Raw genomic sequence first — 57671 nt, 5'->3', positions numbered from 1 at the left:
CCAGAAGACTATGAAATAGACGAAAAACAAAAAACAACGACCTTTACCGAAGTTGGTACTGAAAAAATTGAAAAAATGCTCGAACAAGCTGGGCATCTTAAAGGTGAGAGTCTTTATGACATAGAAAATGTCGCTATCGTTCATCATGTCAATAATGCTCTAAAAGCTCATAAACTCTTTGCTCGCGATAAAGATTATATTGTTCGCAATGATGAAATCGTTATTATTGACGAATTTACAGGGCGAATGATGCCTGGGCGGCGTTATTCTGAAGGACTTCATCAAGCGTTAGAAGCTAAAGAGCATGTTGTTATTCAACCAGAAAACCAGACACTTGCTTCCATCACTTTCCAAAATTACTTCCGTATGTATAGGAAATTATCTGGCATGACTGGAACTGCAACAACAGAAGCCGAAGAATTCAGAAATATTTATGGTCTTGACGTTGTCGAAATCCCTACAAATTTGCCAATACAACGTATTGATGAAGATGATGAGATTTATCGAACAGCAGAAGAGAAATATCGGGCAATTGTGCGTGATATCCGTCAAGCTCACGAAAAAGAACAGCCTATTCTTGTTGGAACAACCTCTATTGAAAAGTCAGAACAATTGGCAGAGCGTTTGCGAAAAGAAGGCATTACCGATTTTAGAGTCTTAAATGCTCGCTATCACGAACAAGAAGCATATATCATTGCGCAAGCAGGAGTTCCTAGAGCTCTCACCATTGCAACCAACATGGCAGGACGCGGTACGGATATACAGCTTGGTGGTAATGTTGAAATGCGCATCCGACAAGAGTTACAGGATATCCCAGAAGGTCCAGAGCGGACAGCTAAAATTGAAGAAATAAAAAAAGATGTTCAGAAGCTTAAAGAAAAAGCTTTAGCGGCTGGAGGGCTTTACGTTATCGCTACTGAACGTCATGAAAGCCGTCGTATTGATAACCAACTTCGTGGACGTTCTGGTCGCCAAGGCGATCCTGGTCGCTCAAAATTCTTTCTCTCTCTTCAAGATGATCTTATGCGTATCTTTGGCTCTAACCGTATGGATGGTATGCTGCAAAAACTTGGATTGAAAGAAAATGAAGCTATTATCCATCCATGGATTAATAAAGCCCTTGAAAAAGCACAAAAAAAGGTCGAAGCACGAAACTTTGAAATTCGTAAAAATCTGCTAAAATATGATGATGTCATGAATGATCAACGCAAGGTTATTTTTGAACAGCGTATGGAGGTCATGAACGCAGATGATTTATCAGAAATGATCCTTGAAATGCGTAATGAAGTCGTAGAGGATCTCGTAGAGGCTTATATTCCTTCAGGGACATATTCTGAAAAATGGGATGCAAAAACTCTTGAAGAAGAGCTTCAACAACTCTTTAATCTTGAGCTTCCAGTGGAAGAATGGGCAAAAGAAGATGGAATTGCCGAGGAGCAAATTCTAGAGCGTGTATCAGATGCTGTTACAAAACTTGAAAATGAGCGTACTGAACGATATTCTCCAGAAGTTATGGCTTATTTTCACAAAGCAGTATTGCTCGAAACTATTGACACGTTATGGCGTGAACATCTGGTAAGTTTAGACCATTTGCGTTCTGTTGTGGGTTTTCGTGGTTATGCACAACGAGATCCACTCAATGAGTATAAGACCGAATCTTTTGAACTCTTTCAAAGTATGCTAAGAAATTTGCGCCGGATTGTGACTTCTAAACTTATGCGCTTTGAAATTATTCAACAAACTACCGATCCGTCCCTGCCGGAACAAACTGGTGCTGATTCTTCTGTTTTTAATGATCAAAATCAAGAAAATACTCCACCATTATGGGCACGATCACAAGAAAATAGGTTTGTTAATCCACAAGACCGTGACCCCAATGATGTAAGCACATGGGGAAAAGTTGGACGCAATGAACGTTGTCCTTGCGGTTCAGAGAAAAAATACAAACACTGTCATGGAGCCTTTGTTTGAAAAGCAAACAGTGAACGATGAATAAAAAGCGAGACTATGAGCAAGAATTGCGCACAGCTGGTTTAAGAGTAACGCGCCAGCGGCGTGTTATTCTTGATATTTTGACTGATACAAATGATCACCCCAATGCATTTGAAATTTTTCAGCGTGCAAACAAAATAGATTCGAGTATTTCACTCTCAACAGTTTATCGAACCATGAAAATATTAGAAGGAAATGGAACAATTCACCGCCATACCTTTAGTGGTGGTCCATCTCGTTTTGAGCAAGCAGATGGGCAACATCATGATCATCTCATTGATATAGAAACAGGACAAGTTATCGAGTTTCATTCTGATATTATTGAAAAACTGCAGGAGGAAATTGCAAAATCCCTTGGCTATGATATTGTTCATCATCGTCTTGAACTTTACGGAAAAAAAAACTCTTAAAAAGATGATTATATGCCATGAGATGAAGATATCTCAGATAAATCGAATTTTATAAAAATTTACTTTTAAAATATAATAGTTTTCATTGGCAAAAAAGTTTTTCTGCTCTATTACCCCTTTTGGTATGATGCTATACAATAATTCATTGCCAGTGTTATAACAAAAAAACTGTTATAATGAGAAATGTTGCAACAAAATATTATAAAAAATTGTATTATGAAAAATTAGGCCAGTATTATCATGGTTTCTTTGCCACAAGATCGCATAAAACAGCTTGAAAAGCGCTTTGAAATAATTGAAAGCCAAATGACAACCAATCCAAATGCTGAAACATATGTCAAATTAGCTTCTGAATATGCAGAACTACAACCCGTTATTACCTCTATACGCGCATTAAATGCTCTTTACGAAGAGATTACAGAATTAGAAACGATTATCAACGATAAACAAACAGATATAGAGATGCGTAATCTTGCCCAAGAAGAGCTATCATCGTTATATAAAAAAGTAGAGCAATTTGAAAAAGAACTCCAGATTCTGCTTTTGCCTAAAGATGTTGCTGATGAAAAAAGCGCTATTATTGAAATTCGAGCAGGAACGGGTGGATCAGAAGCAGCACTTTTTTCCGGTGATCTTTTTCGCATGTATGAACGTTATGCCCATGCTCACCATTGGAAAGTAGAAGTTATTTCACTCAGTGAGGGGGAAGTTGGCGGATATAAAGAGATTATTGCTAGCATTTCAGGAAAAGGTGTTTTTTCTAAATTGAAATATGAATCAGGTGTCCATCGTGTGCAACGCATCCCTGAAACAGAGACAGGTGGACGTATCCATACATCTGCTGCTACCGTTGCTGTACTTCCAGAGGCTGAAGATATTGATATTGATATTCGTCCTGAAGATATTCGTATCGACACAATGCGTGCATCTGGAGCAGGAGGACAGCATGTTAATACAACGGATTCAGCTGTTCGTATCACGCATATTCCAACAGGAATTATGGTCGTACAAGCAGAAAAATCACAACATCAAAACCGAGCACGAGCCCTTCAAATTTTACGGGCACGCTTATTCGATATCGAACGACAAAAAGCGGAAAATGAACGTTCAGCTTCCCGTAAGAGCCAAGTTGGTTCTGGTGATCGTTCAGAACGCATTCGTACCTATAATTTTCCACAAGGACGCATCACGGATCACCGTATTAATCTAACCTTGTATAAGCTTGATCGCATTCTAGAGGGAGATCTTGATGAACTTCTTCATGCACTCATCTCAGATCATCAAACAACACTGCTGATGGAAATGGATAATAATTGAGCAAATATTCTTTCAAGAATGTTATCCAACAAATGCAAGAAAAATTGCGCACGAAAGGGATTGCTGAAGCCGATCTCGATGCGAGAATACTCGTTGAATGGATAACAGGAATAAATGCTGCTGAAAGAATTTCTAAACCAGATATGCATCTATCTTCTGAGCATATTATACAAATAGAACAGGCTTTACAACGCCGTATTGCAGGCGAACCCATTTACCGTATTATAGGAGCACGAGAATTTTATGGTATATCTTTTACGTTGTCTCAAGAGACGTTAGAACCTCGCCCTGATACAGAAACGCTGATAGATCTTGTTCTCCCTTTTCTCCAAAAACAGATCAAAAACTCGAGAAAAATAACACTCCTTGATATGGGGACAGGAAGTGGCGCCATTGCCATTGCCATTCTTAAACAAATTCCACAATCCTATGCAGTCGCTGTCGATATTTCTGAAGATGCCCTTAAAACAGCGACAAAAAATGCAAAAAATGCTGAAGTAATACATCGCTTCACACCTCTTCTTAGCGATTGGTTTGATTCTGTCACTGGTCACTTTGATTTTATTGTTTCCAATCCACCTTATATTCCCGCAAAAGATATCAAAAAACTTGCAAAAGAAGTGCGCTTACATGATCCATTGCGCGCTCTTGTCGGTGGAAAAGATGGTCTTGATTTTTATCGAAAGCTCGCCCATGAAGCAGCCAACTACTTAAAAGAAAACGGCACTATCGCTGTTGAAATTGGTTACTCTCAAGAAAAAGAAGTATGCAATTTGTTTGAAACAAATGGCTTTCAATGTTTAGAAATGCGCAAAGACCTCAGTGGAATACCCCGCGCACTTCTATTTGCATGCAAACATTAAAATTCCCAATCATCATCCGTAGTAGCAACCGCCTTGCCAATGACATAAGAAGAACCTGCCCCTGAAAAAAAGTCATGATTTTCGTCAGAGTTTGGTGATAAAGCTGCCAAAATAGCGGGATTAACACGACAAACCTCAGGGGGGAAAAGAGCTTCAAAACCTAAATTCATTAAAGCCTTGTTAGCGTTATAATGAAGAAAAATTTTAACATCTTCTGTCAATCCAAGCGCATCATAAAGATCTTCAGTATATTTGCACTCGATGTTATAAAGATCAAAGAGCAGGTTAAAAGCAAAATCTTTAATTTCTTGTCTTTTGGCTTCATCAAGCTTTGCAAAGCCCAATTGGAATTTATAACCTATATAATAACCATGGACTGCTTCATCACGAATGATTAGTCGAATAAGATCTGCTGTATTGGTCAACTTAGCGCGACTGGCCCAATACATGGGCAAATAAAAACCAGAATAAAATAAAAAGCTTTCCAGCAAAGTCGAAGCAATTTTTTTCTTAAGTGGATCATTTGCTTCATAACGCTCAAGTACTAATCTAGCCTTTTTCTGCAAATGAATATTTTCTTCTGACCATCTAAACGCATCATCAACTTCTACCGTCGAACAAAGGGTTGAAAAAATAGAGGAATAAGAACGTGCATGAACCGCTTCCATGAAGGCAATATTCGTCAAAACTGCCTCCTCATGCTCTGTTATCGCATCAGCCAGAAGCGAAATGGCTCCTACAGTGTTTTGAATTGTATCGAGAAGCGTTAGTCCTGTAAAAACACGAATCGTTAGCTTGCGTTCTTCATCCGTTAAGCTTGACCATGAGGGAATATCATTGGAAAGTGGAACTTTCTCAGGTAACCAAAAATTCCCAGTTAAGCGGTTCCATACTTCAAGATCTTTCTCATCATGTAATCTATTCCAATTAACAGCACACACAACAGGATTTTTGGTTGTAATCTTTGTCATATGATGATCTCCTATAAACTGCACGAAACACAGCCATCAACTTCTGTTCCACTTAATGCTACTTGCCGTAATCGTACATAGTAAATACTCTTGATACCCTTTTTCCAAGCATAAATTTGTGCGCGGTTAATATCACGTGTGGTCGCTGTATCAGGAAAAAATAATGTTAATGAAAGACCTTGATCAACATGCTGTGTTGCAGCAGCATAGGTATCTATAATTTTTTCAGGACCAATCTCATAAGCATCTTGGTAAAAATTCAAATTCGTATTATCCATATAAGGAGCGGGATAATAAACGCGCCCAATTTTTCCTTCTTTGCGAATTTCAATTTTTGAAGCAATTGGATGAATGGAAGAAGTGGCATGATTAATATAGGAAATAGATCCCGTAGGTGGAACTGCCTGCAAATTGCGGTTATAAAGCCCATACTCAATAACTAATTTTTTGAGTTCCTGCCAATCCTTTTGATCTGGAATAACAATATTATTCCGTGCAAAAAGCTCTTGCACAAGCGGAAATTGCGGTTTCCATTCTTTTTCAATATATTTTTCGAAAAAACGTCCATCTGCATAAGCTGATTTTTCAAACCCTGCAAACATTTCTTGACGTTCGTGCGCAATTAAATTGGAAGCCCGTATGGCGTGATATGTCACAATATAAAAATAGATATTGGTAAAATCAATCGCTTCTGGAGACCCATAATAGATCTGCTCACGCGCTAGAAACCCATGCAAATTCATTTGTCCCAAACCAATCGCATGACTTTCAGTATTGCCTTTCGCAATGGAAGGCACACAAGCAATATTGCTCATATCCGAAACAGCAGTAAGAGCACGAACAGCAGATTCCACGGTCTGTCCAAAATCAGGACTTTCCATTGCATTGGCAATATTCATGGATCCAAGATTGCAGGATATATCACTTCCAATCGTGCGATAAGTTAAATCTGTCTCCAGTTCACTCGCCTCACTCACCTGCAAAATTTCTGAACATAAATTGCTCATACTTATGCGCCCAGCTATCGGATTCGATCGATTAGCAGTATCCTCAAATAAAATATAGGGATAACCGGACTCAAATTGAATTTCCGCTAATGTCTGGAAAAAAACGCGTGCATTTATTTTCTTTTTACGAATCTTTGCATTATCAACAAAAGAACGATAATGCTCCGTTAAAGAAATATCGCTAAAGGGCTTACCTGTCACACGCTCGATGTCATACGATGAGAAGAGATACATATCCTCATTATTCCGTGCAAGCTCAAAAGTAATATCAGGAATAACGACACCAAGCGAAAGCGTTTTAATTCTAACTTTTTCATCAGCATTTTCACGCTTTGTATCCAAAAACTTCATAATATCTAAATGATGAGCATGCAAATAAACAGCTCCAGCCCCCTGTCGTGCCCCAAGCTGATTGGCGTAAGAAAAAGAATCTTCTAAGAGTTTCATCACCGGTAAAACACCTGAGGACTGATTTTCTATTTGCTTAATTGGCGCCCCTGCTTCCCGCAAATTCGTTAAACAAAGCGCTACACCTCCACCACGTTTTGAAAGCTGCAAAGCCGAATTAACCGAACGACCTATCGATTCCATATTATCTTCAACACGTAGCAAAAAACACGAAACCAATTCACCTCGTTGTTTTTTCCCAGCATTTAAAAATGTCGGTGTTGCCGGTTGAAAACGTCCTGTAATAATTTCATCCACAAAACTTTCAGCAAGAGCTTTATTCCCTTGTGCCAAATATAAAGCTACAAGACAGACGCGATCTTCATAACGTTCAAGATAACGTTTCCCATCAAAAGTTTTCAGTGTATAGCTGGTATAATACTTAAATGCGCCTAAAAAGGTAGGAAAACGAAACTTAAATGCATAAGCACGTTTAAAAAGCTTTTTAATAAAAGAAAAATCATAAAGCTCAAATAAAGCTTTTTCATAATAACCTTCTTCTATTAAGTAATCTATTTTTTCCTTCAGGTTATGAAAAAAAACTGTATTTTGATTAACATGCTGAAGAAAATATTGCCGCGCAGCAAGCCGATCCATATCAAATTGAATATGACCATTTTCATCATAAAGATTAAGCATCGCATTCAACGCATGATAATCAGTAATCTGATCCGATTTCTGCGATTGTCCTATACCAATTGTTTCCAAAATCTTTCCAATCCCTTTTTTACATAAATAACGTCTTCATCAGTTCCACGCAGCTCAAAACGATAAAGGCAAGGTACACAACATTTTTCAGCAATAATTTTACTTGCTAGATTATAATAGCGACCAAAATTACGATTCCCACCGCCAATAACACCACGAATTAATTTTCGGTTCTCAGCTTCATTAAGAAACTGGACAACGGCTTTCGGCACGGCCCCTCTTCCTTCGCCATCTGCATATGTAGGAACAACCAATACATAAGGTTCACCAACCAATGCAGAAGGCTTTTTTTTATCAATTTTGAAGAGTCGTTGCCCAAGCTGCGAGACAAAATGTTCTGTATTACCCGTTGCACTCGAATAATAAACAATAAGCCCCATTAAGCACAAAGACCACTAATCATATCTGGTCTAAAACCAGACCAATGATTTTCACCACAAACAACGACAGGAACCTGACGATACCCCAGAGATTGAACAAAACTGTATGCTTGTTCATCACAAGAAATATCAACAACACGATAATGAATGCCTTTTGCATCAAAAGCGCGGCGTGTAGCATCACATTGGACACAAGATGGTTTGCTATAAATAGTGATCGACATTTTCTTCAACTTTCACAATTCCAAACAATCAACCCTGAAAGGTCAATCTAATAATTTTATAGGTACTCAAGAATAACAAAAAATAGAAATTGTACGCAAAACATGTGGTTATTTTCAAATAATACACAGCTTCCTGAACATAACAGAATTCCTCTCATCAAATAACTTCAAACACTATGATGAGAATAAGCGATTATTCTACAACTTAAATGGCAAAGCCCCCTAGTTATAAAACAATCTTTTGCTTGCATTACAATTCCCTCCTGCTGTCTAAAAAACTAATGTTCTAAACTACCGTTTTTCAAGAGCTCTGTTTGCTCTTTTACGGCAAAAATCAATTACAAAAACGAAAGGAAATCCTTCCAAAAGAGACCCTTCAGTAAAAATACTGCTATACCTTTGGCCAATAAACTCTTTACAATAATGGAAATAACTTAGATACCAAACGAAACACACTAACACCCTCTCTTGTGCTTATTTAGAATCACCAATCATTTTGATACTATATATAGTATATACTCTCTCTCTTTCGTCAAGGTGAATTCAATTATTATTTTTAATTTTCCACGATCTTCCCACTAAAATTTTCAGTACTCAAAACTATGTAATAATATAACATTTTGTTGACAAACGTTATATTATTACATAGTTTCCAAAATAATAAGTAACGATGGTAAAAAATATGGATCTGTACTTCAATAAGACAACATTAGGCTATAGGAATAGAATAGCAATAAAGAACTTTTCAGCAAAGTTAAAAGCTGGTTCATTGGTTGCAATAACAGGTGATAATGGCGCTGGAAAATCGACACTGCTAAAAGCCATCGCCGGATTGATTAAACCTCTTAAAGGAAAAATTACAAAACCAAAAAAAAGCCGCATTGCTTATCTTGCTCAGCAATGTGATGTGGATAAAACATTTCCAATTGATGTGAAAACGCTTGTAAAAACAGGACTGTGGTCTTTTTGTGGATTATGGAAGAATCAGCGCCCTTATGATTCTAAGATTCAAAATGCTCTTAAAATGGTTGGGCTTACAGAACTCGCACCCCGTTCGCTTGAAACATTATCAGGCGGGCAATTACAACGCGCTCTTTTTGCACGTATCATTGTACAAGATGCCAATATTATTTTACTTGATGAACCTTTCAATGGTGTAGATCATAATACCCAAAAAGACCTTCTTGCTCTGATCACATACTGGCAACAGCAAGGACGCACAATTCTCACAGCACTCCATAACCCTCTCATCGTGCAAGAATTTTTCCCCCAAATGATTCAAATTGATCAACAAAACGCCTTTTATGGAGAAACAACACAGTTTTTAAACAACACCCTTCATCACGTTATGCCACCTCTCACATCCAATTCTTTTCCTATTAGCGCACAAAAACAAAATCTTCTCATCAATGATCCTCTCTTTCTTAGGTTATAAGACGTGTATACATTTTTTCTTGCCCCCTTTGTTGATTTCCAATTTATGCAAAACGCCCTTATCGGTTCTATTTTTCTGTCTATTAGCGCTTGTCCTGTTGGTGTATTTTTGATGCTCCGTGGAATGAGCTTGACAGGAGATGCTATCTCTCATGCCATTCTTCCTGGTGTTGCAATTGCTTTTCTGATTTGTGGTTTTTCCCTCATATCTATGACACTTGGTGGCATCTTCGCTGGTCTTATTGTTGCTTTAGCAACCATTTTGATTTCACGAAACAGCTTTCAGAAAGAAGATGCATCCATGACCGTCTTTTATCTTATTGCACTCGCAGCAGGTGTTATTATTATCTCACTGAAAGACTCAACAATTGAGCTGCTTCATCTCTTATTCGGATCGGTTCTTGCACTTGATGCACAAGCCCTTTGGTTAATCGCTACTATAATGCTGATTACACTCTGCAGCCTTTGTATTTTTTGGCGTGCACTCGTTTTAGAAAGCTTTGATCCCCTCTTTTTTAAATCACTCTCTCCATTGAGTAAATATATTCATATTTCATTGCTTGGACTTGTGGTGTTGAATCTGGTTGGAGGCTTTCAATCACTAGGAACATTACTTTCCGTTGGTATTATGATGATTCCAGCCATTACAGCCCGTTTTTGGTTTTCACGGCTAGGCCCTATTTGCGCGCTTTCCACTCTTTTTGGAATCATTTCTAGCGTATGTGGTCTCTTGCTTTCTTTTCATCTTTCACTTCCCTCCGGCCCTGCTATCATCATTACCGCAGGATTTATTTATCTTGTTTCCTGTTTGATAAGTCCACGTGGCTTTATTGTAACATGGTTTCCCCACCTCTTTTATACCTCCTCACTTTAAGGAAAAAAATGTGCCTAAGTTTGCTCAAAAATTTGTTCTTCTTGGAGCTTTATTGCTTGCCCTTTCTCCATTTTCTGCTTCTGCACACAATAAAATCAAAGTTGTTGCGAGCTTTTCTATTCTCGCAGATCTCGTAAAAAATGTAGGAGACAACCATATCTCTATGACCACTTTTGTAGGTCCAAATGCGAATACCCACACTTATGAACCTACCCCCCATGATGCTCAGGCTCTTAGAAATGCTCAAATTATTTTCATCAACGGGCTTCATTTAGAAGGATTTATTGATCGCCTCATTACAGCAAGTGGGACAAAAGCACTTCTTGTCGAAGTTAGCGCTAACATTCCTTCCCTCAAAATGAAAAATCAAGAACATAATGCCCATCACCACCACAGCGTTATTGATCCACACGCTTGGCAAACAATTCCCAATGTCAAAATCTATGTGAAGAATATCGCTGCTGCTTTTTGTAAAATCGATCCACAATCCTGTACCAGCTACAAAAAAAATGCCGAAACCTACATCCAAAAACTTAAAATAGCACAAGATACCCTGAAAACAAAAATTGCTGCCATTCCTAAAGATAAACGTATCATTATCACATCTCATGACGCGTTTGGCTATTTTGCCAAGGAATATGGTTTTACTATCCTTGCCCCTCAAAGTGCTTCAACAGAAGCTGAAGCAACCGCAGCCGATGTTGCCAAGCTTATCCAACAAATTAAAGCGAATAAAGCAGCTGCCCTATTCGTTGAAAATATCTCTAATCCCCGTCTCATAAAACAGATTGCAAAAGAAACAGGTTTAACAATTGGTGGAACACTTTATTCTGATGCATTGTCAAACAAAAATGGCCCTGCAGCAACTTATCTCGATATGATGGAACATAATGTAAATACCATCATTGATGCTATCACGAAACCTTAAAAAATCTTCTACGAAAGAGAGAAGAAAAAAATTCATAAAATCATAGATCTATGATTATGTTACCAATAATACTCAATCCTCATGATTGGTGACAATGATATAAAACAAAGTTGATTTTACAGAAAAAATTTATACCCTATAGATGCTAAAATGGATCAAAGTTAAGATATAAGGTGCATAGTGCCATCATCTATGAATAATTTTCTCTCTCTATTTTTCTTATTCATTCTTTATAAGATACATAAATTATTACATCAGGAAATAGATAATAATAGATTGTTTTTTATTGATAAAGTACCTTTCTAAATGAGAAGAAATATGGTTAATAAATGGTTATTATCTCTTGATGTTTTTCTACAATGAAAAGAACTTTATTATGTTTGATGTTTGAAAATAATATTCTTCTTATAGACCATAAAAGTGCAAGATTTCATTATATGAGCGTTTCGAATATTCTCAACATCATGTGACAATGAACCATTACCAAAACTTTTAAAATTTTATTTTTAATCTCATCGGTTATACTCTGATTTTGTGAATGTAATCGAGAAAGTCAAAATACAACATTATCATGACGCAGCATAAAAGAGAGTCGTATCACATCAATTAATGCTTACTTATTATTTGTGCGCTTTCCTGTGTTTTTATTAAAAGTATGAAAATTCTGATGAGCAACAGTGAAACTTAGTTTTTGACCATAGTCGTGTGTCAAGCGTTCTTTTATTTCAATCGTAAAGATGATACCATTCCAACGCGTTAAAACATGGCAACCTGTTCCAATAAGCTTGATAAGCTCAATTTTTGTGTGAAAGACAGGCCCTTTATCTGGATGTTGGCCCAATAAGATTATTTCAGGTCTGAATGCTAAAAGATCAGTTTCTTCACCATAAGAAAATGAATGCCCTAAATGTTGTTCTAAGACATGGCGATCAAGAAAATTCATAGGAGGAGAACCAATAAAATCAGCAACAAATGTTGTTGCTGGAGTATCGTAAATTTCCATTGGTGTTCCAATTTGCTCGATAGCTCCTTTATTCAAAACGACTATTCTATCAGCTAATGTCATAGCTTCTAGTTGATCATGGGTAACATAGAGGCTCGTTGTTCCTAATGAACGCTGTAGTGTTTTTATTTCAATACACATTTGCGCCCGTAATTTTGCATCAAGATTTGAAAGAGGTTCATCAAAGAGAAAAACACGGGGTTGACGTACAATCACACGCCCCATTGCAACACGCTGACGTTGTCCTCCTGATAATTGTCGTGGTTTACGATCAAGAAATGGTTCTATCTCCAAAAGCTTTGCAGCATGTGCGATACGTTTTTTAATTTCTTCTTTAGGAGTTTTACGATTTTTAAGACCATATTCTAAGTTTCCACGAACTGTCATATGGGGATAAAGGGCATAATTTTGAAAAACCATAGCGATATCACGATCAGCTGGTTCACGATCATTGATACATTCGTTATCAATGCATAATTCACCTGAGGTAACTTGTTCAAGTCCTGCTATAATACGTAATAAGGTCGATTTTCCGCACCCTGAAGGACCGACAAGAACAAGAAGTTCTTTATCGGCAACAGTTAAGTTTAAATCATCAATGACCAGAATGCCGTTGTCATACTGTTTTTTTATATTTGATAACTGGATTATGGCCACAATTACTTCTCCGTTTCAATAAGGCCTTTGATAAAAAGCCGCTGCATGAAGATAACAACAAGAACAGGAGGAACCATGGCAACAACCGATACTGCCATGAGTATATTCCATTGAGGATCATGTTGAAGTGATTCGACAATAAGCTGTTTTAAAATAATAAGGATCGTTTGATGATTTTGATCCGTTGTGATGATAAGAGGCCAGAGATATTGTATCCATCCATAAATGAACATAATGATAAATAAAGCAGCGATATTGCTTTTACTAAGAGGAAGAAGAATATCCTTAAAAAATTTAACTGGACCTGCACCATCAACACGTGCCGCCTCTAAGAGTTCATCTGGAACAGTCAAAAAAAACTGGCGAAATAAAAATGTAGCGGTTGCAGATGCAATAAGTGGAATAATCATTCCACTATAGGTGTTGACCATCCCCAATTTTGCAACAATCTCATAGGTTGGAAGAATACGAACTTCGACAGGGAGCATCAATGTAACAAAAATAAGAACAAAAGCAGTTTTTCGGAAGGGAAAGCGCATGTAAATAATTGCATAAGCAGACAAAAGTGAAATAATAATTTTTCCAACGCTAATCCCAAGAGCCATAATGAATGAATTCATTAAGAGTGGCCAGAGGTTGGGCAAACCCAGCTGTGCAAGGCCATCACCAAAGATTGTTTTATAATTTTCCAGAGCATATTTCCCAGGCAAAAGAGGAAGTGTTCCTGAGTTAAATGCTGCTGAACTATGAGTTGATGCAATGATAGCAACATAAACTGGAAAGCAAATAATGATAATACCAACAATGAGAATAATATGGGTTAGAAATTTCAAAACAGGGCGATTTTCAACCATAATTTGTTTCCTAATATTGTACACGGCGCTCAATCCAGCGAAACTGGATAAACGTTAAGACAATAACCATCAACATCAATATTGTTGATTGTGCTGCTGATGCACCGATTATTTGATTTCTAAAGCCATCGTCATATACTTTATAGACGAGGATGCTCGTTGCACGCGCAGGACCTCCAGAAGTTGTATTATCAATAATACCAAAAGTATCAAACATAACATAATTGACATTGACAATAAGAAGGAAAAACGTCGTTGGTGAAATTTGCGGGAAAACCACTGTCCAAAATCGTTTAAAGGGACCAGCACCATCAATGGCGGCTGCTTCTATTTGAGAACGCGGAACAGACTGAAGACCTGTAAGAAAAAAGAGAAAATTATAAGAAATTTGTTTCCAACTAGCCGCAATGACAATAAGAATCATTGCTTGAGTGCCATTAATACGATAATTCCATAGCACCCCTATTTTCTCGAGAAAAAAAGGGATAATTCCGATGGTGGGATGAAAGATAAACAGCCACAATATACCTGCCAATACTGGAGCAACAGCATAGGGCCAGAGCAAAAGCATTGTATAAGCCTTTTTTGCACGTATGACACGATCAACACAGACAGCTAAGAGAAGTGATATTGTCATTGAAGCGACAGTAACTGAGATGGAAAATACTGCGGTTGTAAGAAGCGATTGCCGATAAGTAGGATCAGAAAGAACGGTTAGATAATTCTCAAAACCAATAAAGGTTGTTGTAAAGCCAAAAGGGTCTTCACGCTCAAAAGATGATTTTATTGCTTGGGCAGCAGGCCAAAAGAAAAACAAAAAAGTCACAAGAAGCTGAGGAAAAAGCAATCCGTAAGAAAGTAGACTATTTTTAAAATATGCATGTTTTTCTTGCATTCGTAGGGCTCTTTAAATGTAGAGACTTTAAAAAAGTAAACAAAAAGGACTCAACCGTTTTTGTTGAGTCTTTAATGTTTAACAATAAAACGAAATTAATGATTAGATCTTTCAAATTCACGCAAGAGTTTATTTCCACGTTCAACGGTCTCATCTAAACCATCTTTCGGCGTTTTTGAACCACTAAGAACAGCTTCCAACTCTTGATCAAGAATGGCACGAATTTGTGGTAAATTACCAAATCTTATCCCTTTTGAGTTAACTGTTGGTGGATTAAGATTAATCTGTTTGATAGCTATATCCGCACCTAGCGTTTTTTCATAGAAATGTTGTTTTTTGCTCAATTCATAAGTCGCTTTTGTGGTTGGGAGATAACCTGTTTCCTGATGCCATTTTGCTTGATTTTCTGTTTTTGAAAGAAATTTAAGAAAAGCGGCTGCCCCTGCATATTCCTTTGGAGTATGTCCCTTAAACGCCCAAATAGAAGCTCCCCCAATAACTGAATTTTGTGGTGCTCCTTCTGTATCCTTATAGTACGGTAGCATACCAACCCCCACATTAAACTGCGCTTCAGAAACAATCCCAGCATGTGATCCTGAAGATTGCATAAAAATTGCACAATTTTGTGCCATAAACATTGGTGTTGAATCTAATGCACCTGCTGGACCACCGTAACGGAAAATACCTTGATCAGACCACTTTTTCAGGTCAGTCCACATACGCACTTGTAAAGGTCCATTAAATGTAAGTTCTGAATCAAGTCCTTTGAAGCCATTTTCCTTCGTTCCAAAAGGAACATTATGCAACGCTGAAAAATTTTCTATACCAATCCATTGAGCGGCATAAGCCATTGTAAAACCACAAGTCGCCGCTTTAGTCTCAAGAATTTTCTTGGAAAAGTTTTCTATATCTTGCCATGTTCTAGGAGGCTGTTCTGGATCAAGCCCTGCTTTTTTAAAGATATCTTTGTTATAATAAAGGATGGGTGTTGAAATATTAAATGGCATAGAGACGATACGTCCCTGTTCATCGGAGTAATAACCACTAATAGCAGGGAAATAATCTGTAGGATCAAATTCTTGTTTTGTATCAGCCATAAGTTGATAAAATGGGTAGATTGCGCCTTTTGCAGCCATCATAGTTCCAGTACCAACGTCATAAATTTGAGCAAGTACTGGCTGTTTCTTTCCACGAAATGCTGCAATGAGTGAAATCAATCCCTCTTCATATTCACCGCGAAATGAAGAAACAACTTTATACTCAGATTGACTTGCATTAAAATCGTTAATGAGACTTTCAGTTTGCTTTCCTAATTCACCACTCATAGAATGCCAAAAGCTGATTTTTGTCTGTGCAAAACTTTCTGTCATCCCCGCTGTGGACATTATGATAGCAACCGTGGCCGCTATGGAAAGATAAAAACGACTCATGCTTCACCCTTTCTGAAGTGATGGAATACAAACTACCCCTAAATTTATAGTATTACACATGAACATGCTATGACTGTTTTATTTCAGAAACATATTCTCTCATTTAAACAGGAACCACTTAAAGGTCAAATGAATTTGTTTAAATTTATTTATTTTCTTTTATAAGCTTTCTTATGTATTCACGAAATACGCGTTTGTAACTATCTGAAAAAAGTGAGATGGCTTAAATAAGCAAAGTCACTTGGTAAAAAGATATGGATCGTAAATATCATTCAATGACTATTTTAATATCTGGATTTACTTTTTTAAAAAGAATTGTTTATTCTTTTATTATTTGTCTTATAACTTTCGGCTTATAACTTTAACACGATGCTGCTACTGAATTTAAAGAAGAGACAAATAGAATTTTTTTAAAATTAAGAAAATCATTTTGAAGCGCTTAATAGCCTCTTTCCCTGTAACAAGGTCACACCCCTCACGCAAAACAAAATGACACTGTATGACCAATTTCCATGCTGTTAAAAAATCTTTCAATACATCTACATTTCATGATAGAACCTATAAAATAAGCCCTAAAGCCTCTCCATTAAAGTATATAAGACTTTTTGTATGCCATCATTTTTACACTTCATAAAAGTGCAAAACGACATCATCATGTGCGACCCTAATGCTTAAACAAGCCTTGCATTTGAAATATGTTAAATGAATATTTTTATTCTTTTCTCAATCATTTTTTATCCACACTCCAACCCTGCTTGTAATGTTCAAACGAATGATTTTGATTGATTCATTGTAAAAATATTTTAAATAAGAGAATCTTACGTATTAAGGTCTCTTACTCACATGAGTAAAATATTAATTATGATTATAATCAATGTATTATTGTTATATATTAGATAATTTTTCTTCTTTCATTACGCTAACTTTATGAAGATATATAGTTCCTTTTGTGTTGATGTATTTTTACCTTTGTGCACACAATTGTAATGCGAGATCAGGTTGATCTGTCGTAATATAATGTACAGGCATATCAAGCCAATATGATAACCGAGCTTTTCCATTAATTGTCCATACCCCTACAGTAAAACCAGCCTCAAGAGCAGATTCAATAAAGTTCTGTGAAACAATAGAGCCATCTAAACTTAGATCAGAATAACCTAATTGCTTCCATTCAGAAAAATGACGGTACATATCACCTTCAAAATTATCAACACATGGACCAGATGGTATTCCTGCTTCAATAAAAGGACGAAGGATAAAAGGATCAAAACTAATTGCAGAAACCCGTTCTGATAAATTTCGGCTTTTTATTAGCGCAAGCGCTTTTTGGGATAATATTGTTTCGCGCTCCACTTCACCGCATGTCTTGATTTCAAGATGCAATGCAACATTCGTTGGTGCTAAAAGATCAAGCACTTCTTCTAATAAGGGAGGTGCTTCTTGGCTTCCTTTTACGCAGAGTTGTTTGCGCGTTTCATTATCAATGTCGTGAATATACCCCTTTTTTCCAACCAATTGGTCTAGACGGAAGTCATGAAAGACAACCACTTCACCGCTTTTCAGCAAATGAACGTCGCATTCAACTTCATCAACACCTAACGCTATAGCATTATTAAATGCCGAAAGGGTATTTTCAGGATAAAGATGAGCTCCTCCACGGTGTGCAACAATTTTTTTCTCAGACATGCAAAATCCCACACTTCTCAATTTTAAACGATATTGACGTACAGATTGCCAGATAAAGGCTTATATCATATGAAAATACACAATCATTTTTAAATGATTTTTTCTACACTTTTCGAATATCAAACCCTCAGTCATATTTTATTCTTAAAAGACTTATCCTTCATTTTAATTATTCCCATTCAATAGTACTAGGAGGCTTTGAGGTTACATCATATACAACACGATTAATCCCTCTAACTTCGTTAATAATACGTGCTGCTGTCTTACTTAAAAACGCCATATCATAAGGATAAAAATCAGCAGTCATTCCATCTACAGATGTGACGGCGCGAAGAGCACAAACAAATTCATAAGTGCGACCATCCCCCATCACGCCAACAGTTTGAACAGGAAGAAGAACAGCAAAAGCTTGCCAAATTTCGTCATAAAGACCAGCTTTATGGATTTCCTCAAGATAAATAGCATCTGCTTCACGTAAAATTTCTAATTTTTCACGTGTTACAGCACCTGGACAGCGAATTGCAAGACCGGGACCTGGAAAAGGATGGCGACCAATAAACTGCTCTGGTAATCCTAACTCTCGCCCTAGCAAGCGAACCTCATCCTTAAAGAGCTCACGTAACGGTTCTACAAGTTTCATCTTCATCTGTTCTGGTAGCCCACCCACATTATGATGGCTTTTAATGGTTACCGTTTCACCAATAGCAGAAACACTCTCAATCACATCTGGATAAAGTGTTCCTTGTGCTAAAAACTCTGCACCTCCTATTTTTTTCGTTTCTTCTTCAAAAACTTCAATAAAAAGGCGACCAATTGTTTTGCGTTTTTTTTCTGGATCTGTCTCACCTTTTAAAGCATTAAGAAACACATCAGCAGCATTAACGTGAATAAGCTCTATATTATAGTGATCACGAAAGAGCGTGAGAACTTCTTCAGCTTCATTCTTGCGCATCAGCCCATGGTCTACCAAAATACATGTCAGTTGATCTCCTATAGCTTCATGAAGGAGTACCGCTACAACAGATGAATCCACTCCCCCTGAAAGACCACAAATCACACGACTTTTCCCAACTTTTTGTCGTATCGTAGCAATTGCCTGCTCACGATAAGAAGCCATTGACCAATTGCCTTTAATAGCAGAGATCTTATGAACAAAATTTTGCAAAAGTTTTGTACCATCCGGTGTATGGATAACTTCAGGATGAAACTGTACCGCATAAAAATGTCTTTTTTCATCCGCAATAGCCGCATAGGGAGCTCCTTTTGAGGTTCCTATGACACGAAAACCTTCTGGTAAAGCTGCCACACGGTCACCATGGCTCATCCATACTTGATAACGAGAACCTTTTTCCCACACTCCATCAAAAAGGGCACTCTCTTCTTGCACTTCCAAAAAAGCACGCCCAAATTCACGCTCATGTCCAGCTTCAACCTTTCCTCCAAGCTGAATACACATGACTTGTTCACCATAGCAAATACCCAGAATCGGAACACCCGCCTCAAAAATTTCCATTGGAGCACGCGGAGAGCCCTCATCAATAACGGAATAAGGACTCCCTGATAAAATAATAGCTTTAGGATTTATGCGGCGCACAGCTTCTAAAGCCAATTGAAAAGGAGCAATTTCACAATATACCCCCATTGCTCGTACCCGTCGTGCAATAAGTTGTGTAACTTGTGAACCAAAGTCAATAATAAGAACAGTGTCTGGATGTGATATGCTCATAGAAAACCAATCAACAATTGTAAAAGAAAACTCATGAGAGTTATGATTTAATCTTTCTCTTTTCACAAGCCTGTTTTCTTAAGAAAAAGATTATTCTCGTAAAGTTTATGATAAAAAGTGTAAGAATATGGATCAATGTTTTTTTTGCAACACAGATAAAAAGAACCCATCTGTTTGTGTTGTGGCCGGCGACAAAGTAAGTCCATAATTTGAAAAAACTGGTTGCACAGGAGAAAAACTAAAATGTTTCTGCCAAAGCGCTGGCATATCTATTGGAGAAAAATGAGAATGTTGTTGAAGGAAATGGGAAATTTGTTCCTCATTTTCATCTGTAAAAAGAGAACAGGTAATATAGATTAAGCGCCCATTTGGCTTAAGATAAGCTATCGCTTCATTCAAAATAGCCCTCTGTTCTGTTTGGCGTTGTTTCACTTGTTCTAATGTTAAACGCCATTTCGCATCTGGACGACGACGCCATGTTCCTGTCCCACTACATGGTGCATCTAGTAGAACTCTATCCATCTGGCCTATTAATGGCTTCAATTCTTCTTTTTGTGCTCGTGTTTGTACATTACGAACACCAGCGCGTCGAAGACGATCAAAAATAGGAGCTAAGCGCGCTTTATCGGAATCATAAGCATAAATTTGCCCACGATTGTTCATATCGGAAGCTAAAGCTAATGTTTTGCCACCAGCACCTGCACAATAATCTAATACCTGCATGCTCTCTTGCGCTTCCACAAGGTGAGCAACAATTTGAGATCCTAAATCCTGTATTTCAAAGTGTCCTTTTTGAAAAGCTGGTTCCACTTGAACATTGGGATGACGATTAAACTTTTCAATCGGTGCAATTCTTAAAGCTTGCCCAAACCATGGAAAAGATTTAAGTTTGGTTTTTGCTAATTCTTTCAGCACCTTTTCTGGTGTTGCCTTTAGGTTATTTACCCGTAGGTCTAAAGAAGGACGCGTTGCTAACGCAGCCGCTTCAGTGATCCAATTATCACCAAATAAAGGACGCAGATGCGCTTGACACCATTGCGGAATATCACCACGAATATAGTCTGGAGCATCCACTAATTGCTGACCTTGCCACGATTTACGCTGTTTAGCCCCTAATAACTGCGGTGCAAACCGATCTTCTGTCAACTCACCGTCAATTTGCTCCAGCGTCATTTTTCCAGAATCTAATAAGGCACCAAAAACGATATCTCGGATATCATCACTCTCCATACGCCATTGTAAAGAATAACGTCGTCTTAAAACATCATAAACGATTGTACCAATAGCTGCACGATCACCTGCTCCAGCAAAGCGATGAGAAAGACCCCAATCCTTTAAAGCTTCTCCTACTGGGCGATGCTTCATTTCTATCTCTGTGAGAACATCTATTGCTGCTTGCAAACGCCCACCTAATCGCATTCATTTCTCCCATTAAAATAATAAAATTTTAAAGCATCTAAAAAATAATATTATCGCCTTCTTGCCAATGAAACCTTCTCAACGCCATAAAAAATTTACATTCAATCTTAAAACGATCTGATCATACTTTTTTATAAGATCCAATTTAGAGTATCTAAATTTTTCCTTTCATCTTCTGCCCATTCGTTTTTTATCCTTCTACCTCTTATACTAAAAGATACGTAGCCATCCATAAAAAACTTATTTCCGCCATGCATTACGAAAAAAACAAACTCTTTAATTTATTGGCGTAAAATAAAGTTTACGAGGATTGTCTGAACAATAGAAAAAATCTTCTCATAAAATTAAACAAGCTCATCTTACGTTCAACAAAAAAATTAACTTTTTAGAAAATGCTTGGAACCACTATTTGGCATGACCGTTTTTACTCTAATGGCAACTGCCAGACAATTTTAAAGGAGAAAATAATGACTTATAATAATGGAAAAACAACTTCGTCTAAAAGCCGTCATAATACAATGCCCTCAAACAACGGAAAGAAATCCGTTCAAAGTGATCAGACAAACACTCGCCAACGTGCGTCAAAGACTGGACGGAAGACAACAAAAAGTTAATTCTAATTTTATATAACTTATTTCATATAGTCTTAACAGAAAGAATTAGAGTTTTAACCTCTAATTCTTTCCTTTTTGGGATTATTACACCAAATTACAAACAGAAAAAGCGCAGTCTCTCTTTCTTGTTCTCGGCAAATTTTATATTTATGCAATATGATATTAGGCTCTTGTATCTTTAAACTGGCCCACGATAATTTGGACTCTCTCGTGTGATAGAAACATCATGCGTATGACTTTCATGGAGTCCCGCATTCGTAATACGTACAAACGTTGCTTTTTCACGAAACTCTACGAGATCTTTTGCTCCAACATACCCCATCGAAGCACGAAGTCCACCAGCAAGCTGATGTAGAACTGATGCTATAGGACCTTTATAAGCCACCTGCCCCTCCACACCCTCAGGAACCAACTTAAGTTCATCACGAACATCATCTTGAAAATAGCGATCTGCCGATCCTCGTGCCATAGCACCAACAGATCCCATGCCGCGATAAGCTTTAAAGGATCGTCCTTGATAAAGATAAACTTCGCCAGGACTTTCTTCTGTACCCGCTAAAAGAGAGCCAATCATAGCAGCACAAGCCCCACCTGCTAAGGCTTTAGCAAAATCACCCGAAGCTTTTATCCCCCCATCAGCAATAACGGGAATGCCCGCTTTTTCAGCAACTTCTGCAGCATTCATAATGGCTGCAAGCTGAGGAACACCAACACCTGCAACAATTCGCGTTGTGCAAATAGAACCAGGACCAATCCCAACTTTTATAGCATCCGCACCACTGTCAATCAAAGCCTGTGTTGCTTGAGCAGTCGCCACATTACCAGCAATAATAGCTGGAGAAAACGTCATTTTTTTAATACGCTCAACAGTGTCTAATACACGCTGAGAATGTCCATGTGCAGTATCAATTACTAGAATATCAACGCCTGCATCAATTAATCGTTCAGCCCGCTCAAACCCATCGTTCCCTACACTACTTGCAGCTGCAACACGCAAGCGACCTTGTGAATCTTTGGCAGCGTTTGGATTTAATTTTGCTTTTTCAATATCCTTAACTGTTATCAGTCCGACACAACGATTCTGTTCATCCACAACTAATAATTTTTCAATACGATGATGATGTAAAAGATACTTCGCTTCATTGAGTTGAACATTTTCACGCACTGTGATTAAATTTTCATGCGTCATTAATTCATAAATTTTTTGTTTAGGATCCGATGCAAAACGCACATCCCTATTTGTCAAAATGCCAACAAGCCGTCCAGCAGTTTCACCTTTAGCACCATTTTCAACAACCGGAATACCGGAAATACCATGAAAGCGCATCAAAGATTTTGCTTCTTCAAGTGTTGCATCTGGTCCAATGGTGACTGGATTAACAACCATACCAGATTCAAACTTTTTTACTTGGCGAACTTCTTCTGCCTGCTCTGCAGGAGACATATTACGATGAATAACCCCAAGACCACCAGCTTGAGCCATAGCAATTGCCAAACGCGATTCTGTTACCGTATCCATTGCCGCAGAAAGCAATGGCAAATTGAGCTTAATATCCGCTGCAATGCGCGTACTGAGATCCACTTGACTAGGCATAACAAGAGAATGACCGGGTTGTAAAAGTACATCATCAAAAGTCAGTGCCAATGCACCTGTCCCCGTTTCAACAATCTTTGCCATATCAAAATTCCTTTTATAATAAAACACCGCAAGAAGCTTTAAAATACAACTGCGGTTCTCATACATGGTAGATTGGCAAAAAATTATGCCATGCTACAAACAAAATGAAAAGAAAAATAAATATTTTTTTTAAGTGTGGTTTATAAAAATTTACAATTGTGATTCAATAGGTAACCAACTTATTATTTTTGCAAATGCGCGACGCCAAAAATTGCTTTCTGGCTCATAGTCAATGCTATATTTTTTTTCATTTTCAATAAAATCCCAATAAATACGATTATTATCACCAAGACGCAGATGATAGCTCATTTCCCCTGTGGTTTCTTCAGAAAACAACAAATCTAATCTTGCTGTAATGGGAGCACATTCAAAAAGAATGCCCATTTCTGTATTTAATGATGCTGATCTTGGATCAAAATTTAAAGATCCAATAAAAGCTGTTTTACGATCAATTAAAAAAGCTTTGGCATGTAGACTTGCCTTACTCGATCGAAACAATCGTAACCCATGAGTATTGCCTTCCGCTTTTAATTCATAAAGATTAACACCACTTTTCAACAATGCCTTACGATAAGGTACATAACCACCATGCACTAATGCTACATCAGTAGCTGCTAAAGAATTTGTCAGAATTTTGACATCAACACCTTTTGAAACCAAATTACTAAAATTCTGCGTGCCAACCTTACCAGGAACAAAATAAGGTGACGTAATCTGAACCGTTTTTTGGGCATTTCCAATAACCTTTGAAAGTGCCTTCATAAGCCAATTACTTGCTTTTTTACGCAATGCTTTTTCTGGAGGGTCAGAAAGAACAACAACTTTGTCTGCTAAAAATAACCGCTTTCCTGTTTGGATAAAACAATTAAAGTTAATGTGCTCTTTGACATAATCTAAATAAACTTTTGCAACTTTGGAATCACGAAACTTTCGTAATTTATCTTTCCAATAGCTAAGATCACTTGCGCTTTTAGGAACAACCAAAGTATGAATTGGCAAAACAACAGCACTATTCCAAAAATCATCAAAGATACTTTCTACCTTTTTAACAGAAGGACCGATTAACATCAAATCTAAATCTCGAAAATGGGATTCTTTACCAGCATCAAAATAAGAATCTGCAAGATTACGTCCTCCTACAAAAGCGACCCTGCCATCAACAATAAAAGCTTTATTATGCATTCTACGTGTTACAGTAATTGCCCGTAATATAATTTCTAAACCACGGCGTAAACCACCTTTACGCGATCGCCCTGGATTAAACATTCTCACCTCAATGTGAGGATGTTTATCTAGCGCAATATAAGCTGGATCACGTGCCTGAGCATTAATATCATCCAAAAGAAGCCGTACCCGAACCCCTCGATCAGCTGCCTCAACTATTTCACTTAATAATAGGCGCCCCGTTAAATCATCATCCCAAATATAATACATCAGATCAAGGCTACGCCCAGCCTCTGCAGCTCCTATTGCCCGAACACAAAACGCATCCAAATTGCTGATAATGAGGGAAAGGGCATCTTTATCAATCCCCAATCCATTTTCTTTCTCAGCTAATTGACTGACGATACGATCAAGCTTAGTTTCATCTTTCTGAAGAGGTAACGCATAAGAACATTTTCCCCTAGCATTTTTCACAAAACGCCCATAGGTGTAGATTGCCAACATAGATGCAATAAAAAAAAAGAGGACAAAACCAATAACAATCTGTAAAAGAGTCAAAGAGGGCAAACTTTCTATTTTAAACTATCACATCATCAGTAATGCAAACGATAACACTAATCACTTTATCTTAATCGTATAGCAGATAAAATGCCACTTCTTGCTTAAGAGAGTATAAATTTAATATTGATGATACAAAAATTTTAGCGGTAGTATTTAAAAGTTTTTAAAAATGCTTCTCTGTTTTAATAAATGTAAACTTAACTAAAATTGTATAAATTGAAACAAACGATTAAAATAGTCACATAAAATTTATATTTGATTTAAATCAACAAAATCATCCACTATAGATAAATTTTACAATAAATGATTGTTTTCTTCAGCTTTCCCCCACGGACTTTATCAAAATTCACTCTATTTTTTGAAACGCTTGCTTGTCATGAAGAGAAATTTGTTATGAATTTACTTTCGTTCTTGATTTCTTATTGCTCTCAATTCTTCCATTTTTCTATAAAGTGTAGAGCGACCAATATGAAGGCGACGCGCAATCTCACTCATATGTCCTTTATAATGTTTAATCGCTTTCTCTATAATATCATGCTCCATTTCTGCAAAAGTACGTACATGCCCATCAGTATTCAAAAATTTTATCGATTCTTGCTCATTATCTTCTTGCATATTACCCTCAATGATATTGGGAACATTCATTAATGAATTTCCCATTAATTGCGGAAAATCTCGAACAGTTAATAACGGTCCTTCACTGAGTAAAATCGCACGAAATAAAAAGGTTTCAAGCTCATTTCTATTGCCAGGCCAATCATACTGCATAAGCAAGGAAAGAGCAGAGCCTGCTAAACCATGGACATGTGATCGCCCTGTTTCTGTGATAATGCGATCAATCAAACGTTGTGTGATCTCTGGAAAATCATCCCTTAATTCTCGTAAAGCAGGAACGCTAATAGACAAGTGAGAAAATTGTTCAAACAAACTATGCAAAAAAAAGTTCTCATTAACCAAGTCCTTTAAACGCGATGTTGAAATAGCGATGATCCGAAAAGGAAAAAAATCTCCTTTTGTATCCCTTTCCCTTTCTTTAAGGTAATGAGCAAACCGTTTTTGCTGTATGGGCTCAAGTCGATCAATATCACAAAGGCAAAGTGTCCCTTTTTCAAGAGAAGAAACCAATGGTAGGAATTCTTTAAACCACTGCTGATTTTCTTCTTCTGGATCAACGATGGCTGAACATTGAAAGCGAACAAAAACACCCTCCGAAAATAATCCCTCATGATGAATAATCCGAGCTAATGTCTCACGTCCTGTTCCAGCTTCTCCCTCTATCAAAAGATTCTGTAAAGAAGTTGCTGCTTGTCTCGATTGTTCTAATACTATCTGCATAGCTCTACTTTTTACGCAAAGATCAGAAAACCGTAAATGATTCTCTTTTTTTCGCCGAATATCTCGAACCTCATGCTCCAAGGCAGAAATAAGAGCAAGGATATCCAAAGTAACTCTTACACGTAATAATGTTACTGGATGGATCCAATAATCAATAGCTCCAGCTGTTAAAGCTTTCTGGAGTAAATGCTGATTCTCTTGTTGTGCTATAACGACAATAGGAACAGAAACACCAGCAACTCTAATCATTTTAATCAAATCGCTCACACTCAAATCACTCATAACGACATCAAGGAGTGCAAGCACAATGTTTTTACGCCTGTGTAAAAGATCAATCGTACGGAGACCATTTTCTGCTTCAATGACACGATAACCAAAACCTCGCAGCATAGAAGAAAGTTCTATACGTCTTCCATAATCTTCACTCGCAACAAGAATGGGACCAACCATAATGTCAATAATCTCCTTTGAGACTACTTAGCAGCTTAATATAAAAATTGTTGTAAACCATAAGAAATATTTTACCTCTTGTGTTTCACTTACGAAATTCATCAAGCTGTCAATTAAATACAACATTAAGGCATTTTTTTCCATTTTTTTGCTTTTTCATTGATTTTTATCAAATTTTTCATATTGACTCATGGGGTAATTTAATAATGTTATAGAAACTAGAGAGCAAAATAATCTAAATAGAGTGCAATAAATGAAACATACCTATCATATTTTATGTCTTACAATTACCGCCTTGCTGTTAAGTGCCTGTAACTTTTCGCGATATTATAACTCAAATATGCCAACTGGAATTGATGGAAAATGGGTTGATGAGAATGGTATTATTTCTTCTTTCCACAATGGTGTTTTTGAAACGCATGCAGCAGATACAGAAGAAAAACTATCAGAAGGAGCATATAATTATCTCAATGCCCAAAATATAGAAATTGAAATACGCTCTATTCTCCGTGGAACAATTTCTAGAGTCAATTGTACAATGTCATATGACGCCACACAACTTCTCTGCACCTCACATACAGGAGCACAGTTTTTCCTTAAGCGGAAATCTTAACAAAGTACAAGGGAAACCTCTCTTAAGAACAGAGGGAGCACACACATTAAGCAGGAGGCGATATCCTTTCTCCTCCTGATAGAAAATCCTCTCTAAAATACGCAAAGAGGCTGGTATAATCTTTACCCTGAAAATTTTCTAAACATTATGAAATGCGTAAAATAATCATTTTCTTCCACAAAATATCAGTAAAGCCACCTCACAATAAAATTGTAACTTTGTATCCTGCAATCTATTTCAACCTAAAATAACATTTATTTGATAGGGAACTTTAATCTAAGCAGCTCCAATGCGCAAAAGATCATGAAAATGAACAATTCCTATCGGTTTTTTATCTTCAACCACAAAAAATGCACCAATCTGATGATCATTAATAAAAGCTGTTGCTGCACCAACAAGTGTATTTGGCTTTACAACTTTAGGAGCTTTGGTCATCACATCGTCAACATTAAATTTTGATAAATTAAAATGAATGTTACGTGCAAGATCGCCATCAGTTACAATTCCGATTAGTTCACCTTCTTGATTCACAACACCAACACAACCAAAATGTTTTTCCACCAAAACATTCATCGCTTCAGTCATAGCTGTTCCCTGCATAACCAAAGGAATATTATCACCCTCATGCATAATATCACACACGTATTTAAGGCTTGCACCAAGAGAACCACCAGGATGATATATTTTGAAATCCGTTGCGGTAAAACCACGCATTTCTAAAAGAGAAACCGCTAATGCATCTCCCATTGCCAATTGCATAATTGTTGAAGTTGTAGGGGCTAAACCATGGGGGCAAGCCTCTTCTATCTTTGGTAATAATAGCACAATATCAGCTTGCCGTCCTAACACAGAGTGCTTACTTGATGTCATCGCAATAAGGGGAATACGAAAACGCGCCGCATAACTCATAATACCACTTAACTCTTGAGTTTCACCAGACCATGATAAAGCAAGAATAACGTCATCAGAGCCAATCATACCAAGATCACCATGATTGGCTTCTGCAGCGTGCACAAAAAAGGCAGGTGTTCCAGTTGAGGCTAAGGTTGCTGCAATTTTTGTCCCTATATGACCACTTTTTCCAAGGCCAGTAATGACCACATGTCCACGCGCATTTCTAATAGTTTGAACAGCCGCTTCAAAAGAAGAAGAAAGACTTTCCAGCAGAGCTTTTTCAAGAGCTTCAAGCCCCTGCTTTTCACTAGCAAGTGTTTTAAGCGCTGATGCTACTGCACCTTGCAAAGCCATATGAGGAGACGGTATTGTCATAATCAAATTCGATCAATAAAATTAAGTGAGAGATCTATATCACTTTTCAACATTAATGGTTTCCAGTAAATTTTTCAATGAAGCAGAAACGTGGCTGTGCATATCAGCGCGTGCCAAAGAAAATGCAACGTTGGCTTCAATAAAACCAGCTTTAGAACCGCAATCAAAAGTGCGCCCTTTTACTTGCAAACCCCAAAAATCTTGCTCATTTGAAAGCCGTATCATAGCATCTGTTAATTGAATTTCATTTCCTGTTCCCCGTTCTTGAGTGGAAAGAATATTAAAAATTTCTGGCTGCAAAATATAACGTCCATTGATGTACAAATTTGATGGTGCCGTTCCTTGTGCCGGTTTCTCTACCATTTTTGTGATTTCAAAACCATTTGCAATCTGTTTGCCTTTCCCAACAATACCATATTTATGTGTTTCTCTAGGATCGCATTCCTGAACTGCTATAATATTCCCCCCACCCACCTTTTCATAAAGGCTCATCATTTCAGAAAGACAGCCCTTTTTCGCCTGTATCAACATATCGGGTAATAATAAAGCAAAAGGTTCCCCTGCAACTAATTCACGCGCACACCAAAGAGCATGCCCTAATCCCAAAGGTTGTTGTTGCCGAGTGAAAGAAGTTGACCCTGGTAATGGCTGTAAACGGTATAAGTGTGCAAGATCTTCTTTCTTTCCACATTCAGCAAGTGTCGTGTATAATTCAACTTGCGCATCAAAATAATCCTCAATGACTGCTTTGTTACGTCCAGTCACAAAAATAAAATGCTCAATACCAGCTTCCCTCGCCTCATCCACAACATATTGAATAACAGGTTTATCAACAACTGTTAGCATTTCTTTAGGAATCGTTTTTGTCGCAGGAAGGAAACGCGTACCAAGACCTGCTACTGGGAATACTGCTTTCCGGATTTTACGCACACTCACCCTCCTCAATGAATTCATATAACTTTTTTGTTTTATTTATCATATGTTTTTACGAAATGGTAAAAAAGATATCTTATTGTTTTGATTATCATTATAATGGGCAATCAAAAATGTAAAAAGAGTCTGAGAATTTATTGAAAGGATTAAAACGAATTATTTATTTCAGTTTTTTCCTCTTCTTGATCATATTATCGATTAAACTAAATACAAAATAAAGTTATTGCACATCTAATGAATTGAATATTAATGGGGATTTCAAAATGCAAAAAACAGAATTGAAGACTTTCTCTTTTTTAGAAGAGAAGTCAATAGCTTGGAGAACTCTTTTCACTGTCTCTGCCGTTATTTTTTCTGCTTTTTTTATGTTTTTTATATCCCTTTCATATGCTGATAGCGGATTTAAACACTGGATTAAAGAATTTAAAAAAATAGCTATTGCTCACAATATTACCCCTTCTACGTTTCATATGGCGTTTAAAGGTGTTAATGCCATTGATCCTGAAGTTCTAAAAAGCGCCGCATACCAACCGGAATTTGTTGCTCCTTCCTGGAACTATTTCGATAATCGTGTCCATGATATCGCAATTGTGGAAGGACGGCGCCAAGCAAAAAAATGGAACAAATGGCTTCTTCAAATTGAAGAACGTTTTGGTGTTGACCGTAATATTCTGCTTGCTATTTGGTCAATGGAAAGCAATTATGGGAAAATTTTAGCCAATAAAAGTGTAATGCGTGATGCCATTCGCTCACTTGCAACCCTAGCCTATGCCGATAAAAAACGCGAAAAATACGCATATACACAGCTGATTGCTGCTATGAAAATTCTACAAAGTGGTGAAATTAAACGCTCTCAACTCACTGGATCTTGGGCCGGAGCATTGGGACATACACAATTTATTCCAAGCAGTTATCTCGCCTATGCTGTTGATATAAATCAAGATGGACGGCGTGATATCTGGAACTTTGTTCCAGATGCTCTGGCTACTGCTGCTAACCTTCTCCACAAAAATGGCTGGCAACCTAATCTTATTTGGGGAGTAGAGGTAAAAGTGCCACAGGGGAAAAACCTTCCTGAAGGCTGGTATTCCTTTGAACAATGGAAAAAATTAGGTGTAAAACACGCAAATGGGCACCCTCTTCCTACATCAGCTGAACAAGCAATATTAAAATATCCAGATGGAGCAAAAGGACCTATATTTTTAGTCACAAAAAATTTCTTTGTTCTGAAACATTATAATAATGCAGATCGTTATGCGTTTGCTGTTTCCCTTCTTGCTGATCGTATTGCTGGACATCTTGGATTAGTGCATGATTGGCAAAGACCTTTTCAGCCTATTACCTTCCAAGAGTGCAAAGAACTGCAATCTCGCTTAAGTGCATTGGGATATTATAAAGGAGATATTGATGGACAAATCGGAACAGCCTCTCGCAAAGCAATCAAAGCTTTTCAGCTGCATTACGGTCTAAAAGAAAATGGATATCCATCATCTCAAGTGCTTTTTATCCTTCGCAAACAATAATGGAGACTAAGGTTTTGTCTTCTTTTCGCCTGATATACTTGACATTATTGCTGTTTTCACTTTCTATTGTGGGGATCTTACAGCCATCTCCAAGTAAAGCAACGAACTTCTTCAAATGGTTATCACAACAAAACAAACAGACACAGCAGCCACCGCAAATTATAGAACAAAAAATAGACAAGCCGCAAAAAAAAATCGTAACACAAAAAAACATACAAAAGCTAAAAAATGAGAATGCAAAACGCATTCTTGTTGTAGGGGATTTTGCAGCCTCCGCTGTTGCCGATGCACTTAAAAAGTTTTTTATAAATAATAGCGATATCGTTATCATGAACAACACAATACCAGCTTCCGGCTTAGTTCGAACGGATTATTATTCTTGGCAAAGCAATATTTCTAAACTCATTGACCAAAATAGCCCCGATGTTATTATCATGATGATCGGTGCAAATGATAATCAACCCATCACAGTCTCTCATAACATGATTAACACAGATCAGTCAGAATGGATACGCATCTACAAACAAAGAATTATCGAAATTACTGAAAGTCTTCACGCCTCTGGAAAATCATGGATATGGATAGGTCAACCTTCTTTTGGAAATGACCTTTTGACACAAAAAATGAAAATTTTTAATGCGCTCTATAAACAAGAAACAGAAACAGCAGGAGGGTATTTTCTCGATATCTGGAGCGGCTTTAGTGATGAAGAAGGAATTTTTTCTTTTTCAGGCTATGATATTAATGGAAAAACAACCAAATTACGCACCAATAATGGCATGCATTTCACCCCTGAAGGAAAGAAAAAAATTGCCTCTTATTTAGAAAAACCATTGAAAAATATTTTAAATTTTCACGCCTTTTCTCATGAAAATTCATACTCAACCGATAAAGCTATTCAAAAACTTATACAAGAATCAGAGAATCAAGAGCGGAGTAAAATTATGCGTCAGCTTCCAATGAGCCTCGATGATATGGTACAAAAAAACACTCACCTTTTAGGCAAAAGAAAGTCAAGTTTTATAAAAAAATCATGGTTTCCACCAAATGGGCATCAAAAAGATCGAGCTGATAATTTTTCTTTCCCATAATGTCTATTTAAAATACAAAATCTATTTTCCTCTATAAACAAAAAGCGAATAAGATAAAAAACTCTGTTTACAGAGCTATAATGAAGAGAAAATTTGCATAAATCGCAACTGTACCTTTCGAATAATATGAAAACGGCATGGTGTTAACCATACCGTTATATCTTATAGTCCACGTTTGTTAATCATTGCCTCTGGTAAAGGCATTCGTCCCCGAAAAGCTTTATAAAGCTCCTCTGGATCACGACTTCCTCCAGCGGAGTAAATAAAACGTTTCAACTTATCAGCAAGCTCTGAATTAAAAACATCTCCCGTTTCTTCAAAAGCTTGAAAAGCATCAGCATCAAGCACTTCCGACCACATATAAGAATAGTAACCAGATGCATAACCATCTCCCGCAAACACGTGCATAAAATGTGGGGGACGATGACGCATAATAATTGTATCAGGCATTTGCAGCTTTTCTAATTCTTGGCGTTCAAACACTGTTGGATCAGTGACTGTTTCGCCTTGATGAAAAGCCATATCCACTAAAGCTGATGAGATAAATTCAACGGCAGAAAATCCTGCATTAAATGTCTGTGCTACTAAGACTTTATCTATCAACTCTTGTGGCATAGGATGACCTGTTTTTGTATGTATAGCATAAGATTTTAATATCTCTGGTACTGTTAACCAATGTTCGTAAAGTTGAGAAGGTAGCTCAACAAAATCACGTGAAACAGATGTTCCCGACACAGATGGCCATGTGACATCAGAAAGCAAACCATGCAATGCATGTCCAAATTCGTGGAAAAGCGTACGTGCATCATCAAGTGATAAAAGAGCAACTTCCCCTTTAGGTGGTTTAGCAAAATTACAAACATTGTAGATAATAGGCTTTTGTCCGCCATCCAATTTATGTTGTGATTGCAAACTACTCATCCACGCACCGGAGCGTTTTGAAGAACGCGCAAAATAATCACCAATAAAATGCCCAAGTAGACTTCCATCAGACTTTTTTACTTCCCACAAACGTGCATCAGGATGCCAAAGTGTAACAGCGTTTTTTTCTTCAAATGTAATGCTAAAGAGTTTTTCGGCTACCCCAAAAGCCGCTTTAATCATAAGATCAAGCTGAAAATAATATTTAATCTCAGCGCTATCGAAAGAAAGTTTTTCAGTGCGAAGTCTTTCAGCATAATAACGCCAATCCCAAGCAGCTAAAGATTCATTGCTGCCCTGATTGTTGGCAAAATTTTGTAAGTCAATTTGCTCAGTAGAAGCTTTCGCTCTTGCGCGCTTCCATACAGGCATAAGCAAATCCATAACGGAATCAACACTTTTAGCCATAGTATTATCGAGCTTCAAATCTGCGAAAGATTTATATCCCAATAATTTAGCCTGCTCATCTCGAAGCGCAACAATCTCTACAATAATTGTTTTATTATCATTCTTGTTATTATTTTCACCACGTTTAGCCCAAGCTTGGAATGCAACCTCACGCAAATCACGACGATCAGAGAATTTTAAAAAAGGTTCAACAATCGAACGTGCTAGTGTTAATGCATACGCTTCTTCATTGCCTCTTTCACACGCAATTTCCTTCATTGAAGCAATGAGATCTTGCGGTAAACCAGATAAGTCTGTTTGTTTTAAAAACAGAATCCATTCAGCTTCATCATTTAAGACATTTTGTCCAAAAGTAGCATTTAAAAAAGCAAGTCTTTCATTAATTTCCAAAAGCCGTTTCTTAGCTTTTTCATCGAGTTTTGCCCCATGACAAACAAACTTTTTCCACCATAATTCAAGAACACGTGTTGTTTCACTCTCAAATGTGCCCAGCTGCGACTGTTTATAAAGTACATCTATTTTCGCAAATATCCGCGCATCCATCATCATTTTTGAAGAATAACGAGAAAGTTTTACAACGAACTCTTGCTCTAGCTGTTGAATTAATACATTCGTATGAGCACTGGTGCGTAAGAAAAATATTGAACAGACACGATCAAGCGCTTTGCCGCAAAGCTCAAAAGGCTGCAAAAAATTCTCAAGCGTTGGTGGTTCTTGCACCATCGCAATTGCCTCTAGTTCTTCTTCTGCTTCTTGAAGTGCCTGTTCAAAAGCGGGTTTAAAATCTTCGTCACTTATAGAAGAAAAATCAGGAAGACCTGAAAATCCCTTCCAGTCCAGCACTGCTGCTTTTGTCATAATACTTTATGTCTCCATTATAAATTTAAACTGTAACAATTATCTTTACGACACAAATTGATAACATACTAAAACTATTTCGTGAGTTTCAAAACTACCTTTCAAAACGCTATTGAATAAAAAACCTGAAAATCGTAAAGTTCTTTCATTCAAACCATATTATATTGAAGCAATAAAGATTATTCGCTCGCACATCACAATAGAATTGCATATTAACAAAAACACTTGGAGAAAAGCATAATCTCCACTCTTTATAAAATATTGCTGTAGATTCTTTTGAAAATCGCAAACTGCATTAAAGAAATGATGGTAAAATCAGAACTGATTTTTACATTTACGTTTTTATATTATCCTCAAATTAAGCTGTATTCTCGTTTTAGTGATTCAGAAACTTGTTTATAACTTACAATTTACCCTTGACTTTACTTCAAATATTAACAATTGGGAATATAGCTGGGGAGTTTTTTTAAATCTTCCATAAACTTTTGTTTTTATCTCATCTATTATCTAGATTTACAACTCTCCAACTCTTCAGGAGGTACTTTATCATGACTGAAATCAAAACGGCCTTCGACTTCAAAAATTTTTCTCCTGAAGCTCTCGCTGAAAAGTTAAAGAACCAGCATTTTGCAGACTCTATTGATATCATCAATGAGCTCGATATCATGGAACGTGTAACTATTCTTAGTCTTCTGCCTCTTGATTATGTTATCGAACTTTTTGATAAACCAGAGCTTGAGCAACCTGCTGCCATCCTAGAACTTCTCCCTATAAATCGTGCTGTTGAAATTCTTGACGGCATGTCTGCTGATGCTGCTGCAGACGTCTTTCAAGAAATGAATAAGAAAACCCGTACACGACTTTATGCCTTGCTTAACCCCTTAACGCGCGCTGAACTTAAAAAACTCACCAGTTATCCTGATCATACAGCAGGAGCACTGATGACAACAGAGTTTATAGCCGTTCCTTCAAACTGGACCATACAAAAAACTTTGGATCACATTCGTGAGGTCGAGCGAACACGTGAAACAGTTTATACCAGCTATGTAATTGACCCCAAAACAGGTACTCTTCTCAAAGCTGTTTCCCTGCGTAACCTTATTCTTGCCTCACCTGATGAACAAATTCTTAATGTCCCTACCCATGACTCGCCCATTACAATATCACCTTTCACACATCATGAAGATATCGCACGCCTTTTCCAGCGCCATGATCTTCTCTCTGTGCCTGTAGTTGATGAAAGTAACCATGTCATTGGCATTGTAACCGTTGATGACGTGCTTGATACTATGGTCGATGAAATGAATGAAGATGCCTATAAATTTGGGGGTATGGAAGCACTTAATAAGCCCTATATGCAAATTAAGTTTCCTGAAATGATGAAAAAACGCGGAGGCTGGCTCGCTTTACTCTTTATCGGTGAAATGCTGACAGCAAGCGCTATGCAACATTTCGAAACAGAACTCGAAAAAGCGATTATTCTTACACTGTTCATACCTCTCATTATGAGCTCAGGAGGAAATTCCGGCTCACAGGCTACATCCCTTATTATACGTGCATTGGCTTTACGTGAACTCACGTTGAAAGACTGGTGGAAAGTGATCATTCGTGAAATTCCAACAGGACTATCCCTTGGTCTCTTACTAGGAATTATTGGTGTTACGCGCATTGCTCTTTGGCAAAAACTAGGTATCTACGACTATGGCCAACATTGGATTGCTATTTCGACAACAGTGGGTACAGCTTTAGTTGGAATCGTTACCTTTGGTTCTCTTTCTGGATCTATGTTGCCTTTTATTCTTAAAGGTTTAAAATTTGATCCAGCAAGTGCTTCTGCTCCTTTTGTGGCAACTTTAGTAGATGTCATGGGCATTATAATCTACTTTTCTGTAGCTTCTCTCATTTTGTCAGGAACTCTTCTTTAAACATGTAAAGTAAAAACTCTTACTTATGGAAAAATCTTGTCATGTAACCTAAGATTCTTTCCATAAGAGAATAAGCTTTATTATTTATTTTCTAGCACACCGCTCTATAGATAATTTATTATTTTTTTGAATAACAGCTCCGAATAACGTAATTTTACCTCATCATAAAGCTTCTCATATTAAATCGATTAAAGTCATCTTCTTGCCAGTCACAAACGAGATCGGTGTATGGCTAAAAACTATTCAAGAAAAAATAAAATACTTCTTATATCCTCTCTCGTATCAAAAACTGGCGCAATATTGACAGCTGAGAAAGAATAATAATGATGATACTCAACAGGCTTTATATTTCTTCACAAAGGCGTTAATAGTATACTATTCGCGTATGTTATATCATTTATGAGCCCTATCATGGAATGGATGTAGTGTACGTTAAGTAATCTCTCTTAAGTACATGAATATGCAACAAAAAGTATATTCTGTTTAAAGTGTTCTGTTTGGCATGAAAAGCATACTCCTATTAGAGAGTGCAATTAACAAAAGTGTAAGGCAATGCACTATCTCCATGGTTTAAAAGATATTACTTTAGATGCTTTTGAAATCATAAATTGGATTAACGGCAAAGATGGGAATTTTCTTTGGATGCCTTCATATTCTTTCTAAATAAGACTGTATTCCGAGTTCATAAATAAATCAAACAGATATAACTCTTGCCCTAATCTGGCATACAAAAGCTAGAACTTCTTATAAAATTCTTAATCGTCTCAATATTTACCTCAAATACACGGTTGCATTAGATCTGGATTTTGATTGACAAGTTATGGAATAAGAAAAAGCTTTATTTAGAATAAAAATATTGTAAAGTTGTCAATAAATTGGCTATGGATTAAGAGATATTCCGGATTTTTATCAATCTCTTTGCAAAACAACAACAACAACAATATCGCTAGCTTTATACTTACTTACTCTTACAAGAATTCATATAAATTTCTTGTGTCATATTGATAAAAATCAAATTGACTGTGATTTTTGGGATAATTTTTAGCTCGAGAATAGAACATACGTACTATAAAAAACTTTTACGAAGCTTCAGAAATTGAAGCTCAATAGAGCCTTAAAGACTTGGATAAATAGTTTTGCCATAAAAATATTGCCTCCATCTTCCAAAATTATAAAAAAACATGTAAAAGGTTTTTTAATAGTCAGGCAAAGAATGTAAAGACTTTGCCTCAAATGAAATTTCATTAAACGAAAAGAAGAAAATTTATGCAATTGCGTAACATTGCCATCATTGCCCACGTTGACCATGGGAAAACAACGCTTGTAGACGGGCTTCTCAAGCAATCAGGAAACTTCCGTGATAATCAGCGTACAAGCGAACGTATGATGGATTCAAACGATATTGAGAAAGAACGCGGAATTACAATCCTAGCGAAAGTGACATCTGTTGTTTGGAAAGATACTCGAATTAATATTGTTGATACACCAGGACACGCTGACTTTGGTGGAGAAGTTGAACGCATCCTCAATATGGTTGATGGAGCCATTGTACTTGTTGATGCTGCTGAAGGACCAATGCCACAAACAAAATTTGTCGTTGGCAAAGCATTGAAAGTAGGATTGCGCCCTATTGTTGCTATTAATAAAATTGACCGACCGGATGCACGCGTTGATGAAGTCATTAATGAGGTTTTTGACCTTTTCGCTGCTCTTGACGCAACCGATGAACAGCTTGATTTTCCTATTCTTTATGGATCTGGACGCGATGGATGGATGGCTGAAGCCCCAGAGGGACCAAAAGATCAGGGATTAGGTCCTTTATTTGATCTTGTGACGCAGCATGTCCCTTCTCCTAGTGTAGCAGAAGGACCGTTTCGCATGATTGGAACTATTCTTGAAGCGGATCCGTTTTTGGGACGAATTATTACAGGACGGATTCATTCTGGCTCTCTAAAACCCAATCAAAATGTCAAGGTTCTTGGACAAGATGGAAAACTTTTAGAAACTGGGCGTATTTCAAAAATTTTAGCATTTCGTGGCTTAGAACGGCAACCTATTGAAGAAGGAAGTGCTGGTGATATTGTTGCGATTGCAGGTCTACAAAAAGGTACCGTTGCTGATACTTTCTGTGACCCTACTGTCAATGAACCCCTTACTGCCCAACCAATTGATCCTCCTACTGTTACTATGAGTTTTCTCGTCAACGATAGTCCCCTTGCTGGAACTGAAGGCGATAAAGTAACAAGTCGTGTCATTCGAGACCGATTGTTAAAAGAAGCAGAAGGCAATGTCGCTCTTAAAATTGAAGAATCAGCCGATAAAGATTCTTTCTACGTTTCAGGACGAGGAGAATTACAGCTTGCAGTTCTCATTGAAAATATGCGCCGTGAAGGATTTGAACTTAGTGTTTCACGCCCACGTGTTGTTATGCAAAAAGATGAAAATGGAATAACTCTTGAGCCAATCGAAGAAGTTGTTATCGATGTTGATGAAGAATATTCCGGTACTGTTGTACAAAAAATGTCTGAACGTAAAGGCGAAATGGTGGAATTACGTCCTTCTGGAGGTAATCGTGTCCGCCTTGTCTTTTATGCACCAACCCGAGGACTCATTGGTTATCAATCTGAACTTTTAACGGACACACGTGGTACAGCAATTATGAATCGCCTTTTCCATGCTTATGAACCTTATAAAGGAGACATTGCTGGTCGTGTTAATGGTGTTATGATTTCAAATGACAACGGTGAATCTGTCGCTTATGCTCTTTTTAATCTTGAAGATCGTGGACCTATGATCATCGATGCGGGTGTGAAAGTCTATCAAGGTATGATTATTGGCATCCACTCACGAGATAATGACTTAGAAGTCAATGTCTTAAAAGGGAAAAAACTCACCAATATGCGCGCTTCTGGAAAAGATGAGGCCGTAAAGTTAACGCCTCCCATTAAAATGACATTAGAACGCGCCTTATCGTGGATACAAGATGATGAACTTGTGGAAGTAACCCCTAAAAATATTCGTCTCCGCAAACTCTATCTTGATCCTAATGAACGTAAACGTTTTGAAAAAACACGTACATCAATTTCAAGTTAATTTCATAATCTCTTTGGTAAAATATTTAATTGTATTGAGCCTCACTATATTCCAGAAAGGATGTCTCTATGAATATTAAGGAAATACCCGTAGGCAAAAATCCACCAGAAGATATTAACGTTATTGTGGAAGTCTCCCTTGGTGGGCAACCAATAAAATATGAGATGGATAAAAAGTCGGGTGCATTATTTGTTGACCGTTTTCTTCATACATCAATGGTTTATCCTGGAAATTACGGTTTTGTCCCTCATACGCTTTCGGATGATGGTGATCCTATTGATGTCCTTATCTGTAATACCCGTCCACTTATGCCTGGTTGTGTTATCAATGTTCGCCCCATCGGAGCTCTAATGATGGAAGATGATGGTGGTAAAGATGAAAAAATTATTGCCATTCCCACTACAAAATTAACAAAACGCTATATCAATATTCATGACTATACAGACCTGCCCGAGATTACACTCAAACAAATTGAACATTTCTTCAAGCATTACAAAGATCTGGAACCTGGAAAATGGGCTAAAATTGAAGGATGGCGTGATAAAAACTTTGCGCATGAATTAATTAAGCAAGCTGTTGAGCGCAATAAAAAAATATAACGATTTTAATAGAATAAAGCCTATTTAAAAATAGGCTTTATTCTTTATTTTTTCTACGAGATGCAATCTCTAAAGGATTGCCATATCTGCTGTAATTCTTCTAAATGTGTCGAAAAGTAAAGTTGTTTGTAGCGAGATGTTGCGCCGCTTTTCAGAGAAATAGAAGAAGCTGAAATCTTCCACTGCTTCGCAAGAAATTTAATGAGAGCTTTATTCGCTTTTCCATCTTCAGGAACAGCACGAAGGCGTATAACCAGATATTGTTTTTCACCATCCCTACATTCAATCCCTATTATTTTGTCAACGGATGATTTGGGAATGAGATATACAAACAAAATCAAGTTATTTTTATCAACTTGATAAAACATGTATTCGCCTCAAGTAATATTTCTATACATATATGTTTGCGTAAACGCGCCACATGAAAACACGAATAAAATAAATAATAATGAAAACTACAATAGGTGAAATATCAATCGTTCCCAAATTTGGTAAAATTTTCCGGATACGGCTTAGAACGGGATTTGTAAAACGATATAGAAAGCTTCCTATCAAAACAACAAAGCGATTGCGTGAATTTATGATATTAAAGACATAAAGCCAAGAAAAAATGACACTAGCGATTAAAATATCAATATAAATCTCAAAAATCAAATCAATCGTTCGAAGCAATGCATAAATCATGCGTCATCCCTTTCAATCAAGGCAACAGAAGAGCGTATAGAAAACCTTCATTAAAGCAGGTCTGTGTATCAAAAAATGGTTTTATATTTCAATACTCTTTTTTCTTGAATAAAAACCAGACATCTAAATTCTTCATCTCTCTATTTAATGACGATGCAGTTAGAAAACAAATATCAAAATTAAAAATAGCACATAAAATAGAAGAAACGGCAAAAAATCTGAATATCCCTTATAGGATTAATCTTAAATCTCATCGTTTTCATTATTAATTATAAAAAACAAACAAACTAAAAACGGCCTTTTAAAGGCCGCTTCTAGTTTTAAAATTATTTCTGCAAAGCAGTCAAACGATTAAGAGCACTACTAAAACCATCTAGCTGAACAAATAAATCATTCAAAGCTGGTTCACCTGCAGCAGCAATTGTCATCGCCAACTTTAACTGTTTTCCAGAACGTAAAGCTGCTACGTGATTTTTGTCAAAAACGACAGGAACCACACAACCTGCTGGTACACAAGTCCGGATACCGGTTTCGATAACAGCTTTTCCCTCATCAACTTGTAAACGAACAGGCTTAGAAACCAAAATGCCAAAAGGAACTGTTAAATTACCAGATACAACACCCTCAGCATCGAGAGTAAGGCCCATAGCCACAACAACACGCCCCTGCTCATTCACTTCTTGACGGTGCATAAAACAAATTCTTTTCCCTTCTTGTATACCACAGTTAATAGTCCACAAACCGTAGGTTTCAGTCAAAGAAGAAGCTCCATTTGGCAATGTCGCTGCCGCATCTTTTGATGCAGGAGGCTTTGAACTTGTTGCAAATGCAACAGATGAAATACTCAAGAGAGTAAAAACTATAAGTAAATTAAATAACTTTTTCATTTTATATTCCTGTTCTTTACATAAAAGATAAACATGTTTATTATTTATTATAATATAAAGCATCTTAATAAAAAAAGCTTTCTCGTAATCATATAGCTTTTATAATGGTCTAAGGCTACCTCGAAATTCGCTGACAACTTTCGTATAAACGTGCTTTTTAAAAGAAACAGCAATCAACGGAAGGGTTTCTAGATCAATCCATTTCCATTGATCGAATTCCGCTTTATTGCCATCTGGTGGCGGATTAATCGCAATTTCAGAAAGCTTTCCTGTAAACTGGAAAGCAAACCATTTTTGTATTTGCCCACGATATTTATTTGTTAATGTGCACCCAATAAGTTCTTGTGGAAAATCATAATGGAACCAATTTTGTGCTTCTTTAATCAACTTCACAGATCGAATACCCGTTTCTTCATAAAGTTCACGATATGCTGCATCTAATGGTTTTTCATTTTCATCAATCCCTCCTTGAGGAAGCTGCCAACGATGAGATATTTCAATATCTGCATGAATGGGCATCATTAAACGACGCCCAACCCACACTTTACCCTCATGATTAAAGATAACAATCCCAACACATTTGCGATATGGAAGAATCTTCAAATTAATACCTGCATCCATTTAATATTCCTCAAAATCGCAAGCTATAGATATCAATTCTCACTTTAATACATCCTTATTGGGATCTGGTGGAAATGCTGCATTTGACATTTCACCTCGTAACAGTTTATAGGCCTCATTCAATTGAATATCATCTTTAGGGTCTTTGGGAACAAAAGCAGCTGAACCAGATCCTTTATTACTTTCTCGTTTTCCTTTGATATGTCCTTTTAATGCAGACTCACCAACTTTTACATCATAACCTTTATATTTTTCAGGGAGTGGTTGCTCTACAATAATATCAGGCGTAATCCCTGTTCCTTGAATAGAAGTGCCTGATGGCGTGTAATAAAGTGCTGTTGTTAAGCGTAAAGCCCCATTTTCACCCAAAGGAATAATTGTTTGAACAGATCCTTTACCAAAAGACTGCGTCCCTAAAATTGTTGCACGACGATGATCTTGCAATGCACCCGCAACAATTTCAGAAGCACTTGCTGAACCACCATTAATAAGAACAATGAGCGGTTTTCCATTGATGACATCACCTGGCTTCGCATCAAATCTTGTCACATCACTCTTTTTGCGCCCACGAGTCGACACAATTTCACCCTTATTGAGAAAAGCACTCGAAACATTAACAGCTTGATCTAAAAGCCCACCCGGATTAAGCCGCAAATCAAGGACGTAACCTTTTAGCTTATCTTCAGGAATTTTAGATTGGATATCTTTAATTGCCGCTAGAAGATTATTTAATGTCTGTTCAGAAAACTGGATAACTCTTAAATATCCAATATCACCCTCAACCCGATATTTCACCGCTTTTACTTTGATAATATCACGAACAATCTTCACTTCAAATGGCTTATCAACGCCAGAACGAATAATTGTTAAGGTAATTGGTGTTCCAGGAGCACCTCGCATCTTATTAACAGCTTCATTCAATGTTTGACCATTCGTTTGTACATCATCAATTTTTGAAATAAGGTCTCCTGCTAGAATACCTGCTTTTGAAGCGGGAGTATCATCCATTGGTGAAACAACTTTAATTAAGTTTTTTTCCATAGTGACCTCAATACCAAGACCTCCGAACTCTCCTTTCGTAGAATCCCGCATATCCTTGGCTTCTTCAGCATTCAAATAAGATGAATGAGGGTCCAGTGATGTGAGCATGCCATTGATAGCGTTTTCAATAAGCTTTTTATCATCTGGAACTGTAACGTATTGCATACGCACACGCTCAAAAACATCGCCAAATATAGCTAGCTTTTTATATGCATTATCTTCATTATTCGCAGCAACAGACTGCACCATAATCATTGAACAGGCGCCGAGCAATACCCCAGCGACCAAAAGAATAACTTTACGAATCATTTTGGCTCCTTCTTATTTTTTCAGTCTGCCACCAAGGAGTTGGATTTACAGGTTTTCCCTGCTTTCTAAACTCAATGTAAAGCATTGGAGAAGTTTTTCCTATATCCAATGCAACACTGTTTGAAATAAATTGCATCTCCATTATACCCAGAGGCTCACCTGAAAGAACAAACTGCCCCTGTTTTACATTAATTCTCGACATTCCAGTAAGAATGATATGATAACCATTTCCAACATTGAGAATGATTAAATGTCCGTAAGAACGAAATGGCCCAGCAAAAGCAACAAAAGCATCTACAGGTGATATAACAACAGCTCCTGACTCTGTTTCTATCGTTTCACCAAAGCGCGTAATCTGCGAACTTTTATTAGAGTGACGTATTCTTTTTCCTGAAACAGGAAAAAGTAAAGAACCTTTTCGGCTTTCAAAATTGGACTGTTCTAACAATTGCAAACTTTTCCTTACCTGTACTGATGCATCAGAGCTAAATTTTGACTGGCGGTCGAGCTCTAAAATCAATTCTTCCAAAGACTGCGCTTTTTTAGCAAGAGCAATATTTTTTTGTTGCTGTTCTGTAAGTTCTTTTTCTGATTTTTTTTGTAGTTTGTTTTTTTGGTCTAATAAAAGCTCTAGACGTTTTCGCTGCTCTGCTTGATTTTGCAGTTTTGTCTTTAATGCCTTATATTCCGTAGTAATGGAATTACTCAAATTGGTCAACTCCTTGAGTTTTTCTGTTAAATCTCGCGTTTTCTCTTGCATCTGAGGAATAACAGTACCTAATAAAACGGAACTACGTATAGAAGCCAACGCGTTCTCTGGCTGTATCATAAGAGCAGGAGGCGGATTCAATCCCATACGCTCCAAAAGTGCAAGAACTTCCGCAAATTCAGCACGACGATTTTTTAAACTTTGATAGACTTGTACCCGCTTTTCTATCATTTTTTTAAGCTTTTCTTCCCTTTTAGCAATATCATCTGCTACTATACGTTCTTCTTTAGCCGCCTTTATGAGTGCATCACTCAAAACACGTTGATCTTTTTTTAAATGCTCAACTTGATGCATAAGAAAAGCAACACGCTCACGCGAAAGTGAAATATTTTGGCGAATTTCTCCTAATTCTTTATGGACTTCCGTACTCCTCATTGTATCTTCCGCATGCGATACAGAAAAGCAAAAAAATATACTCAAGAGCAGAATGACAAATATGACGCACTCCTCATATAAATATAGCATCTTTCTATGAAGAAGCTTTTTCATTTGCAAAAACCATGACACCTCATCGTATACATTAGAGATGCTTTAAATGGTGTCAGCTAAAACAATATTAATAAACATATAAATAAGTGCTAAAAATTGAACAAAAATATTAAAAACGATGATACGGATGATGATTTTCAATTGTTACAGCGCGGTAAAGTTGTTCTGTAAGAAGAATACGTGCAATTTGATGTGGCCACGTCATCAAACCAAAAGATAAAAGAAAATCAGCACGCTTCCTTATTTGTTCATTATGCCCATCAGGTCCTCCCAAAGCAATGACGACATCTCGAATGCCCTCATCACGATAACACCTCAATTTTTCAGAAAAAGAAATTGACGAAATCGATTCTCCACGCTCATCTAACACAATTAATCGACATTTTTCAGGTAAAAATTCAATAAGTTTTCTCCCCTCTTCCTCCATACGTTGATAAACTGTTTGAGCACGACTTTCTGGTATCTCTTGTAACTTTTTTAAATGAAAGCCTACATCTCCAGAAATTTTAGAAAAACGATCCAAATAATGCTGAACTAATTTTTGCTCCGCCCCACTTTTCATACGACCAACCGCAAAAATAGAAATTTGCATTTTAATGCTCTCCGAAGAGAAGCAAAGCCGTATCGTTTAAATCCGGCGTCATCCATATTTTTTCTAAATTATAAAAAAGACGAATTTCTGGACGAAAAAGATGAACGATAATATCACCTGTATCAATCAATACCCAGTCACCTCCAGCAAGCCCTTCTACACGCGCAAGCCCCTGCCCACTATCTTTCCAAGTATGCAATAAATGATCAGCAACAGACGATACATGACGCTGCGAATTTGCTGAAGCTATGACCATATAATCAGCCAAAGATGACTTCCCTCGAATATCAATAGCAACAATATCTTCTGCTTTTGTATCTTCTAAACTCTTGAGAATAACTTCAAGACTCTCACTAACAGAAAAAACTTTTTTTTCTTTTGAAGGCATAATATCGTAAGAGTGTTTGTGTGCAACGTTTTTCAGATCAATATCCTTTCTTATCGTTGTGGAATCTAAAAAAGAGACTTCTCTAAAGAGAAGCAGAATCTTATGAAATGTTCAAGAAAAATCATTCTTCTTCAAACGAAGGTTTGTTGAAGATTGAAAAGATAAAGGTCCATGCAAATAAGTCCAAACTGGTGGCTTGATAAAAGGTAATCGCTTACTTTCTCTCTCATCCAAACGAAAACGGCGATAAATATGTGCCATAGGAGAGGAAAGTGCTGACCGATTGCCTAAAGGACGATCAATAATCGCAATAGGAAGCATAGAGACGATATCATGCCATCGATACCAATGATGTATCGTCGCAAAACTATCTGCCCCCATAATCCATACAAAATTTACGCCACTGTAATGAGTAAGAATATGAAAAATCGTATCTACTGATACTTTGCTCCCTATAGCCTGTTCAAAACCTGTTAAGCGAATTTTTGGATGGTCAATAAGTTTAAAACTTAATTGCATTCTCTCCTCTAAAGAGGGTAACTGTGTACAATCCTTTAAAGGATTTCCTGGAGAGATCATCCACCATAACTGATCAAGATGCAAACGCCGAATGGCAATTTTTGCAACAAGAAGATGCCCCGCATGCGGTGGATTAAAGGAACCACCAAAAAGACCCACAACATTAGATCTTTCAACATGTGGCATACAATTTTTCCATGGAAAAAATGGTGTTCTCAAGCTCTAACCTGACCATTTCCTTTAACGTGATATTGAAATGATGTTAGCTGTTCAACACCTATGGGACCACGTGCATGCATTTTTCCTGTTGCGATACCAATTTCCATTCCAAAACCAAATTCACCTCCATCAGCAAATTGTGTAGATGCATTGTGTAATAAAATAGCTGAATCTAAATGATTAAAAAAATTCTTCACCACTTCTAAATCCTCAGCAATAATCGATTCCGTATGTCCTGATGAATAACGCTTGATATGAGAAATGGCTCCCTCAACACCCTCAACCGTTTTAACAGAAAGAATAGCATCAAGATATTCATGCGACCAATCTTCTTCAGAAGCTAATTTGACATCTGGCATAAGAAAAACAATATCTTCTGTGGCACGAATTTCACACCCCTTTTCCTGTAAAGCAGTTAAAACAGGAAGAAATTTTTTTAATGCTTGGCCGTCAATGAGAACTGTCTCAACAGCACCGCATATCCCTGTTCGCCGCAGCTTTGCATTTAAAACAATATTGCGTGCCATATCTAAATCTGCCGATTTATCAATATAAATATGACAAAGTCCCTCCAAATGAGCAAAAATTGGAACACGTGCATCAGACTGAACGCGGGCAACAAGGCTCTTTCCACCACGTGGTACGATCACATCAATCGCTCCATCCAATCCTTTGAGCATTTCCCCAACGGCAGCACGATCTGTCGTTCCAACCATTTGGATGGCATCTTTAGGTAAACCAGAGCGCTCTAAACCTTGTACCAAAGCTAAATGAAGAGCATGAGAAGAATGAAAGCTATCCGAACCACCGCGCAAAATCGCAGCATTGCCAGCTTTTAAGCACAAAGCACTCGCATCAACTGTAACATTTGGACGACTTTCATAAATAATGCCAATCACACCAAGAGGTGTTCGTACACGACTTATATGAAGCCCATTTGGACGCGTCCATTCATCCATCACTTGCCCAACAGGATCAGATAAACGAGTAACTTGGCGAACACTATCTATCATTGCACGTAAACGCAAATCATCTAATTTTAGCCGATCAATCATTGCAGCTTTCAAATTATTCTGAGCAGCATTCTCTAAATCTTGACAATTCGCCCGTAAAATTTCATCTGACTGAGCCTCTAGACTTAAAGCGATCATTTCTAATGCATTGTTCTTTTGCTCAGAAGAAGCAACGGCCAACGCTGCAGCGGCATAGCGTGCTTTTTGTCCCATATCTTTCATTTGTTCTTCTAAAGTCATCGTAACATCCACTCTGCCAAAACAATAAAAACAAAAGTAACTTTTTTAAACAGTATTGGTCAAGCAACGTACAATCATATCATTACGATGCACCATAGCAGAGCGCGCCTCATACCCAAGAATAGCTTCGATTTCTTTACTTTTATGTCCTATAATGCGTACAGCCTCATCTTTGTCATAGCTTACAAGTCCACGCGCAATCTCAACTCCATCTGTACCAATAATTGCAACCGTATCCCCACGCTGGAAATTTCCCTCAACGCCAATAACCCCTGCAGCTAATAATGATTTTCCTGATTCAAGAGCCCTAATGGCTCCTTGATCAATCGTCAAAACACCAGATGGATCTAAATGACCAGAAATCCATGTTTTCCAAGCATTGACAGATTTCTTACTTGCCGCAAAAAAACTCTTGCGTTCACCTTTGTCAATTGCAGCAAGGGGATTCATACGCTTGCCTGAGGTGATAATCATCGCCGTTCCAGCAGCATTAGCTATTTTTCCGGCTTCAAGCTTAGTCTTCATTCCTCCCCGTGAAAACTCTGAAGCAGCAACATCTGCCATTTTTTCGATATCATGCGTAATGGATGCAACAAAAGGTATAAATTCAGCCGTAGGATCACTATGGGGAGACTTTGTATAAAGACCATCAATATCGGATAAAAGTATTAAAAGATCTGCCCTCACCATTGTTGCCACACGTGCAGCTAAACGATCATTATCACCATAACGAATTTCAGTTGTTGCAACAGTATCATTCTCATTAATAACAGGCACAGCTCCCAAATATAAAAGCATCTCAATCGTTGCACGTGCATTGAGATAACGCCTTCGCTCCTCCGTATCAAATAAAGTGAGCAAAATTTGGCCTGTTTTGAGCCCATGTTGAGCAAGCGCATCACCATAGGTTTTTGCTAACTCAATTTGCCCCAAAGCAGCACATGCCTGACTTTCTTCCAATTTCAAAGTCCCCTTAGGAAGCTGTAGCAATGTCCTTCCTAAAGCAATAGCGCCTGAAGACACCAATAATATCTCTACGCCTTTTTTATGCAATTCAACAACATCATTGATCAAGCTTTTAAGCCACTCAACCCGTAAACCTGCCTGAGGATCAACCAAAAGGGCAGATCCAATCTTGACCACAATACGTTTATAGTGTGTAAGTTTTTGCGATCCAACAGCCATCTCAATCAACCTTGCTATCCCCACTGATCTCCTCTTTGCGTGACATTTCAATAATATATGCACCAGCACGCAGCACATTTTCTAAACCTTCGCGGCTAACCGCAGAAAACATCATAACAGGTTGATCCGTTACTTTTTGCAAAGCTTCCCGTTTAGCTTCACGCTCTTCAATCGTTAGCGTATCTATCTGGCTTAAAGCAACAATTTCAGTTTTATCACTTAGATTATTTCCATATGCCTCAAGTTCATGACGCACAATTTGATATGCTTTTGCAACATCTTCTTCTTGAGAAGAAATTAGATGAAGCAGTACGCGACAACGTTCCACATGTCCTAAAAAACGATCTCCAATTCCCACACCTTCATGCGCTCCTTCAATTAATCCTGGAATATCAGCCAAAACAAATTCACGACCATCAATACGTACAACACCAAGATGAGGATGTAGAGTGGTAAAAGGATAATCTGCAACTTTTGGTTTTGCAGCCGTTACAGAAGCTAAAAAAGTTGATTTTCCAGCATTTGGTAAACCAACAAGCCCCGCATCAGCAATTAACTTCAAACGAAGCCATATTGCACGCTCTTCTCCAGCCAAACCTGGATTTGCACGACGCGGTGCCCGATTTGTCGATGTTGTAAAGTGAAGATTGCCAAAACCGCCATTCCCTCCTTTTGCAAGGCGATAGCGCTGTCCCACTTCCGTTAAATCACAGATTAACGTTGTATTATCTTCTTCAAAAATTTGCGTCCCAACCGGAACTTTAAGGATGACATCATTACCCTTCTCACCCGTCATATTACGCCCCTTGCCATGCCCCCCTGTTTTTGCTTTAAAATGCTGTTGGTAGCGATAATCAATCAGCGTGTTAAGCCCATCAACAACAAGAGCCCAAACATCACCACCCCGTCCTCCATTCCCTCCATCAGGCCCCCCAAATTCTATGAATTTTTCACGACGAAATGATACTGCTCCAGAACCTCCATTACCAGAACGAATATAAACTTTAGCTTGATCAAGAAATTTCATTGGAAACACTCACTGAGGAATCAATCTCTTTACCTCTATAGGCAATACATTAATTTTACCAGTTTTTCATCATTGATAACAGAAAAACTGTCACTATCGCCGATAACTCTTTGAGAAAAAAATCATCACATCTAAATAGGTTAAGTAAAGTTAAGTCTTCTTAAAAGAAGGCGCTATTCTTGTATTTTTGTTTTTCCCTTAAATTCAAGTGCTAGAAGATAAAGCTCTACTGATTCTGATCGGCTTGCGGGTGGTTTAACATGATAGACTTTTTTAAAATGCTGTTTTAGTATCGTAAGAAGAGTGTTTTCTGCTCCTCCTTGAAAAGCCTTTGCTAAAAAATGTCCCCCAGGCTTAAGAACCGAAAGAGCAAAATCAGCCGCAACTTCACATAAATAAATCGTTCTTAAATGATCCGTCTGACGATGACCTGTTGTTGGCGCTGCCATATCAGAAAGAACCACATCCGGTTTTGTCCCTAAAGTTTCAATTAATTTCTGCGGTGCATCTGTATGCAAAAAATCCATTTCCAACATGGCAACTCTAGGTAATGGATCAACATGTAAATAATCAATACCAATAACGCTAGGATCCTCATCACTTGACCCTACTATACGCTCAACCACCTGACACCAGCCCCCAGGTGCTGCTCCTAGATCAATAACCTTTTGACCTTTTTTCAAAAACCTATAGCGCTCATTAATTTCAATGAGTTTATAAGCCGCACGCGAACGATAACCATCTACTTTTGATTGATGGACATAAGGATCATTCAGATGCCTCTCTAACCATCGTCGTGATGAAGCTTTAATGGTTCCTGCTTTCTTTTTTACGCGCTGATATAATTCATGTGACCCTGAACCTCCATAGCCACCTCTTGGTGTTTTTGTTGTTTTTTTCATCGTTATTCATTGTCTCCATATTTAATTCTCTAACGCTTGAAATCTCTGCTCTTTCTATGACGACACCATACTCCATCGCGTAACATCAGCTCTATCAAAATTCCTTCCCTTAATCCACGATCAGCAACTCTTAAACGCTGACTTGGCCAAACTTCCCGAATAACATCTAAAATTGCACAACCAGCTAAAACTAAATCTGCTCTCTCGCGTCCAATAAAAGGACTTATGACACGTTTTTCTATATCCCATGATAATAGGCGTTGTGTCATAAGTGTAATGTCTGCATCATTCATCCAAATGCCATCCACTTTTTTCCTATCATAACGCTCTAAATTAAGATACATTCCTGCTAAAGTCGTAACCGTACCGGAGGTTCCCAAAAGATGAAACTTCGAACCTTGTGCTAACTCTCCTAATTTATGACGATCTGAAAAATTATTTAATAACCCTCGCACATAGCTTTTCATTTTTTCAAAATCGTCTAAGCTAATATCATTCCCTCCAAAACGTTCAGCAAGCGTAACAACACCAACAGGAAGAGAAGTCCAAGCGATAATTTGTCGAGCTAAACGAAAAGAACGCTTTTGAGAAACATCCAGTAGCACAATTTCTGATGATCCTCCTCCGATATCAAAAAGCACAATTGCGTCAGTATTTGGTTCAACAAGTGTACTACACCCTGTAACAGCAAAACGCGCTTCTGTTTGCCGATCAACAATTTCCAATTCAAGACCTGTCTCCTCCAAAACACGCTGAATAAAATGTCTACCATTTTCTGCAGAACGACAAGCTTCCGTTGCAATCAAGCGATAACGCTTAATATGCCTTTGTTTTAGCTTTAAATGACAAATCTTTAATGCTTCAATCGCACGATCCATAGCTTGTGTATTAAGAAAACCGTTATTTATTAAACCTTCTCCCAATCGTACAATACGAGAAAAAGCATCAACAACACGAAAATATCCAGGTTTACTGGGAGATGCGATAAGAAGACGACAATTATTTGTTCCGAGATCAAGTGCCGCATAAAGAGGTGGAGATTTTACTGGATGGAACCGTCGAAGAAAAGATGCTTTGAGTTTTTTTGTTTTTTGAGTACCTATCATTATCTGATTATGAAACTCAAAAGCTGTCTCAGATTGAACAAAAACCTGTTTCTGTTCATAATGTTTTTTTCTCTGTTGTCTCTTTATATCAACAAGGACAGAGTATGCCTCTGTTCGTGACAATGCAGAAAGATTATTTGTATTACTACCGCACTGATCATACAACTGATCTGCTTTGGTATCGTATATTTCTCCTCGCTTTAACTCTTTTGAACCATAATTTAACGGGGTCATGTCCCTTATCCCTTGAGCGTTCCCCCAATAAATAAACGCGAAAACTCTTCTGCTCATTCCTAAATAAAGCAATAATGCAGCATCAAATGATATATACAAGAAATCATTCTTTCTTTTTCTATCATTAAAATTTTCTACACTAACATCATTCAGATTTTTGTATAATCTTTCGGTTGTTTCCGTGAAATCATGCATCTCTTTATGAACTTAAAACTATAAATTAATCGTTTACGTTCACATCAATTTTTATAAATTATGCTCTTTTCTTGATACCATTCACACGGAGCACACCTCTATTGTAACAAACCTACACTATCATACTATTTGCTGACTCTTAAGGTTACAACAACCTATACATTAGTACGGTTTATAAGAAAAAATTTTTTTAATCTCGTTATCCACACACGAGCTTCGTCTGTTATATGCGATGAAATGGCTTTGATTATGCTGGAATAAAAGTTCTGTAGTACCACAAAATGCAATTACAATAGCTGTTATTTTGTGAATACCAATAAAAACCATCATTCAAAAAAATCTCTAGAATTATAAATTTATCTGAAAAATATTAATGCATAATCAGACCGCTTTAAAAATCCATTTGAAGCTTAAAAAAAGAATTTAGTCTACTCATTATTGTAAGGAATAAATCGAGTATTTCTCATCTTTTTTACTTTTAATAACTAACGAAATCATTCTTTAAGCATTACGGGAAACACTAACTTGATTTTCTATTACATATAAAGAACTTACTGTGACTTTATATTCATAAAACTCTCACTCTTTCCAACAAATCACCTCGATATCATATTATATAAAACTTCTTACTTATTTGACCTTATAATTTACACTCAGAAATATAATACAACAATTTATGGAAAAATGACTCTTGTTAAAAATACTCGATGGATTCTAAGGACGGAAAGAATTAAGTGCTGCATTTAACCCTTTAAATGGTACAGTAAAAGAAAATACCTTACCTTCTTTAGTTTTATAGGAAATACGTACCTTATTGTTCTGCTCTATTTGTTTAGTCAAAACCGGCCCTACAGGTGATTGTGCCAAACAAACCGTTTCATTACATTGCGTATAATTAATAAGAACAGGTTTTTTAACATCTTTTACAAACATTTGAATCGGAACATTTATATCAGAATTTGGCAATGTTCGAAAAAGCATCACTGCTTGACCACTTGTCGTAGAAACAAGAGACCAACTAAAAATGGTATTTCCTTCTTGATCATGAACCGTCTGTGTTACATTACATATACCTTGCTTATGTTTAAGCTTTTGTTTTTCGTCACAAATCAAAGTCCAATCATAAAACTGCATAATAATTCGACGTGTTTCGCCAGGTTCTCCCTTAGGTATCGATAAGTGCGGTGGATGCACTGTATAAATATTATTGTTCTCGTTGGCAAAGCTTTCGCTCTTGCCTATTAAGGCAAGAGCAAACAGCAGAACCTTTACTAACATACTTCTCGTTTTTACAATAACAGCCATTTTTTCTATTATCATCTCAACCTCAGAGTAATTCCAGCGCCTATTCCCCAATGACCTCCAGCACTTGTCACAGATACATTCGAGCGAATATTTCCATCTTCAGATGTATAACCAGCACCAATAGCAAGTGCAGATTGACTGCGCCATAAACCACTCCCAAATGAAACACTTAAAGATCCTGGTATATCATAGTAACGTAAGTTGGACACCGCTAGACCAATAGCAGCAGCTTGTCTTGCTTCTTTCCGAACATCCTGAATAGCATAATTCAATGTCTCAAACTTCATATCCGTATAGGATTTCGACTCGTTAACACCATCATTGACAAGACCACTAACTTTCTCATCCGTATACTTATTGGCATCTTCAAGAACTATCTTCATCTGCTCTTCAGTATAATCATGCAACTGACCACCATTAACAGCTTGCTGAGAACCTGTTTCAATCTTGCCTGCCGCTACATTGTCTATCATAACAGGTTCGCTGTCATTGCCTCCTACTAACGTAATACTATTGGTCTTTTTCCCATCACTATCTTTATCATAGTTAACAACGCCATCTGTTACAGCTACTTCAATATCTTTCACATGTTGATCTATCGTATCTACTTTGTCTTCAACCTCTTTTACCCTCTCATTCGTGCTCCAAAGCTGACCACCATTAACAACTTCTTGCGAGCCTTCTTCTATCTTACCATCCAATACATTCGTAATCTTACTCGACTTACCATCATGCTTCGCATCATACGCACCTTCTTTTTCATTCCAATTCAAACCATTGCTCGCCACATTCTTCTCAACATCATGAATACGCTCGTTGATACTCGTCATACCATCACTGACACCATCAAAAGCTCCTGCTACATCATGATAGATCTTCTTTTCTGACGAACTACCATCAGAATTGAATTGTGAAACCTTGAATTCCGGAGCCCTCCATTCGCCACCTTCATAGCTAGCTCCCCCTCCTAAATACATCGCTAGCGTCTGATGCAAGGAATAAAGCTGAGAACCATTCACGGCTTCCGTCGAGCCTTCAGAAAGTGTTCCCGCTTTCACGCCAGAGAGACTACGTGCATCACCATTCATGTTTGCAATTGTGATTGTGCTACCCTCTTTTTCACCACCTATCTTGATTACCTTCGTAGCATCATCCTGCTTAACAAGACTATCTCCTACAACTTTATTAATCTCATTCTGAAGCTCTTTATGAATATTCGTGAATGAATCACCAACACCAGCAAAGGCAGACGCAACATCATCATAGCTCTGCTCTTCAACGGCACTACCATCTTCTTTGACGATCTTAACTTTGAAACTTGGAGCACTCCATTCGCCACCTTCATAGCTAGCTCCTCCTCCTAAATACATCGCCAGCGTCTGATTCAAGGAATAAAGCTGAGAACCATTCACTGCTTCCGTCGAGCCTTCAGAAAGTGTTCCAGCTTTCACGCCAGAGAGACTACGTGCATCACCATTCATGTTTGAAATTGTGATTGCACTACCCTCTTTTTCATCACCTATCTTGATTACCTTCGTAGCATCATCCTGCTTAACAAGACTATCTCCTACAACTTTATTAATCTCATTCTGAAGCTCTTTGTGAATATTCGTGAATGAAGCCCCTACACCAGCAAACGCTTTGGCAACATCATCATAACTTTGCTCTTCAACAGCACTGCCATCTTCTTTGACGATCTTAACTTTGAAGCTTGGAGCACTCCATTGACCTTCCTTATATTCAGCGCCACCACCTAAATAAGTTGCAACAGTCTTATTCGTATCAAAAAGCTGAGAACCATTGACCGCCTCACTCGATGCTTCCGAAAGCGTTCCTGATTTCACACCGGAAAGAGTCCGTGCGGCACCATCAATATTCGAAAGCTTAACTTCTGTACCACTCTTTTCACCCCCGACACTAATAGCATGTGTCTTTTCATCTTGTTTAACAAGACTATCTCCCACAACTTGGTTAATCTCATTCTTAAGCTCTTTGTGAATATTCGTGAATGAATTCCCTACACCAGCAAATGCTTTAGCAACATCATCATAACTTTGCTCTTCAACAGCACTGCCATCTTCTTTGACGATCTTAACTTTGAAGCTTGGAGCACTCCAATGACCTTCTTTATATTCAGCGCCACCACCTAAATAAGTTGCAACAGTCTTATTCGTATCAAAAAGCTGAGAACCATTGACCGCTTCACTTGAGCTTGCAGAAACCTCTCCATTGGAAAGAAACTTAATTTTACTGTTGCCTTTCTCATCACCCTCTCTATGTGTTGCTACAAACGCCTTTTCAGAATCACTCCACAACAACGCATTCTGCTTAATATTTTCAGTAACCTCCGTGTTGTTTTGAGTAAACTCTTTTTGAAGATTCTCAAAAGATGTTCCTACACCAGCAAATGCTTCCGATACAGTATCATACTTCTTCTCTTCAACTTTAGTACCATCCTCATTAACGATCTTAACTTTGAAACTTGGAGCCGTCCAAGCGCCACCTGCATAACTAGCATCACCACCTAAAGACTGCGCAACACTGTTACCTAGAGCATATAGCTGATTTCCTGTTACAGCATCGCTTGAGTCTTTAGTGATATCCCCATTTGCAAGCGACGTTATCTTGCTGTTCGTCTTGCTTTCCTTGTACCCATGCTTGGCTACAAACGCCTCTGCGTCCTTATTCCACAACAGCGCATCGCCTTGGACAGATTCTGTGATATTCGTGACTTTGTCATTAAAGTCTTTAACCACATTCGTGAAAGAATTACCAACACCTGAAAGAGCTTCTGAAACACTATCGTACTCAGCTTCTTCTGATGTGCCATCTTCTTTAAGGTGTGTAACTTTAAATCTAGGCAACAACCATTGATTTTTCTCATACTTAGCATCACCGTTTAAGTACGATGCAAGATCTTTTCCTAAGGAATAAAATTGGGAGCCATTTACTGCATCTGTAGATTCTTTCGTAATATCTCCTGCCGCAAGGAACTTAATCTTGCTATTTGTCTTTGCACCGTCTTTTCCTCCATGCAAGGCTACAAAGGATTTTTCACCCTCGCTCCATGATAAAGAATCTTGTGCAACTCCTTCTGAGACTTCCTTAATCCGTGCATTCACATTTTTGATATTCTCATCAAGACCAGTAAATGCACTACCAACATTATCAAAAGAGCCATTTGTTATATTACCAGCTGTATCAACCTTGGATAACTTGTAGGTTGGTCCTGTAAACGTACCCTCAACAAATTTTGCATCGCCACCAAGGAATTTAGCTACATTCTGAGAAATCGTGTTGATCTGACTACCATTAACCGCATCATGTGAACTCTCACCAATGGCACCATCTTTTACATTATGAAGTGCAACTGGTCCTGCATCCTTACCTTTACCTAAAGTCACACTCGTGTAATCAATGCCGCCATTCTCACCCTCTTTTTTATCGTAATGAACAACAGCCGAGCCATCTGACTGAAGGCTGGTAGAAAGATCCTTCAAACCTTTATCAAGCTGACCTTTGTTAACAGCTTCATTATCCTTTGTTGCTTCACCAACACCTGAAAGTGTCCGATCCGTACCAGTCTTGTTGGCTATGTTGATTTCACTGCCTTCTACTTCTTTACCAATAGTGATAACCTTCGTATTATCATCCTGCTTGGCAAGGCTATCACTGACTACATTGGT

Annotated in this window: 46 protein-coding genes and 1 pseudogene (1 of these 47 running past the window's edge); 14 read left to right on the top strand and 33 right to left on the bottom strand. The window is 37.6% G+C overall.

The window, feature by feature from the left end:
- From secA to prmC, 4 genes and pseudogenes are all read left to right on the top strand, one after another.
- Positions 1–1971 carry the 3' portion of a preprotein translocase subunit SecA gene (gene secA, locus ACFINE_RS04330; protein ID WP_375621184.1) on the top strand. It extends 747 nt beyond the left edge of the window, so only the last 1971 of its 2718 coding nucleotides appear in the window; the start codon falls outside the window, past its left edge; the stop codon is at positions 1969–1971.
- Positions 1910–2402 (top strand): annotated as a pseudogene (locus ACFINE_RS04325) (Fur family transcriptional regulator). The gene secA and the pseudogene ACFINE_RS04325 overlap by 62 nt, the downstream one beginning before the upstream one ends.
- Before the next feature lie 240 nt (positions 2403–2642).
- Positions 2643–3719 carry a peptide chain release factor 1 gene (gene prfA, locus ACFINE_RS04320; protein WP_375621183.1) on the top strand — a complete coding sequence of 359 codons (1077 nt, stop codon included), beginning with the start codon at positions 2643–2645 and terminating at the stop codon, positions 3717–3719.
- Positions 3716–4582: a peptide chain release factor N(5)-glutamine methyltransferase gene (gene prmC / locus ACFINE_RS04315; RefSeq protein WP_375621182.1), complete on the top strand. Its 867-nt coding sequence runs from the start codon at positions 3716–3718 to the stop codon at positions 4580–4582. The genes prfA and prmC overlap by 4 nt, the downstream gene beginning before the upstream one ends.
- On the opposite strand, the gene nrdF is transcribed toward prmC, so the two are convergent.
- The 4 genes from nrdF to nrdH are packed head-to-tail and all read right to left on the bottom strand — an operon-like array spanning position 4579 to position 8319.
- Complete coding sequence (gene nrdF / locus ACFINE_RS04310) at positions 4579–5553, bottom strand: class 1b ribonucleoside-diphosphate reductase subunit beta (RefSeq protein ID WP_273722534.1); 975 nt, start codon at positions 5551–5553, stop codon at positions 4579–4581. The two genes, prmC and nrdF, sit on opposite strands and share 4 nt — an antisense overlap.
- Positions 5554–5564: 11 nt before the next feature.
- On the bottom strand, positions 5565–7715 hold the full coding sequence (nrdE, locus tag ACFINE_RS04305; protein ID WP_375621181.1) for a class 1b ribonucleoside-diphosphate reductase subunit alpha: 2151 nt from the start codon (positions 7713–7715) through the stop codon (positions 5565–5567).
- Positions 7697–8095, bottom strand: coding sequence for a class Ib ribonucleoside-diphosphate reductase assembly flavoprotein NrdI (gene nrdI / locus ACFINE_RS04300; RefSeq protein WP_375621180.1), 399 nt, complete (start codon positions 8093–8095; stop codon positions 7697–7699). The genes nrdE and nrdI overlap by 19 nt, the downstream gene beginning before the upstream one ends.
- Positions 8095–8319: a glutaredoxin-like protein NrdH gene (gene nrdH, locus ACFINE_RS04295; protein ID WP_005774163.1), complete on the bottom strand. Its 225-nt coding sequence runs from the start codon at positions 8317–8319 to the stop codon at positions 8095–8097. Before nrdH ends, nrdI begins: the two co-directional genes overlap by 1 nt.
- Before the next feature lie 682 nt (positions 8320–9001).
- On the opposite strand from nrdH, the gene ACFINE_RS04290 reads away from it, so the two are divergent.
- The 3 genes from ACFINE_RS04290 to ACFINE_RS04280 are packed head-to-tail and all read left to right on the top strand — an operon-like array spanning position 9002 to position 11555.
- Positions 9002–9754, top strand: coding sequence for an ABC transporter ATP-binding protein (locus tag ACFINE_RS04290; protein WP_375621179.1), 753 nt, complete (start codon positions 9002–9004; stop codon positions 9752–9754).
- Positions 9755–9757: 3 nt separating this feature from the next.
- Positions 9758–10627 (top strand): metal ABC transporter permease, encoded by an 870-nt coding sequence (locus ACFINE_RS04285; protein ID WP_375621178.1) that lies wholly within the window; start codon positions 9758–9760, stop codon positions 10625–10627.
- 10 nt (positions 10628–10637) lie between these two features.
- Positions 10638–11555 (top strand): metal ABC transporter solute-binding protein, Zn/Mn family, encoded by a 918-nt coding sequence (locus ACFINE_RS04280; protein ID WP_375621177.1) that lies wholly within the window; start codon positions 10638–10640, stop codon positions 11553–11555.
- Positions 11556–12168: 613 nt separating this feature from the next.
- Here the strand turns inward: ACFINE_RS04280 and ACFINE_RS04275 are convergent.
- From ACFINE_RS04275 to ACFINE_RS04245, 7 genes are all read right to left on the bottom strand, one after another.
- The gene (locus tag ACFINE_RS04275) at positions 12169–13215 is read right to left on the bottom strand and encodes a sn-glycerol-3-phosphate import ATP-binding protein UgpC (RefSeq protein ID WP_375621176.1); all 1047 of its coding nucleotides are present in this window, start codon (positions 13213–13215) and stop codon (positions 12169–12171) included.
- 2 nt (positions 13216–13217) lie between these two features.
- Positions 13218–14069 carry a sn-glycerol-3-phosphate ABC transporter permease UgpE gene (gene ugpE / locus ACFINE_RS04270; RefSeq protein ID WP_375613289.1) on the bottom strand — a complete coding sequence of 284 codons (852 nt, stop codon included), beginning with the start codon at positions 14067–14069 and terminating at the stop codon, positions 13218–13220.
- Positions 14070–14079: 10 nt separating this feature from the next.
- On the bottom strand, positions 14080–14964 hold the full coding sequence (gene ugpA / locus ACFINE_RS04265) for a sn-glycerol-3-phosphate ABC transporter permease UgpA (protein WP_375621175.1): 885 nt from the start codon (positions 14962–14964) through the stop codon (positions 14080–14082).
- Positions 14965–15059: 95 nt separating this feature from the next.
- Positions 15060–16394: a sn-glycerol-3-phosphate ABC transporter substrate-binding protein UgpB gene (ugpB, locus tag ACFINE_RS04260; protein WP_375621174.1), complete on the bottom strand. Its 1335-nt coding sequence runs from the start codon at positions 16392–16394 to the stop codon at positions 15060–15062.
- A 963-nt stretch (positions 16395–17357) separates the two neighbouring features.
- Positions 17358–18080 (bottom strand): glycerophosphodiester phosphodiesterase, encoded by a 723-nt coding sequence (locus tag ACFINE_RS04255; RefSeq protein WP_375611843.1) that lies wholly within the window; start codon positions 18078–18080, stop codon positions 17358–17360.
- Positions 18081–18249: 169 nt separating this feature from the next.
- Entirely contained in the window at positions 18250–19806 is a 1557-nt protein-coding gene (guaA, locus tag ACFINE_RS04250) for a glutamine-hydrolyzing GMP synthase (protein ID WP_375621219.1), read from the bottom strand.
- Positions 19807–19938: 132 nt separating this feature from the next.
- Complete coding sequence (locus tag ACFINE_RS04245; RefSeq protein ID WP_375621173.1) at positions 19939–21225, bottom strand: RsmB/NOP family class I SAM-dependent RNA methyltransferase; 1287 nt, start codon at positions 21223–21225, stop codon at positions 19939–19941.
- A gap of 467 nt (positions 21226–21692) precedes the next feature.
- On the opposite strand from ACFINE_RS04245, the gene ACFINE_RS04240 reads away from it, so the two are divergent.
- On the top strand, positions 21693–21839 hold the full coding sequence (locus tag ACFINE_RS04240) for a hypothetical protein (RefSeq protein ID WP_273722522.1): 147 nt from the start codon (positions 21693–21695) through the stop codon (positions 21837–21839).
- Positions 21840–22017: 178 nt separating this feature from the next.
- Here the strand turns inward: ACFINE_RS04240 and guaB are convergent, their stop codons facing one another.
- The 3 genes from guaB to ACFINE_RS04225 all read right to left on the bottom strand — a co-directional run bounded on the left by guaB (position 22018) and on the right by ACFINE_RS04225 (position 27027).
- The gene (gene guaB, locus ACFINE_RS04235) at positions 22018–23517 is read right to left on the bottom strand and encodes an IMP dehydrogenase (RefSeq protein WP_375621172.1); all 1500 of its coding nucleotides are present in this window, start codon (positions 23515–23517) and stop codon (positions 22018–22020) included.
- A gap of 150 nt (positions 23518–23667) precedes the next feature.
- The gene (locus tag ACFINE_RS04230) at positions 23668–25239 is read right to left on the bottom strand and encodes a phospholipase D family protein (protein WP_375613283.1); all 1572 of its coding nucleotides are present in this window, start codon (positions 25237–25239) and stop codon (positions 23668–23670) included.
- Between the two features lie 402 nt (positions 25240–25641).
- Positions 25642–27027, bottom strand: coding sequence for a sigma-54-dependent transcriptional regulator (locus ACFINE_RS04225; protein ID WP_375611848.1), 1386 nt, complete (start codon positions 27025–27027; stop codon positions 25642–25644).
- Positions 27028–27280: 253 nt separating this feature from the next.
- Here ACFINE_RS04225 and ACFINE_RS04220 point away from each other — a divergent pair, with 253 nt between their 5' ends.
- Positions 27281–27640 (top strand): hypothetical protein, encoded by a 360-nt coding sequence (locus tag ACFINE_RS04220; RefSeq protein WP_375611849.1) that lies wholly within the window; start codon positions 27281–27283, stop codon positions 27638–27640.
- 276 nt (positions 27641–27916) lie between these two features.
- Here ACFINE_RS04220 and ACFINE_RS04215 read toward each other — a convergent pair whose 3' ends face one another.
- Both ACFINE_RS04215 and ACFINE_RS04210 read right to left on the bottom strand, forming a co-directional pair.
- Positions 27917–28909: an SIS domain-containing protein gene (locus ACFINE_RS04215; protein ID WP_375621171.1), complete on the bottom strand. Its 993-nt coding sequence runs from the start codon at positions 28907–28909 to the stop codon at positions 27917–27919.
- A gap of 39 nt (positions 28910–28948) precedes the next feature.
- Positions 28949–29839 (bottom strand): UTP--glucose-1-phosphate uridylyltransferase, encoded by an 891-nt coding sequence (locus tag ACFINE_RS04210; RefSeq protein WP_375621170.1) that lies wholly within the window; start codon positions 29837–29839, stop codon positions 28949–28951.
- Positions 29840–30105: 266 nt separating this feature from the next.
- On the opposite strand from ACFINE_RS04210, the gene ACFINE_RS04205 reads away from it, so the two are divergent.
- Together ACFINE_RS04205 and ACFINE_RS04200 are read left to right on the top strand one after the other, a co-directional pair.
- Complete coding sequence (locus ACFINE_RS04205; protein ID WP_375621169.1) at positions 30106–31365, top strand: lytic murein transglycosylase; 1260 nt, start codon at positions 30106–30108, stop codon at positions 31363–31365.
- Positions 31366–31379: 14 nt separating this feature from the next.
- On the top strand, positions 31380–32456 hold the full coding sequence (locus ACFINE_RS04200) for an SGNH family hydrolase (protein ID WP_375621168.1): 1077 nt from the start codon (positions 31380–31382) through the stop codon (positions 32454–32456).
- A gap of 162 nt (positions 32457–32618) precedes the next feature.
- Here the strand turns inward: ACFINE_RS04200 and ACFINE_RS04195 are convergent, their stop codons facing one another.
- Positions 32619–34643, bottom strand: a complete 2025-nt coding sequence (locus ACFINE_RS04195; protein ID WP_375621167.1) for a M3 family metallopeptidase — start codon at positions 34641–34643, stop codon at positions 32619–32621.
- 548 nt (positions 34644–35191) lie between these two features.
- On the opposite strand from ACFINE_RS04195, the gene mgtE reads away from it, so the two are divergent.
- From mgtE to ppa, 3 genes are all read left to right on the top strand, one after another.
- Positions 35192–36568: a magnesium transporter gene (mgtE, locus tag ACFINE_RS04190; RefSeq protein WP_375621166.1), complete on the top strand. Its 1377-nt coding sequence runs from the start codon at positions 35192–35194 to the stop codon at positions 36566–36568.
- 1266 nt (positions 36569–37834) lie between these two features.
- Entirely contained in the window at positions 37835–39661 is a 1827-nt protein-coding gene (typA, locus tag ACFINE_RS04185) for a translational GTPase TypA (protein ID WP_375621165.1), read from the top strand.
- Positions 39662–39729: 68 nt separating this feature from the next.
- Complete coding sequence (ppa, locus tag ACFINE_RS04180; RefSeq protein ID WP_273790629.1) at positions 39730–40260, top strand: inorganic diphosphatase; 531 nt, start codon at positions 39730–39732, stop codon at positions 40258–40260.
- A 53-nt stretch (positions 40261–40313) separates the two neighbouring features.
- On the opposite strand, the gene ACFINE_RS04175 is transcribed toward ppa, so the two are convergent.
- The 16 genes from ACFINE_RS04175 to ACFINE_RS04100 form a co-directional block, all read right to left on the bottom strand.
- Positions 40314–40628 (bottom strand): DUF167 domain-containing protein, encoded by a 315-nt coding sequence (locus ACFINE_RS04175; protein WP_375621163.1) that lies wholly within the window; start codon positions 40626–40628, stop codon positions 40314–40316.
- A gap of 22 nt (positions 40629–40650) precedes the next feature.
- The gene (locus tag ACFINE_RS04170) at positions 40651–40944 is read right to left on the bottom strand and encodes a YggT family protein (RefSeq protein WP_375621162.1); all 294 of its coding nucleotides are present in this window, start codon (positions 40942–40944) and stop codon (positions 40651–40653) included.
- Positions 40945–41270: 326 nt separating this feature from the next.
- Positions 41271–41831 carry an invasion associated locus B family protein gene (locus ACFINE_RS04165; protein ID WP_273790632.1) on the bottom strand — a complete coding sequence of 187 codons (561 nt, stop codon included), beginning with the start codon at positions 41829–41831 and terminating at the stop codon, positions 41271–41273.
- A 99-nt stretch (positions 41832–41930) separates the two neighbouring features.
- Positions 41931–42452 (bottom strand): RNA pyrophosphohydrolase, encoded by a 522-nt coding sequence (locus tag ACFINE_RS04160; protein ID WP_375621161.1) that lies wholly within the window; start codon positions 42450–42452, stop codon positions 41931–41933.
- A 39-nt stretch (positions 42453–42491) separates the two neighbouring features.
- Entirely contained in the window at positions 42492–43802 is a 1311-nt protein-coding gene (locus tag ACFINE_RS04155) for a S41 family peptidase (protein WP_375621160.1), read from the bottom strand.
- Positions 43792–45036, bottom strand: coding sequence for a murein hydrolase activator EnvC family protein (locus ACFINE_RS04150; protein WP_375621218.1), 1245 nt, complete (start codon positions 45034–45036; stop codon positions 43792–43794). The genes ACFINE_RS04155 and ACFINE_RS04150 overlap by 11 nt, the downstream gene beginning before the upstream one ends.
- Positions 45037–45169: 133 nt before the next feature.
- The gene (gene rlmH, locus ACFINE_RS04145; protein WP_375621159.1) at positions 45170–45652 is read right to left on the bottom strand and encodes a 23S rRNA (pseudouridine(1915)-N(3))-methyltransferase RlmH; all 483 of its coding nucleotides are present in this window, start codon (positions 45650–45652) and stop codon (positions 45170–45172) included.
- Between the two features lies 1 nt (position 45653).
- Positions 45654–46040, bottom strand: a complete 387-nt coding sequence (rsfS, locus tag ACFINE_RS04140; RefSeq protein WP_375621158.1) for a ribosome silencing factor — start codon at positions 46038–46040, stop codon at positions 45654–45656.
- A 111-nt stretch (positions 46041–46151) separates the two neighbouring features.
- Entirely contained in the window at positions 46152–46745 is a 594-nt protein-coding gene (locus ACFINE_RS04135; protein WP_375621157.1) for a nicotinate-nucleotide adenylyltransferase, read from the bottom strand.
- A gap of 29 nt (positions 46746–46774) precedes the next feature.
- On the bottom strand, positions 46775–48031 hold the full coding sequence (locus tag ACFINE_RS04130) for a glutamate-5-semialdehyde dehydrogenase (RefSeq protein ID WP_375621156.1): 1257 nt from the start codon (positions 48029–48031) through the stop codon (positions 46775–46777).
- Between the two features lie 45 nt (positions 48032–48076).
- Positions 48077–49216, bottom strand: coding sequence for a glutamate 5-kinase (proB, locus tag ACFINE_RS04125; protein ID WP_375621155.1), 1140 nt, complete (start codon positions 49214–49216; stop codon positions 48077–48079).
- A 1-nt stretch (position 49217) separates the two neighbouring features.
- On the bottom strand, positions 49218–50243 hold the full coding sequence (obgE, locus tag ACFINE_RS04120) for a GTPase ObgE (protein WP_375621154.1): 1026 nt from the start codon (positions 50241–50243) through the stop codon (positions 49218–49220).
- Between the two features lie 173 nt (positions 50244–50416).
- Complete coding sequence (locus ACFINE_RS04115) at positions 50417–51145, bottom strand: RlmE family RNA methyltransferase (RefSeq protein ID WP_375621153.1); 729 nt, start codon at positions 51143–51145, stop codon at positions 50417–50419.
- Between the two features lie 29 nt (positions 51146–51174).
- On the bottom strand, positions 51175–52485 hold the full coding sequence (locus tag ACFINE_RS04110) for a Ppx/GppA phosphatase family protein (protein WP_375621152.1): 1311 nt from the start codon (positions 52483–52485) through the stop codon (positions 51175–51177).
- A gap of 909 nt (positions 52486–53394) precedes the next feature.
- Complete coding sequence (locus ACFINE_RS04105; RefSeq protein ID WP_273790643.1) at positions 53395–54000, bottom strand: invasion associated locus B family protein; 606 nt, start codon at positions 53998–54000, stop codon at positions 53395–53397.
- Positions 53997–57671, bottom strand: a 3675-nt coding sequence (locus tag ACFINE_RS04100) for a Vomp family autotransporter (RefSeq protein ID WP_375621151.1), incomplete at its 5' end; no start/stop codon positions are given. The genes ACFINE_RS04100 and ACFINE_RS04105, both read right to left, overlap by 4 nt.

Origin of the sequence: Bartonella sp. AA97HXZ, from assembly GCF_042196985.1 — a bacterium.
Classification (GTDB): domain Bacteria; phylum Pseudomonadota; class Alphaproteobacteria; order Rhizobiales; family Rhizobiaceae; genus Bartonella.
The sequence above is the reverse complement of the archived record's forward strand: the minus strand, read 5'-3'. Positions and strand labels throughout refer to the sequence as shown.

Excerpts from the sequence above, each read along its gene's own strand:
- prfA (WP_375621183.1), top strand. The coding sequence starts at position 2,643 with ATGGTTTCTTTGCCACAAGATCGCATAAAACAGCTTGAAAAGCGCTTT.
- nrdF (WP_273722534.1), bottom strand. The coding sequence starts at position 5,553 with ATGACAAAGATTACAACCAAAAATCCTGTTGTGTGTGCTGTTAATTGG.
- nrdI (WP_375621180.1), bottom strand. The coding sequence starts at position 8,095 with ATGGGGCTTATTGTTTATTATTCGAGTGCAACGGGTAATACAGAACAT.
- nrdH (WP_005774163.1), bottom strand. The coding sequence starts at position 8,319 with ATGTCGATCACTATTTATAGCAAACCATCTTGTGTCCAATGTGATGCT.
- ACFINE_RS04290 (WP_375621179.1), top strand. The coding sequence starts at position 9,002 with ATGGATCTGTACTTCAATAAGACAACATTAGGCTATAGGAATAGAATA.
- ugpE (WP_375613289.1), bottom strand. The coding sequence starts at position 14,069 with ATGGTTGAAAATCGCCCTGTTTTGAAATTTCTAACCCATATTATTCTC.
- ugpA (WP_375621175.1), bottom strand. The coding sequence starts at position 14,964 with ATGCAAGAAAAACATGCATATTTTAAAAATAGTCTACTTTCTTACGGA.
- ugpB (WP_375621174.1), bottom strand. The coding sequence starts at position 16,394 with ATGAGTCGTTTTTATCTTTCCATAGCGGCCACGGTTGCTATCATAATG.
- ACFINE_RS04255 (WP_375611843.1), bottom strand. The coding sequence starts at position 18,080 with ATGTCTGAGAAAAAAATTGTTGCACACCGTGGAGGAGCTCATCTTTAT.
- guaA (WP_375621219.1), bottom strand. The coding sequence starts at position 19,806 with ATGAGCATATCACATCCAGACACTGTTCTTATTATTGACTTTGGTTCA.
- ACFINE_RS04245 (WP_375621173.1), bottom strand. The coding sequence starts at position 21,225 with ATGCGATTAGGTGGGCGTTTGCAAGCAGCAATAGATGTTCTCACAGAG.
- ACFINE_RS04240 (WP_273722522.1), top strand. The coding sequence starts at position 21,693 with ATGACTTATAATAATGGAAAAACAACTTCGTCTAAAAGCCGTCATAAT.
- guaB (WP_375621172.1), bottom strand. The coding sequence starts at position 23,517 with ATGGCAAAGATTGTTGAAACGGGGACAGGTGCATTGGCACTGACTTTT.
- ACFINE_RS04225 (WP_375611848.1), bottom strand. The coding sequence starts at position 27,027 with ATGGTTGGTCCCATTCTTGTTGCGAGTGAAGATTATGGAAGACGTATA.
- ACFINE_RS04220 (WP_375611849.1), top strand. The coding sequence starts at position 27,281 with ATGAAACATACCTATCATATTTTATGTCTTACAATTACCGCCTTGCTG.
- ACFINE_RS04215 (WP_375621171.1), bottom strand. The coding sequence starts at position 28,909 with ATGACAATACCGTCTCCTCATATGGCTTTGCAAGGTGCAGTAGCATCA.
- ACFINE_RS04205 (WP_375621169.1), top strand. The coding sequence starts at position 30,106 with ATGCAAAAAACAGAATTGAAGACTTTCTCTTTTTTAGAAGAGAAGTCA.
- ACFINE_RS04195 (WP_375621167.1), bottom strand. The coding sequence starts at position 34,643 with ATGACAAAAGCAGCAGTGCTGGACTGGAAGGGATTTTCAGGTCTTCCT.
- mgtE (WP_375621166.1), top strand. The coding sequence starts at position 35,192 with ATGACTGAAATCAAAACGGCCTTCGACTTCAAAAATTTTTCTCCTGAA.
- typA (WP_375621165.1), top strand. The coding sequence starts at position 37,835 with ATGCAATTGCGTAACATTGCCATCATTGCCCACGTTGACCATGGGAAA.
- ppa (WP_273790629.1), top strand. The coding sequence starts at position 39,730 with ATGAATATTAAGGAAATACCCGTAGGCAAAAATCCACCAGAAGATATT.
- ACFINE_RS04175 (WP_375621163.1), bottom strand. The coding sequence starts at position 40,628 with ATGTTTTATCAAGTTGATAAAAATAACTTGATTTTGTTTGTATATCTC.
- ACFINE_RS04170 (WP_375621162.1), bottom strand. The coding sequence starts at position 40,944 with ATGATTTATGCATTGCTTCGAACGATTGATTTGATTTTTGAGATTTAT.
- ACFINE_RS04165 (WP_273790632.1), bottom strand. The coding sequence starts at position 41,831 with ATGAAAAAGTTATTTAATTTACTTATAGTTTTTACTCTCTTGAGTATT.
- ACFINE_RS04160 (WP_375621161.1), bottom strand. The coding sequence starts at position 42,452 with ATGGATGCAGGTATTAATTTGAAGATTCTTCCATATCGCAAATGTGTT.
- ACFINE_RS04155 (WP_375621160.1), bottom strand. The coding sequence starts at position 43,802 with ATGATTCGTAAAGTTATTCTTTTGGTCGCTGGGGTATTGCTCGGCGCC.
- ACFINE_RS04150 (WP_375621218.1), bottom strand. The coding sequence starts at position 45,036 with ATGCTATATTTATATGAGGAGTGCGTCATATTTGTCATTCTGCTCTTG.
- rlmH (WP_375621159.1), bottom strand. The coding sequence starts at position 45,652 with ATGCAAATTTCTATTTTTGCGGTTGGTCGTATGAAAAGTGGGGCGGAG.
- rsfS (WP_375621158.1), bottom strand. The coding sequence starts at position 46,040 with ATGCCTTCAAAAGAAAAAAAAGTTTTTTCTGTTAGTGAGAGTCTTGAA.
- ACFINE_RS04135 (WP_375621157.1), bottom strand. The coding sequence starts at position 46,745 with ATGCCACATGTTGAAAGATCTAATGTTGTGGGTCTTTTTGGTGGTTCC.
- ACFINE_RS04130 (WP_375621156.1), bottom strand. The coding sequence starts at position 48,031 with ATGACTTTAGAAGAACAAATGAAAGATATGGGACAAAAAGCACGCTAT.
- proB (WP_375621155.1), bottom strand. The coding sequence starts at position 49,216 with ATGGCTGTTGGATCGCAAAAACTTACACACTATAAACGTATTGTGGTC.
- obgE (WP_375621154.1), bottom strand. The coding sequence starts at position 50,243 with ATGAAATTTCTTGATCAAGCTAAAGTTTATATTCGTTCTGGTAATGGA.
- ACFINE_RS04115 (WP_375621153.1), bottom strand. The coding sequence starts at position 51,145 with ATGAAAAAAACAACAAAAACACCAAGAGGTGGCTATGGAGGTTCAGGG.
- ACFINE_RS04110 (WP_375621152.1), bottom strand. The coding sequence starts at position 52,485 with ATGACCCCGTTAAATTATGGTTCAAAAGAGTTAAAGCGAGGAGAAATA.
- ACFINE_RS04105 (WP_273790643.1), bottom strand. The coding sequence starts at position 54,000 with ATGATAATAGAAAAAATGGCTGTTATTGTAAAAACGAGAAGTATGTTA.